We start from the raw sequence: 56,072 nt of genomic DNA on the forward strand, positions 1-56,072 counted from the left end.
TCGCAGCCTCGGCCTCCGGCTGTGCTCTAAGCCTTTTCGAGGGTGAACTGGCCGATGTTGGTGATCCCGCGGCGGAAGAAGTCGGCGCACCCGGTCAGGTACTTCATGTAGCGGTCGTAGACTTCCTGACCCTGCATGGCAATGGCCTCGTCCTTGGCCGCTTCCAGGTTTGCAGCCCACATGTCCAGCGTGCGCGCGTAGTGCGGCCGCAGCAGGTGCGTGCGGGTGAGATTGAAGCCAGAATCGGCGGCCAGCTTTTCGATGTCCTCGACGGCGGGAAGTCGTCCACCGGGGAAGATCTCGTCGACGATGAACTTCATGAACTTGAGATCGCTGAGGGTCAGCTTGATCCCGTTCTCCCGGAAGAACTTCTGAGTATGCGCCAGGATGGTGTGCAGCAGCATCACGCCATCCGACGGCAGGATGTTGTAGGCCCGCTCGAAGAACAGCGGGTAGCGCTCCACTTTGAAAGCCTCGAAGGCACCGATCGACACGATGCGGTCGACGGGCTCGTTGAATTCTTCCCAGCCCTGCAGTCGGATCTCGACGCGGCGCTCGGTCTCGATCTTGGCCAGCCGTTGGCGCGCCCACTCCGACTGCGCCTTGCTCAAGGTGATGCCGATGACGTTGACATCGAACTTGGTGACGGCGCGCTCCAGGGCACCGCCCCAGCCGCAACCGACGTCGAGGAGCGTCATACCCGGTTCCAGGCCCAGCTTGCCCAGCGCCAGGTCGAACTTCGCGTTCTGGGACTCTTCGAGATTCATGTCGTCGCGCTCGTAGTACCCACAGGTGTAACCCATGGTGGGTCCCAGGAAGAGTGCGAAGAATTCATTGGAGATGTCGTAAATCGACTGCGACTCTTCGTAGTAGGGCGACAGTTCAGGTTCGACCACAGCCATGATGAGACAATCCCTCGAGCTAGAAATCAGTTGTTCGAGGCCACCGGTTTCGCGCGGAATCAACTGTCCACCTGCGAGCCCGGTCTTCCCCGACCGACCCTACGGGCCTAACGGGTCACCCTAATCCAGACAGCCGTACAAAGGCTAATGAATGCATTCCCCGGCGCGTCCGCCAGCCCTTCAAAACACGGCTTCCGCGCAGTTCAGTCGGGGTATCAGTAGGTGTAGAAACCCCGTCCGGATTTCTTCCCGAGCTGGCCCGCTTCTACCATGCGCTGCAGTAGCGGCGGCGGACCGTACAACGGCTCTTTGAATTCGTCGAACATCTTGTCCGCGATCAACTTCAGGGTGTCCAGGCCGATCAGATCGGACAGCCGCAGCGGGCCCATCGGGTGAGACAGACCGGCAACCACGGCCTTGTCGATATCGTCGATCGTCGCGACGCCGGCCTCGGCCATGCGGATGGCCGAAAGCAAATACGGGACCAGCAGTGCATTGACCACAAATCCGGAGCGGTCCGCGCAGCGCACGACCTGCTTGCCCAGCACCTCCCCGGCGAACTGCTCGACGCGGGCTGCAGCCTCGTCGGTGGTGACCAGCGTGCTGACCAGTTCGACCAGCGGCAAAACCGGGACGGGGTTGAAAAAGTGCAGCCCCAGCACACGGCCGGGATTCTTGGTCGCCGCAGCGATTTTCATTATCGGGATGCTCGAGGTGTTGGACGCCAGCACAGCATCTGGGTCGGTGATGATCTCGTCGAGCTCAGCGAAGATCTTCGCTTTGACCGTGTCGTCTTCGATGACGGCCTCGATGACCAGCTGACGATCTGCCAGATCGGCCAGCGAGGTGGTGAATCGCAGGCGGCCCAGGGCGGCGTCACGGTCTCCGGCGCTGAGCTTGCCTTTGGACACGGCCCGGTCGAACGACGCGCTGATCCGTTCGCGCCCGGCCGTCGTGAACTGCTCGGTGGTGTCGTACACCAGCACGTCGGCTCCGGCTTTGGCCGACACCTCGGCGATGCCCGAGCCCATCTGTCCGGCGCCGACAACGCCTACGCGTTCGATACTCACCTGCATCCTCTCTGCGGACAGCAACAACCCCGCCCAGGATTCTGAGCGGGGCGCGCACTGTCGAGTTCGACCTCAAAACATGCGCGAGCGCGCGTGTTCGTACGTGTGTCACCGCGTGTCACTGTACAAACACGCGCGCTCGGCCTGGGTCTGGCTTAGTGGAACTGACCCTCTTCGGTCGAGCCCGCGAGCGCGGTGGTCGACGAGGTGGGATCCACGGTGGTGGCGATGCGGTCGAAGTAGCCGGCGCCCACCTCACGCTGGTGCTTGGTGGCGGTGTAACCACGCTCTTCGGCGGCGAACTCGCGCTCCTGCAGCTCGACATAGGCGGTCATCTGGTTGCGGGCGTAGCCGTAGGCCAGATCGAACATCGAGTAGTTGAGCGCGTGGAAGCCGGCGAGGGTGATGAACTGGAACTTGAAGCCCATGGCGCCGAGTTCCTTCTGGAACTTCGCGATGGTGGCGTCGTCCAGGTGCTTCTTCCAGTTGAACGACGGCGAGCAGTTGTAGGCCAGCAGCTGGTCCGGGAACTCGCTCTTGACACCCTCGGCGAACTTCTTGGCCAGCTCCAGGTCCGGGGTACCGGTCTCCATCCAGATGAGGTCGGAGTACGGCGCGTAGGCCTTGGCGCGGGCGATGCACGGCTCGAGTCCGTTGCGCACCCGGTAGAAGCCTTCCTTGGTGCGCTCGCCGGTGATGAACGGCTGATCGCGCTCGTCGACATCGGAGGTGATCAGCGTGGCGGCCTCGGCGTCGGTGCGGGCGATGACCACGGTGGGCACGTCGGCCACGTCAGCGGCCAGGCGAGCCGAGGTCAGCGTGCGGATGTGCTGCTGGGTGGGGATGAGCACCTTGCCACCGAGGTGACCGCACTTCTTCTCCGAAGCCAGCTGGTCCTCCCAGTGCGAGCCGGCGACACCGGCGGCGATGAGAGCCTTCTGCAGCTCGTAGACGTTGAGGGCACCGCCGAAGCCGGCCTCGCCGTCGGCGACGATCGGGGCCAGCCAGTTCTCCACCGAGCGGTCACCCTCGACCTTGGCGATCTCGTCGGCACGCAGCAGCGCGTTGTTGATCCGACGCACCACCTGCGGCACCGAGTTGGCCGGGTAGAGGCTCTGATCGGGGTAGGTGTGGCCCGAGAGGTTGGCGTCACCGGCGACCTGCCAACCCGACAGGTAGATGGCCTTGAGGCCGGCGCGGACCTGCTGGACGGCCATGTTGCCGGTCAGCGCACCGAGGGAGTTGACGAACTCCATGTCGTGCAGCTGCTCCCAGAGCACCTCGGCGCCGCGACGGGCGAGGGTGTGCTCCTCGACGACGGTGCCCTGCAGGGCCACCACGTCGGCGGGGGTGTAATCGCGGGTGATGCCCTTCCAGCGGGGATTGGTGTCCCAATCGTGCTGGATCTGTTCGGGCGATTTGGGCGTGCCAACGGTTGACATGTGGGTCGGCTCCTTGGGGTGTGACGAAGAGCAGCGAGGCGCTGCCGGAGAAATCGGTCAAGCGCCCTTGGCGTTGCCGGGATCGCCGGGTTGTTAACGCCTGAGCAGCTTCACTGGTGTGCTGACACCAAGATGCCACTGTCCATCGGTGCAGGTCCAGCCATTTCGTTGCCAATTTTCGCCACACCTTCACAAACTCTTGCAAATTTTGCGAAGCTGGCTGTCGCTGAACCGGTTCAGTAGCTACTCACCAGTAACGAGAATGACGCAGGTCAGACCGGTGAATAGCAGGACAACGGTACTGTTAAAGCGAGAAGAGCGAAGCGATGGCTTTCGTCTCTCCACCCACCGAATATGTGAGCGTCGTCACAGTCCGATCGACCAGATCCGGACCGAACTGTTCGGTCGAACCCGCTGGATGCACGTGCGAGAAGATCTCGAGCTTGTCGCCGAGCGCGACGGGCAGGTCGTGCTCGATGGTCACCCGCAGCGGTCCCTCGAGCAGTTCCGGATGGGAGAACAAGTAGTCCTCGATCACCGTCCAGTACACCGAGTTGTTCATGTGATCGAACAGGTCGATATCCGCGACGCGGACCGGATACTCCCGGATCTCGGCGGCGTCGTCGCGGTGCCCGGCCTTGAGATAGGCCTTCCAGCGCAGCCGGTTCACCGAGGTGGTCTTCTGCAGCCCGGCCAGGAAGTCATCGGAGATGCGCGACGGGCCCTGCGTCTCGCGGTTGATGTTGATCCAGAACGCCTCGGATTCCATCAGGCCGCCCTTACGGCCGTCGATACGCACGCGCATCTCGCACCACCGGTTGGAGGTGCCCGAGCACCAGCGGCGCATCCGCAGCATGTCGTTGAACTCGATGGGACGGATCAGGTCCAGCATCGTGCGGCGGACGATCCACAACGGATGAGTCTCCTCGAACCCCAGTTCCCGCAGGTGGTCCTGACCGATGTCCTGAATATGCCGGCAAGCCGCGTCGAAGCGCAGGCGCCCGGTGCGGTCGATGTCGCCCACCCGCAACGGCCATTCACGGTCGAACACATCGGGATGCGGGTCTGGGACAGGCATCATCGCTTTGGCCAGGCCCGTCAAAGCACCCGTGTTGCTCACCATCGAACCTTCTTCGTTGCGTACTGCGGTCCCGAGCCCCCGTTGCGGAACCCAGCGCGATCATGCCAAACCACCAGAGCCTGGGCCACCAGCGTGCCGTTGCCAATTCTGCGAAGAAGGCATTAACACCCGGGTAGGGTGGGCGGATGGCCAAGACCTACGTCGGTTCGCGGGTGCGGCAACTGCGCAGCGAACGCGGTTTCAGCCAGGCAGCCCTGGCACAGATGCTGGATATTTCGCCGAGTTACCTCAACCAGATAGAGCACGATGTGCGGCCATTGACCGTGGCGGTGTTGCTGCGCATCACGGAGGTGTTCGGAGTCGACGCCACCTTCTTCGCCTCCCAGGACGACACCCGCCTGATCGCCGAACTACGCGAGGTCACCTTGGATCGTGACCTGGGTATCGAAGTCGACCAGTCCGAGCTGGCCGACGTCGTCAGCTCCCATCCCGCAGTGGCCAAGGCCATGGTCAACCTGCACCGGCGGTACCGGCTCGCCAACGCCCAGCTGGCCGCCGTCACCGAAGACCGGCACGCCGACGGCAGCGGCACCGGCTCGATCACCATGCCCCACGAGGAAGTGCGCGACTACTTCTACCAGCGGCAGAACTATCTGCACGAACTCGACACCGCCGCCGAGGATCTCACCGACCGTATGCGCATGCACCGCGGCGACCTGGCCCGCGACATCGCGCAGCGTCTCGCCCACGTGCACGGTGTACGGATCATCCGCCGTATCGACCTCGGCAACACCGTGCTGCACCGCTATGACCCGGAGACCAAGACGCTGGAGATGAGTGCGCACCTCTCCGGTGGTCAGCAGGTCTTCAAACTGGCTGTGGAACTGGCCTACCTGGAATTCGGCGACCTCATCGACACTCTGGTCACCGAAGGCAATTTCACCAGCGACGAGTCGCGCATCCTGGCCCGGCTCGGGTTGGCCAACTACTTCGCCGCCGCGGCGGTGTTGCCGTATCGCCAGTTCCACGATGTCGCCGAGAACTTCCGCTACGACATCGAACGGCTCTCGGCGTTCTACGCGGTCAGTTACGAGACCATCGCACACCGGCTTTCGACGTTGCAGCGGCCGTCGATGCGCGGGGTGCCGTTGTCGTTCATCCGGGTGGACCGGGCGGGAAACATGTCAAAACGTCAGTCCGCCACCGGCTTTCACTTCTCCTCGTCGGGCGGCACCTGCCCTCTGTGGAACGTGTACGAGACCTTCGCCAACCCCGGCAAGATCGGGGTCCAGATCGCGCAGATGCCCGACGGGCGCCATTACATGTGGGTGGCACGCACGGTGGAACGCCGCGCGTCGCGCTACGGTCAGCCCGGTAAAACGTTCGCGATCGGGCTGGGCTGCGAGCTCCGCCACGCCCACCGACTCGTCTATTCGGAGGGGCTCGACCTGTCCGGCAATCTGGCGACTCCCATCGGCGCGGGCTGCCGCGTCTGCGAACGGGACAACTGCCCGCAGCGGGCATTTCCCGCACTGGGCCGCGCACTCGATCTCGACGAGCACCGCAGTACCGTCTCCCCCTATCTGGTGAAGCAGCCGTGAGCGCGCGTGTGCCCGCGACCAGCGGCCTGCGCGACGTCGGACCCATCAACTGGGTGATCTGTCGACTGGGCGCCCGCGGGATCAGGGCGCCGCAGTTTCATCTCTTCAACGCGCTGTCGCGGCACTCGGCGCTGTTCTGGGCGTGGCTGCCCTTCTCCGGGGTCCTGCTGTACTGGGGCCGGCTCTCGCGCTTCGAGGCCGAGCTGGTGATCTTGCGCGTCGGTCACCTGCGCGACTGTGAGTACGAGCTGCAGCAGCACCGGCGGCTGGCCCGCTCCCGCGGTGTGGATGCGGCGTTGCAGGCCAAGGTGTTCGAAGGTCCGGATGCCGACGGACTGACCGACCGCCAACAAGTACTGCTGCGCGCCACCGATGAGTTCGTGCTGTCACGCGAGGTGTCCGCGCAGACCTGGGCGGCGTTGTCCGGGTATCTGAACCAGAAGCAGCTCATCGAATTCTGTCTTTTGGCAGGGCAATACGACACCCTGGCCGCCACCATGAACACCCTCAAGCTGCCGTTGGACTTCCCGGACTGAGCGCCTGTGGATCAAGTCGGGACTGTGGACAACCGGCCTTGAATCTGGGTGCTTTGAACGTGGCGCTCCGAATTCGTCGGTGGTGGTGCGCAGCATCGGGGGTATGAGTTCGCCGCCGACAGCCACGCTCGAGGACCCCGTGTTGGGGGCCTTCAATGCCATCGATGCTGCGGTGACGACGTTGCTGGCCTCCGACCCGACGCAGCGGTCGGTGCCGGAGCACAAGGTGTTCCTGGCCCGCACTCAACAGATCCTCAACCGCCTGCCCACCCTGCACCACCGCGAGATCGCCGCATTGCGCCAACAGGCCAGCCCGGCCGAACTCGGCGATACGCTGCAGCGCGCGCTGGCCGAGATCCTGCGGGTCTCGCGCGCCGCGGCCAAGAAGTTGGTCGACGACGCCGAGAGGCTCGGTCCGCGCACCGCTTTGAGCGGAGAACCCCTGCAGCCCTGGCTGGCAGCCACCGCCACGGCACAAGCTGAAGGGGAGATCAGCGCTGAGCACGTGGCCGTCATACGGGAGTTCATGTCTGCCCTACCCGACCACGTCAGTGTCATGGCGCGTGACCAGGCAGAAGCCACCCTGGTCGCCAAGGCCCGGGTGAAGCGGCCAGATGAGCTGAAGAAGGACGCCCTGGATCTGCACCTTGAGTTGGATCAGGATGGAACATGCCCGAACGAGCCGAAACCTCGTTCCCGCCGCGGGGAGATCCGGGTGGGCCCGCAACAGAAAGACGGCTCCCGCACCGTCTCGGGCACCCTGTCACCAGAAGCTGCGGCCACCTGGGAAGCGGTGAACGCGAAGTGGGCAGCCCCCGGGGCGTGTAACCCCGCTGATGAGTCTCCGGGCATCGATGAGGTCACCGAGGACGCGGCGGCCCGTGACGGCAGGACCCAACCTCAACGCAATCACGATGCGTTCCTGGCAGTCGGACGCGCCATGCTCGCGTCCGGACAGTTGGGCAAACACCACGGGCTGCCGGCCACCATCATCGTCTCCACCACTCTGGCCGAGCTCGAAGCCAAAGTCGGGATCGGGGTGACGGCCGGCGGCACCCGCCTGCCCATGCTGGATGTGCTGCGTCTGGCTCGGCACGCCTACCACTACCTGGTGATCTACGGCGACAAAGGCGAAGTGCTGCACCTCGGGCGTACGCGACGTACGGCCAGTCCGGCCCAGCAGATCGTGCTCTTCGACCGCGACCGGGGCTGCACCCGGCCCGGGTGCACGGTGCCCGGGTATGGGTGCGAAGCCACCATGCGCAGCTGGACTGGGCCAACGGCGGCCTGACGAACATCGATGACCTGGCGTTCGCCTGCCCGAAGGACAACAAGCTCGTCACCGAAGGTGGCTGGACCACGCGCAAGAACATCTTCGGCGAAACCGAATGGATACCCCCGGCCCACCTCGACACCGTGCAGCCCCGAGTCAACGAGTTCCACCATCCCGAACGGCTCCGCCGACCCCGGCCCGTGCCTGCACCCGACCGCGTGATCAAGCCCGGGCTCGACGACCCCGGAGTCACCGTGCCGGTGCCCGCCGCCGGGTCAAGCCCAGCGGAGCCGGGCGTCATTCAGCCGGCTTCCAGGACCGGGCAACGGCCGCCCGCCGAGAACAGTGAAGACGCTGACGAACGGAACTAACCGGTCGGCATCGACGCGGGCGTCGACGTCGGTGTCGGCGCGGGAGCCGAGGTCGTGGGCTCGGTGGCGCCCGGAGCTGGATCAGCGTCAGGATCAGCGGGCAGAGGCGCCTGGCCGCCGAACGTGGTGGTGCCGTCGGGAGACACCTCGAAGCCCTGGGTCTGCCCCGCCAGCGTGCCGTAACAGGCGACGCCACCTTCGATGGCCATGCACGTCGTGCCCATCTCACTGACCCGGTAGCCGGTGGGCAGTTGACGGATGGTGCCGGGGTAGACCGGCTTGTCGTACTTCGGGTCGTCGGTCTTACGGATCCCGACCGGACCGGGTAGCTGAGCGAAGACCTCGTTCTCTCCCCCGCTGACGCCCGGCAGCTTGCCGTTGCAGCCCACTTCGCCACCGCTGAACATGGCGATGGTGCAGGTCAACCCGTTGCCGACGGTGAACACCGGGAAGATGTTCTTGGCTCCGGCACCGACGATGTAGTTGTCGTCGCCCACGACGAAATCGTTCGGATCGGGGAAGCCCTCGGGCAGGCCGGTGGTGGCCGGTCCGACGCCGGTCTTCTCGGCAGAGATCTCCAGCCACTGCAAATCGGGCCCAGAACCCTTGGTGCACATGGTCTTCGGCCCGTCACCCACCGCGCACTCGAAATCCTGGTAGGTGATCTTGGATCCCGTGGGCAACACCCGGGCTGCGCTACCCGACGGCTTCACGAACTGCGGATTGGCGGTGGCCCGCAAACCACGGTCGGCGGCGTCGGCCGCCAGCACGATCTCGTTGACACCCGCGCGGGTGTTCGGCAGGCGTCCGTCGCAGCCGGCGGACCCGTGCGCCGGACGGATGGCGCACAACAGACCGTCCGGCGTCTGGAAGTACACCTCGCCTTGGGCCACGAGACTGTCCACGAAGCCGTCGGCGGGCATCGCCCGATAGCCGCTCAGGTCGGGTGCACCCGAGCTCGCCGGCTCGGCCACCGCGGGTCCGGCGGCCAAAGCTCCGAGGGCGAGAAAGGCGGAGGTGAGAACAGGTACGAGGCGCAACACTTCAGAAGTTGATCATGTGGCCGGTCAACCCGTGGAAGCATTCCTGCAATGCCTCCGACAGGGTCGGGTGGGTGTGCACGTTGCGCGCCAGCTCGGTGGCCGTCAGATCCCACTTCTGCGCCAGCGTGAGCTCGGGCAGGAGCTCGGCGACATCGGGTCCGATGAGGTGCCCGCCGAGCAGCTCGCCGTACTTCTTGTCGGCGATCAGCTTCACGAAACCGGTCGGGTCGGCCAGGCCGTGTGCCTTGCCGTTGGCGGTGAAGGGGAACTTCGCGACCACGACGTCGTAGCCCTCGTCCTTGGCCTGCTGCTCGGTCAGACCGAAGCTGGCCACCTGCGGCTGGCAGAACGTGGCACGCGGCATCATCCGGTAGTCGCCCAGCGCCAGGGTCTCGGCGCCGGCGATGGTCTCGGCGGCCACCACACCCATGGCCTCGGCGACGTGAGCCAGCTGCAGCTTGCCCGTGACGTCACCGATGGCGTAGATGCCCTTGACGTTGGTGCGCATGTAGTCATCGATCGCGATACCGCCGCGGTCGGTCAGCTCGACGCCGGTCTTCTTCAGGTCGTAGCCGTCGACGTTGGGCACGAAGCCGATGGCCTGCATGACCTTGTCGGCCTTCAGCTCGTCGGACTTGCCGTCCTTGCTGATCTTGACCGTGACCGTCGACCCGTCGTCCTCGATGGACTCGACCTTGGTGCCGGTGAGGATCTTGACGCCGAGCTTCTTGTACTGCTTCTCGATCTCCTTGGAGACCTCGGCGTCCTCGTTGGGCAGCGCGCGGGGCAGGAACTCGACGATGGTGACGTCGACCCCGTAGTTCTTCAGGACGTAGGCGAACTCCATGCCTATGGCACCTGCGCCGGCGATCACGACGGAGCCGGGCAGCTCGCGCTCCATGATCTGCTCTTCGTAGGTGATGACGTTCTTGCTCAGCTTCGTCCCGGGCACCAGCTTGGTGTGGGCGCCGGTGGCGATGATGGCGTTGTCGAAGGTGACCTCTTCGGTGCCGCCGTCGTTGAGATCGACCGCGATGGTGTGGTCGTCGGTGAACTTGCCGTAACCGTGGATCTCGGTGATCTTGTTCTTCTTCATCAGGAAGTGCACACCGGCGACGCGACCGTCGGCAACCTTGCGGCTGCGGTCGAACGCAGCCCCGTAGTCGAAGGTGGCCTCACCGCTGATGCCGAACGTTTTGGCTTCCTTGGTGAAGATGTGCGCGATCTCCGCGTTGCGCAGCAGCGCCTTCGACGGGATGCACCCGACGTTCAGGCAGACGCCGCCCCAGTACTTGGGTTCGATGATGGCGGTGTTCAACCCCAGCTGTGCAGCGCGAATGGCTGCGACGTATCCACCGGGTCCGGCTCCGAGAACGACGACGTCATAGTGAGTCACGCGGACCAGCCTAGTGGTCGCCTATTTCGCTTGCTTAAGCCTGTGGCGAGATTGCACGACGCTAGGGCGACACCCACCCGTATACGTACGCCGCGTACAGCGCGCCCGCCGCCACCCCGGACGCGAACGGCGACGTCAGCACCGCGATCGACGTGGCGGACAGCCCCGGCCGCTGGTCCGGAAGCGACACCAGCAGCGCGCCCACCATGCTCACGATCACATACATCAGCACGCCGACTTCGACCCAGGTCTTGTCGGGTGCGTGAAACCACCAGTAGTAGAGGCCGAGTCCTATCGCGCCGGCCACCAGCCACACCCCGAAGAGCACGGTGATCAGCTTCCACGCCTTCAAGTACTGATACTGGCTGGGCACGGCCACCGGTTGCGCCGGGACGGACGCCTGCGGCTCCCGTTCGGCAACCAGGACGTCGGTGGGCGCAAAGATGTCCTCGACCGGTTCGACGTGCGAAAGCTGCGGGTCGAACCACGGGTTGCGCTGCTCGGAGCCGGCACTGCGCGTCATCGGCGTCGGATGTGGGCCGGTGTCGAAGATGGGCGCCTCGTGCGGCTGGGTCAGTGGCATCGAGCCGGTGTCCGCGCGATCAGGCACCGTTGACCACCTGGATCAGGACCAGTACACCGAACCACCCTGGCGCGACAGCCAACAGAAACGTCCCCCAAACCGTCACCCAACGACTGCCCGCCGTCAGGATCAGCACCAGACCCAACAACGTCGGCGCCGCCAGCACCAGCGCGATCGCCGCGTCGGGGCGCATGGACACGTGGACCAACAACGTCGTCAGGACCCCGATGACCACTCCCACGGCGCTGCCCACCAACATCGCGCCGGTCAGCAGCCACGCCCTCGGGAGCGGAATCACGGAAAAACCCTACGTCGGGTCGACCCGCTATCCGGGGATCTGCGCGGCGCGTCCGCTTGGGATCGGGCACACATCGGCGGCTTCGGCCACCACCTCACCGCGCGGGCCGGGCGGTTGGACACCTGCCTCGTATTGCGCTCCGGTGAGCGCCGGAACCGCCTCCAGCTGGGCGTTCTCGTCGTCGGTGAAGGCGCGGCCGCGGGACAGGAAACGGACACCCTCGGGCGATTCGAGGCTGAAACCGCCACCCCGGCCGGGCACCAGATCGATCACCAACTGCGTGTGTTTCCACGTCTCGAACTGTGGCCCGGAGATCCACACCGGCACTCCGGCCCCCACGTCGAGCACGCCGAGCAGAACGTCGCGATCGCCCACCACGAAATCGCCCACCGGGTAACACATCGGGGACGACCCGTCGCAGCATCCACCGGACTGATGGAACATCACCGGGCCGTGCTGCCGCTGGAGCGAATCAAGCAGATCGGCGGCGGCGCGGGTGACCAGGGCGCGCGACGGTGCTGTCATACGCGTCACACTACGCCGAGGGCCACGATGTCGGCCTGTGCGCGGAGGCCACAATGTATTTCGTGGCTGATGACCCGTACCTGTGGCTCGAAGACATCACCGGCGACGAAGCACTGGAGTGGGTGCGCGCACACAACGAACCGACTCTGGCCGAGTTGAGTGACGACCGGTTCGAGGAGATGCGCCGCGAAGCGCTGGAGGTGCTCGACACCGACAGCCGGATCCCGTATGTGCGTCGCCGCGGTGAGTACCTGTACAACTTCTGGCGCGACGCCACCAATCCGCGCGGCCTCTGGCGACGGACGACGCTGGAGAGCTACCGCACTGACGACCCCCAGTGGGATGTCGTGATCGACGTGGACGCGTTGGCCGAGACCGATGACACCAACTGGGTGTGGGCCGGCGCCGACGTCATCGAACCGTCCTACACCCGGGCGCTGGTGAGCCTGTCCCGCGGCGGTTCCGACGCCGCGATCGTCCGCGAGTTCGACATGGCCACAAGGGAGTTCGTGACCGACGGATTCGAAGTCGGCGAAGCCAAGACCCAGATCAGCTGGGAGAGCGAGGATTCGGTGCTGATAGGCACCGATTTCGGGCCGGGATCACTCACCGAGTCCGGGTACCCCCGGATCGTGAAGCGGTGGCATCGTGGGCAACCTCTGGCCGACGCCGAAACCGTGTACGAGGGTGCGGCGACCGACGTGATCATCGCGGCGTCGGTGGACCTGACGCCCGGCTACGAGCGCACCTTCATCAGTCGCGCCATCGACTTCTTCAACGACGAGGTGTATCACCTCCGCGACGGCGAGCTGGTGCGGATCGACGCCCCCACCGATGCGTCCGTGGGTGTCCATCATGACTGGCTGCTCATCGAGCTGCGCAGCGAGTGGACCGTTGGACAGACCACGTACCCCGCCGGGGCACTGCTGGCGGCGAACTATGACGAATTCCTGGCCGGCACAGCGTCCTTGGATGTGGTGTTCACCCCGGACGCTCACACCGCGCTGCATCAGCACGTGTGGACCAAGGACAAGCTGGTGCTGGTCACCTTGTCCGATGTGGCCAGCAGTGTCGCGGTGTTGACGCCGGGCACCTGGACCGCCGAACCGATGCCGGGGATTCCGCCGAACACCAACACCGTGGTGGTCGCGGCCGACGACACCGTGGACGAGGTGTTCCTGGACTCCAGCGGGTTCGATTCGCCGTCGCGGCTGCTGCACGGGCCGGTTGACGGACCGCTGGACGAGGTGAAGGCCGCCCCCGCGTTCTTCGATGCTGAAAATCTGACTGTGACACAGCATTTCGCGACGTCCCTGGACGGCACCCAGGTGCCCTACTTCGTGGTGGCCAGTGGTCCCGGACCCCGCCCGACGCTGCTCGGCGGCTACGGCGGTTTCGAGGTGGCCCGCACACCCGGGTACGACGGGGTGCTGGGCCGGCTGTGGCTGGCCCGCGGCGGCACCTACGTGCTGGCCAACATTCGTGGCGGCGGCGAGTACGGCCCGTCCTGGCACACGCAGGCCATGCGGGAGAACCGGCACAAGGTCGACGAGGATTTTGCCGCGGTGGCAAAGGATCTGGTGGCACGCGGTATCACCACAGTCGAGCAGTTGGGTGCCCAGGGCGGCAGCAACGGCGGGCTGCTGATGGGCATCATGCTGACGAAACACCCGGAGTTGTTCGGCGCGTTGGTATGTCAGGTGCCGCTACTGGACATGAAACGCTTCCACCTGCTGCTGGCCGGGGCATCCTGGGTGGCCGAGTACGGCGACCCCGACAATCCGGACGACTGGGAGTTCATCTCCGCGTACTCGCCGTATCAGAACATCTCATCTGATGCGCACTACCCCGAGTTGCTGATGACCACCTCCACCCGCGATGACCGGGTGCATCCCGGGCACGCGCGCAAGATGACCGCCGCGCTGGAGGAGGCGGGTCATCGGGTGCGCTATTACGAGAACATCGAAGGCGGTCACGCCGGCGCGGCCGACAATGCGCAGACGGCGTTCAAGTCGGCGTTGTCCTATTCGTTTTTGTGGAAGGTGTTGGGCTAGAGGTCAAGTCAGCCCCTGAGTGCGCGGGTGGACGCGTGCGCGGCAAGGTAACACACGGCGAACAGTCCTGCTGACACCACCGACAGGATCACGAACTGCAGAATCTGACCTCGGGCAACACGTTGCTGATGCATGGCATCGATGGCCCCGTACAGCAAAGCTGCCACAACCACGATGCCGAGCCCCAGAAGTCCCCATCGCAGATCTTCGCGGGTGGCGACGTACATCCACATGTTTCCGGTCCCGATGCTTCCGACCGCCACGGCCATCAGCCACCAGAGTTTGCGGGCCGAAACAGTGGGGCTGTAGGGCTCGGCGTCGACGCTTCCTGCGGCTCCGTTCCCACGACCAGTCGCCGCAGGAGGAGCGTCGAAAGCGATCACCCGTGTGCCGAGCTTGATGTACTGGGTTGCGAAGTACGCCCTGATTACCATCAGGAACACTGCGAGAAGTCCCAACAACGCTCCGGTTAGGAGGTTCGGCAGGGATGCGAGGACGGCGCACGCTACCGCTCCGAAGGTGCTCGACCAGTAGACCTTGCGTTGCCAGCTGAGGTCGCGTTTGGTTCCAACAATTGCGACAGGAACCAGCAAGCAGATCACCGCGGCAACTGCAAAAACAAGCGTATGCGGGCTGCTGATGGTCGGCTGAGAAGCCGCTTGTTCGAGGGCTGTCAACGAAATGCCTCTCATTTTCCCTTCATCCATTCGAGTGCGCCCTCCGCGAGTTTTTGTCCGCCGAAGGCGCCGGCAGTTCCGAAAACGAGCGCGCCGACGAAAGCCCCGGGGGGCCCTGCGACGGCCCCTCCTGCCATTCCGCCCACTGGCGCCATCGCCCAGGCCCCCGCCATGCCGCCGCCTGCCTTGGCCAGGACATCGACGGGCGAGGCATCGTTGACGAATATGTCATAGACCCCGGTTCCGAATTCGATGGCATTGCCCACTGCTCCAAGGCGACCACCGAACTTGGTCAGGGCTTCGATATCGGCAGGGGTGTAGGCCACGCCCGGCTCCCAATGTCGGCCGGTCGGCAGGCGTGAGGCGAACTCGTCCACAGCCCGCTGGCCCGCGCCGAACACATTGGATGCCGCTCCCGCCGCATCGAGGTACTCCTGGGGCATGACGCCGCGCGCGATGCCCTCGACGACACTGGCAGCGCCGGTGGGTGTCATGCCGCCCAGCTGTAACTGTTCCTGCAAACGCGTCAGAGTGGTGACGCGGTCCTGCATTTCCAACTGGTTCATCATCCGGGTTGCTTCGTCGGCAGACATCGGCTGCTTGCTCCACGGCAATTGCGCGTCCATGAGCTGGCGCTGCATCGTCAGTCGCGCATTGGCGCGATCCCGCATGTCGCCACCCAGGACGGGGTCCTTGGCCACGGGCCCAAGGGAATTGGCCATGTTCCAGTCGGCCAGGCGGCTGCCCGCAAGCCGGGCGGCCTCCTCCTGCTCATGCGGTCCGTCGTACCGGGCGGCCCCACTGGCGGGATCGGTGATGCTGGTGTAGTCGTCGAGCCGCCGGTCCGCGGCGACCTCGTCCAGACTCCAGCCGAGGTGGCCATGGTTCTTCTCACCACCGGGAGCACTGGCGACAATTGCGCGGTCACGTTCCAGCTGACCGGATTTCACGTAGTCGTCGACCGCTTCCTTTGGCGTATCGCCCGGCACCGCATCGGATTCGTCGATGGCAGCGGGAACGTACCCTGACTCCATCAACGCGGTCTCACCGCTGTGCAATTGACCGATATAGGCGCCGCGGATGGATTGGACGCTGTCCAACACCGTCTTGGTGATCTGTTGCGCTTCGCCGATGGACTCAGATACTTTGTAGGGCAGCGTGTTCACCTGCTCCGCGATCTCGTTGTCGATGTCCACCAGGTCGGCGTTGAGGTCAGCGATCTGCGCGGCGCTGTCCTTCTGCGCGGTGGCCAGCGCAGCGGCAGTCTGCTGCAACGTCACCGCGATCTTGGCCAACTCGTCCGGCTGCCCGCCGAGTGCGGCACTCACCCGCTGCACCTCGGCCGAATCATTGATGGGGTGCTCGACGGTGTCTTCGCCGTCCCACGACTCGGTGAACTGTTTCTTGGCGGCGTTGAATTGGTCGTCGGCATCTTTGAGATGGCTGCCCGCCGCGTGAAAGGCATCGGCGAGGTCGCTGATCTCGCCGGGGTCGCCTGCCTGGATATCGTCGTTGATCTGCCACGGGTCACCACCGGCGGTGGCAACAAGTGAGCCGACGTCCAGGTATCGCAAACTCGGTTTGCTCATGATCCCTCATGCCTCACCACGTCCTGACCGTACCGGCAGTTTCACCCGTCGCAAGCCACCATTTCGCCAGAAGATCGGTGACTTGCCGGTTCACGACAACAGTCCATAATGGAGCCTATCGAGCAAAGGACACAGCATGTTTGTTGACTTCGGCGGCCTCCGGGGCGGCGCCAACACGTCCTACACCGCTGCCGACCACGCCTATGCGGGCGCAGGCCGGCTGAGCAGGGCGAACATCGGCAGCACCATCTTCGGCGATTTCGACGAGGCAAAGTCTTTCCAACAGGCCCTCAGCAGCGCACGGAGCCGGCACGCCAAACTGGCCGAGGAGCAGTACACCTCGCTGGGCGCCGTCGGCGACAAAGCCCACGTCGCCACCAACGGATTTGTTGACATGGAAATGAAGAACGCCGCCACACTCGACGACGTGTACTGAGCGCGCGCAGTACACAGAGACGGTCTGGTGGCCGCGTACGCGCGCTAAGCCGGTTCCCGCACCGTCCGGCGGAACACCCCACCCAACATCGCGAACAGCACGCCGACGGCAACCAGTCCGCCGCCGACGGCGAGCGTCAGATTGAGCCAGTGGTGCATGCTGTCGATCGCCGTATTCACCAGCGCATCAACCAGTGCCCGGATGTCACCGGAGGTGTCGCCGAGTGCGGCGTCCAGCCGTTGCCGGCCGATCTCCAGCCCGGCCCACCCGACCGCACCCACGATCAAAGCCGAGACTCCCAGCGCAGCAAGCGCTTTGCCGCGCGAATGCGCAGCGGCCAACGTCAACAGCGCGAACACCGCCGCCAGGCCCACCGCGCCGATGGTGAACCACGGGCCCCAGGTGCCCACTGACTGTAACCGACCGGGACGCAACGCTTCCGGGGCGTTCTGGGTCAGCGGTACCGGTAGCGACTGCGGTACGTCGATGTTGTGGTTCTGCAATGTCTGTTTGAGCGACGTGTCGTTGAGCATGGGCCCGATGTCCACCACCCAGCGGCCTTGGGCGTCGGTCTGCGAATCCACGGAATCGGTGAACAACCAGCGGTGGGCGAAGCGGTTGGCCTCGGCGAACTGCTGCGGAAAGACCGAACTGGCGGTGTAGCTCGACGTCAACGCCGCCACCAGATCGGGCTGCAGCCCCGGTCCCAGATCCAGGATCTGCGTCGTCAACTCCCCCGCCATCGCCTGCTGCAGTGCGGGTTGCGACGCGGCGTCCTCGGCGAACCGCGCGTAGCCACCCTCGTTCACCAGGTTCGTCTGCACCCACACCGCGGGTACGGCAAGCGCCAATGTCACCGTGGCAAGCAGCCACAGCAGCGTCGCAAGCACCGCACGCACAGCAGCTGCCCCTCCGGAGCGCGTGCGATCAGTCCGACAGCGCGCGCCCCACGATCAGCGGATCGGCGCGGCCGACCACCTCATGGTCTTTGTTGTCGTAGTCGAACTTACCGAGCACATAACGCATGGCGTTGATGCGGGCACGCTTCTTGTCATTGCTCTTGACGACGATCCACGGCGCCACCTCGGTATCGGTGAGGGCGAACATGTCCTCTTTGGCGGCGGTGTAGTCGTCCCATTTGTCCAGTGAGGCCAGGTCGGTGGGCGAGAGCTTCCACTGCCGGACCGGGTCGACCTGCCGGATGGTGAAGCGGGTGCGCTGCTCGGATTGTGTCACGGAGAACCACAGCTTGATCAGGCTGATGCCGTCATTGACCAGCATCTGTTCGAACAGCGGGACCTGTCGGACGAATTCGGCGTGCTGCTTGGGTGTGCAGAAGCCCATCACCCGCTCCACGCCGGCGCGGTTGTACCACGAGCGGTCGAACAAGACGATCTCCCCCGCGGCCGGCAGGTGGTTCACATACCGCTGGAAATACCACTGGGTGCGCTCACGCTCGGTCGGCTTCTCCAACGCGACCACGCGTGCACCACGCGGGTTGAGGTGCTCCATGAACCGCTTGATGGTGCCGCCCTTGCCCGCGGCGTCGCGGCCCTCGAAGACGATGACATGCCGGTGCCCGTTGGACTGGCTCCACTTCTGCAGCTTGAGCAGTTCGATCTGCAGCAGCCGCTTCTCTTCTTCGTACTGGCTGCGCCTCATCCGCTCGTCGTACGGATAGTTCTCCCGCCACGTGTCGACAACCTGGTCTCCCGGCTGGATCAGCAGCACCGGGTCATCGTCATCGTCGTCCAGGACGGTGTATTCATGAGCATCTGCCAGCACCGGCGAAACGTAACCGCCGCCGTGTACGCGACGGTGACCAGCGAGTGAACGATGGGTGGCGGGTTACTTCGCACCCTTACGCGGCACGGACAGCGCGACCTTGGTCATCAGCTTGTTCATCCGGGCCAGCGCCTTGAGCGAGTTGTTGTAGTACGTGCCGCCCGCACCGACGCTGGTCCGCGGCACCACCACCGTTTCCTGCCGACAGAACTTGCGCACGCCGTCGATGCCGCCGAACCTGGCGCCGATGCCGGAAGTCTTCCACCCACCCATGGGCGCAGTGGTGCACATCAGGTTGGAGATCACGTCGTTGATGTTGACGGCACCGCAGTCCAGTTGCACCGCAATGTCTTTGGCGCGCTGGACATCCTTAGAGAACACCGAGGCACTGAGACCGTAGGGACTGTCATTGGCCAGCCGCACCGCCTCGGCCACCGACGAGACCTTCATGATCGGCAGGGTGGGCCCGAACGTCTCCTCGGTCATACAGGCCATGGAGTGGTCCACGTTCACCAGCACGGTGGGCGGGTAGAAGCTGCCCGGCCCGTCCGGACGTGTGCCACCGGTGAGCGCCTTGGCGCCCTTGGCCAGCGCGTCATCGACGTGGCGGGCCGTGACCGACACCTGGCTGTCATCGATGAGGGCTCCGAAGTGGTGGCCCTCGCCTGCGCCCATGTCCAGCTTGTTGACCGCGTGCACCACGGCATTGATGAACTGGTCGTACACCGCGTCGAGCACATAGACCCGCTCCACCGACACACAGGTCTGCCCGGCGTTGAACATCGCACCCCAGACCGCGGCGTTGGCGGCCAACGGGATATCGGCGTCCTCGCAGACGATCATCGGGTCCTTGCCGCCCAACTCCAGGCTGACCGGGGTGAGCCGGCGCGCAGCGCGCTCCATCACCTTGGCGCCGGTGGCCGACGACCCGGTGAACTGGATGTAGTCAGCGTTGTCGACCACGGCCTCGGACACCAGTCGCGCACCCTGAGCCAGCGCGAGCACGGGCGGCGCCCCGCTCTCGGTCCAGCCGCGCAGCAGCACCTCGGCGGTCAGCGGGGTGCGCTCCGACGGCTTGAGCAGCACCGAACACCCGGCGGCCAGGGCCCCGATGGCGTCCATCATGGCGTTGGCCACCGGGTAGTTCCACGGCGCGATGATGCCGACGACGGCGCGCGGCCGGTAGTGCACGGTGATCTTCTTGATGGCCATCAGCGGCGACGAGGCCGGCCGGGTCTCCGGCGCCAGGGCCTTCTCGATGTTCTTGATGTAATACGACAGGATCATCAGCAGCATCGGGACTTCCTGCGCCGCGTCGGTGGCCGACTTGCCTGTCTCGGCGATCAGCAGCCGTTCGATCTCGTCCCGATTGTCGGCGAGCCACACCGCGTAACGCGACAGCGTTCTGGCGCGGCCTTTCGGTCCGCGGCGTTCCCATTCGCGCTGCGCTTCACGCAGGTCCGCGGCAATGCGCGCGACGTCGGCGGGGTCGGTCCAGCTCACCTCGCCGGCGACGGCACCGGTTGCGGGATTGAGGATGGTCCCGGTGGTCTTGACTTCACTGGTGGCGGTCATGAGGGCCATGTTAACCACCATGTGTGACGGACATCGCACCGGGGTTGACACCTGTCAAATGAATTCGCGCCGACCGGTAGGTTGAGCGTCATGACCCATCCGTTCGACGTCGCGCTCGCCCTCGATTCCCGCGACGGCTCGGCGCGGGGACGCACCACGCCGGAGTTCGCGAACATGGTGGGCCCGTTCGGGGGGCTCACCGCCGCGGCCTTCATCCGGGCCATCGAAGAGCACCCCGATCGGCTGGGCGACCCGGTGTCGCTGACAGTGAACTACGCCGCGCCCATCGCCGACGGCGCCTTCGTCATCGACTTGCGCCCCGCCCGCACCAACCGCACCAATCAGCACTGGACGGCCGAACTCATCCAGGATGGCGAGGTCAAGACCACCGCCACCGCGGTGTTCGGAGTGCGCCGCGACACCTGGTCGGACACCGAATCGCAGCCACCGGCGGTGCCCGGTCCCGACGACGCCGCAGCGCAGGACATCTCGAGCTTCGTGACCTGGACCCGTAACTACGAGATGCGGTTCGTCGAAGGGTCCATGCCCGGCGAGGGCGCCGCCGAGAGCAGTGACTCGACCACCACCCTGTGGGTGCGCGCGCAGCCCGAACGTGCCGTGGACTTTCCCGGGCTCACCGCGCTGTGCGACGTGTTCTACCCGCGGGTGTTCCTGCGGCGGGGGCAGTTCATCCCGGCGGGCACCATCTCCTTGACCGTGTACTTCCACGCCGACGCCGCCGAGCTGGCCGCGCAGGGCTCCGACTGGCTGCTGGCAACCGCACGCGCCCAACGCTTTTCAGGTGGTTTCTTCGACCAGAACGCCCAGATCTGGGGCCGTGACGGCACCTTGCTCGCCGTCACGCACCAGATCGTCTACTTCAAGAGCTAGATCTGACTGTCTCGTTCCACACCGGCCTCGTCCCTCGGCCGGATCGGTCACTCGAAGATGCCCCGCACGTATGCCGCCTGTCCGAGGTGCTGGGCGCAGTCGTCGATGACACTGACCAGCCGGACACCGGCCGTCACCGGCGGATCCCAGTTCTCGTCGATGACCCGCTCCAGTTCGTCGGCATCGAGTTTGGCCACGTAGGCCAGTGTGAGCTCGTGCACCGCACGGTAATAGCCGACCAGGTTCTGCGAGCTGGCCTGGACTTTCGCGACGTCCTCCGATGAGTGCCCGTAGCCGGTGTCATCGCGCGGGAGGTCGAGACCGAATTTGTCGACCCACCCGCCGGCGGTCCAGGCCTGTTCGACGCCGGCGACGTCGGCCACCTGCGCATCCTGCACGCGGGCGCTGTGCCAGAGCAGCCAGGCCACGGTGTTGGCATCCGGTGTCGGCCGATAGGTCAGCACCCCGTCATCGAGCCCGTCGGTGATCTCGTCGACATGCTCGATGAGCCGGGTGAACGCGTCGCGCAGCAGGTCCTGGATAGCGTCTCGAGGTTCAGCCATGACTTCGACGCTACGCCGCTCAGGCGTAGGAATTCGGTCCGAGCGACCCGTGCGAATCGCCATGACCGGCAGGGCCGCCGCCGTGGAACACCGCCTCGACATTGTTGCCGTCGGGATCACGGACGAACGCGCCGTAGTACTTCTCGTGGTACTCCGGCCACAATCGTGGTTCGTGAAGCGGCTCGGCGCCCAACGCCAGCGCCATGCGGAAGAACGCCTGCACGTCCTCCGGGGACGGCGCGGAGAACGCGATGTGCGTCTCCCGGTTGGGTCCGGCCGCCTCCCCCGCGCTGGCGTCGGCGATCCAGAACGTGGGGTGCCCTTCGGTGCCGTAGCCGACGGCAACACCGAAATCCATCTGCCGGCTGTACCCGAGTACACCCAGCACCTTGTCGTAGAACTCCTGCGATGTCGCCCAGTCGCTGCAGTTGATTCCGAAGTGATCGATCACGTCGCCATCGTATGTTCGTGGGGTGACACATGATCTGGTTATTCGTAACGGCACCATCGTCGACGGGCTCGGCGGGGAACCGTTCGTCGGCGATGTCGCGATATCCGATGGGGTGATCACCGCCGTCGGCACGGTGGCCGACGGCGCCGAACGCGATATCGACGCCTCCGGGCTGCTGGTGACGCCGGGCTTTGTGGATCTGCACACCCATTACGACGGGCAGGCCATCTGGTCGGACCGGCTCACACCATCCTCGGCGCACGGTGTCACCACCGCGGTGATGGGCAACTGTGGTGTCGGCTTCGCACCGTGTCGCGCCAAGGATCACGACGTGCTGGTCGACGTGATGGCCGGGGTCGAGGACATCCCGGGGGTGGTGATGACCGACGGTCTGCCGTGGACGTGGCAGACGTTCCCGGAGTACCTCGATGCGTTGTCGTCGAGACAGCGCGATATCGACGTGGCGGTCTACCTGCCGCATTCGCCGCTGCGGGTGTACGTGATGGGTCAGCGCGGCGCCGATCGCGAACCGGCCACGCCTGCCGACCTCGAGCAGATGCGAGACCTGGCCGCCGAGGCGATGCGGGCCGGCGCGCTGGGGTTCGCATCGTCGCGGTTCGCGTTCCACAAAACCGAAAGCGGCTCGCCCATACCGAGTTACGACGCCGGCCGCGACGAACTCGAAGCCATCTTCGCCGGCGTGGCCGACGGCGGCGGCGGGCTGATCCAGTTCGTCCCCGACATCCCCGCCGGCGGTTTCGAAGGGGTGCTGGCCCAGGTGTTCGAGGTCGCCGCCGAAGCCGGTCTGCCGGTGACGTTCTCGCTGCTGACCGGGAACGTGGGGGATCCCCTGTGGCCCGAGGCCATGGCCTTGATCGAGAAGTCCAACGCGGCCGGCGGCCAAGTGTGCGCGCAGATGTTCCCCCGGCCCATCGGGCTGGTCGTCGGTCTGGAACTGACCGCGAATCCCTTTGTGCTGTACCCGAGTTACCGCGAGATCGCCGACCTGCCGCTGGCCGAACGGGTGGCGCAGATGCGTCGCCCCGACGTGCGGGCCCGCATCCTGGCCGACTCCCCCACCCCAGGTCACCCACTGCTGTATTTCGCCCAGGCGTGGGACTGGATGTTTCCGCTGGACGACGACCCGGACTACGAGCCGGACGCCTCGACGAGTGTCGGCGCGCAGGCCCGCGCCCGCGGAGTCAGCCCGATGGAAGAGGCTTACGACCGGCTGCTCGAGGACGGCGGACACGCCATGTTGATGGTGGCCATGGGCAATTTCGAGAACAACTCGCTCGACACGGTGGGCCGGCTGATGCGCCGCGACGATGTGGTGCTCGGCCTCGGTGACGGCGGCGCGCACTACGGCATGATCTGCGATGCCGGGTTCCCGACGTTTCTGCTGACACACTGGGCCCGGGACCGTGACCGGGGCCGGCTCAGTGTCGCCGAGGCCGTCCGCGAGCTGACTTCGGTGCCCGCACGGGTGGCGGGTCTGGCCGACCGCGGCCGAATCATGGTGGGCTACAAGGCCGATCTGAACGTCATCGACCACGGCGCGATGCGGGTCCACAAACCCGTGATCACCCGCGACCTGCCCGCAGGCGGTCGTCGCCTCGATCAAACCGCCGACGGCTACGTCGCCACCATCGTCTCCGGTGAGGTGATCGCCGAGAACGGTGTGCCCACCACGGCGCGGCCCGGGCGGCTGGTGCGCGGTCGGCGACCCGAGCCGGCACCGTGACCTGGCGGTCAGCGCGCTGAGTCGCGCTTGAGCGCCGGGTGTTGACCGGCAAGCACCTTGAGCAGCACCTTGCGCGGCAGCAGCGCCATGACGTGCTTGGCGATCTGGTTCGCCCGCCCGGCGATGACGCTGCCACGGTCACCGTCGAGAGCGTCGATGCCGATCCTGGCGACCTCGCGCGCCGGCAACCACATGAACTTCGGGAAGGCGTCGGCGAAGGTGCGTTCGTCCATGCCTGCCGCCTCGAGGAACCCGGTGCGCACCGGGCCTGGATGCAGAACCGCAACGGTGACGCCGGTGCCGTCGAGTTCGGCGCGGAGCCCTTCGCTGAACGTCGCGACGAAGGCCTTGGTGGCGGCATAACCCGCTTGCCCCGGAAACGGTTGGAAGGCCGCCGTGGAGCCGACGTTGAGGATGGCACCGCGCCCGCGCGGCACCATCTGCTGCACGGCACGGGTGGTGAGGTCGATGACGGCCTCGACGTTGACGCGGACCTGAGCGATCTCGTCGTCCACCGGGGCGGTGGCCACCGCACCGATGACGCCGATGCCGGCGTTGTTGACCAGGATGTCGACGGTCAGGCCACGCGCGTCGAGCTCGTCGAAGAGTGCGGCGCGCGCATGGGGGTCGGCAACATCGCAGGCGATCACCTCGACCCTGACAGACCCGGCGAGTTCGGCCGCCAGTTCACGCAGCCTGTCCTCGCGGCGGGCCACCAGGGTGACGCCGTGGCCGCGGGCGGCCAGCTCGCGGGCCAGGTCGGCCCCGATGCCGGATGAAGCGCCGGTGATGACGGCCGTGCTGGTGGGGCTGGGCGGTGGAAGTGCCATAAGCCCGACAACCCATGGGCCGGGCGGCGCTATTCCAATAGGCTCGCCGAATGAGTGTCAAGGTGGATCTCGATCAGCTGGCCGATGCACTCGCCGATTACACGTTCGCCTACCTGATCACCGTCAGCGACGACCATCATGCGCACACCGTCGCGGTGGATCCGGCGCTGTCCGACGGTGTGTTCGACGTCGGGTCGGTGGGCAACAGCACGCGGCGCAATCTCTCACCCCGTGACGGCGTCACCCTGCTGTGGCCGCCGCGCGAGCCCGACGGTTACACGCTGATCGTCGATGGTCGCGGCGAGTTCGTCGGCGATGCCCTGCGTGTCGTGCCCAGCCGTGCCGTACTGCACCGCAAGGCGGCGGCCGGGTCCGTGACAAACCCCGGATGCAAAGACGACTGCCAGCCGCTGGAGAGCTGAGGTCCCGCTGGACGTTCCTGAGCATCAGGACAACGAAAAGGCCCGGCCCCGCGAACGGGACCGGGCCTCTCTTCGAACGGGACTCAGAAGTCCATACCGCCCATGCCACCGGTCGGGTCGCCCGCAGGTGCGGCGGCCTTCTCCGGCTTGTCGGCGACGACGGCCTCGGTGGTGAGGAACAGCGCCGCGATGGACGCCGCGTTCTGCAGCGCCGAGCGGGTGACCTTCACCGGGTCGGCGACGCCGGCCTTGAGCAGGTCTTCGTACTCGCCGGACGCAGCGTTCAGGCCGTGGCCCGCGGGAAGGTTCGAGACCTTCTCGGCGACAACACCGGGCTCGAGGCCGGCGTTGAAGGCGATCTGCTTCAGCGGAGCCGACAGCGCGACACGCACGATGTTGGCGCCGGTGGCCTCGTCACCGGTGAGCTTCAGCTCATCCAGCGACGGAGCCGACTGCAGCAGGGCCACGCCGCCACCGGCGACGATGCCCTCTTCGACGGCAGCCTTGGCGTTACGCACGGCGTCCTCGATGCGGTGCTTGCGCTCCTTGAGCTCCACCTCGGTGGCAGCGCCGGCCTTGATCACCGCAACACCGCCGGCCAGCTTGGCCAGGCGCTCCTGCAGCTTCTCGCGGTCGTAGTCGGAGTCGCTGTTCTCGATCTCGGCACGGATCTGGGCCACACGACCGGCGATGGCGTCGGAGTCGCCCGAGCCCTCGACGATGGTGGTCTCGTCCTTGGTGACGACGATCTTGCGGGCCTGGCCCAGCAGCGAGATGTCGGCGGTCTCCAGGGACAGACCGACCTCTTCGCTGACGACCTGGCCACCGGTGAGGATGGCGATGTCCTGCAGCATGGCCTTGCGGCGGTCACCGAAGCCCGGAGCCTTGACGGCCACGGACTTGAAGGTGCCACGGATCTTGTTGACCACCAGGGTGGACAGGGCTTCGCCCTCGACGTCCTCGGCGATGATCAGCAGCGGCTTGCCGGCCTGGATGACCTTCTCCAGCAGGGGCAGCAGGTCCTTGACGGTCGACACCTTGGAGCTGACCAGGAGGATGTAAGGATCCTCGAGGACGGCTTCCTGACGCTCGGCGTCGGTGACGAAGTAGCCCGAGATGTAGCCCTTGTCGAAGCGCATACCCTCGGTGAGCTCCAGCTGCAGGCCGAAGGTATTGGACTCCTCGACGGTGATGACACCCTCGTTGCCCACCTTGTCCATGGCCTCGGCGATCAGGTCGCCGATGGTCTGGTCGCCCGCGGAGATGCCGGCGGTGGCGGCGATCTGGTCCTTGGTCTCGACCTCCTTGGCCGACTTCAGGAGACCCTCGGTGACCTTTTCCACGGCCTTCTCGATGCCGCGCTTCAGGCCGAGCGGGTTGGCGCCGGCGGCCACGTTGCGCAGGCCCTCACGAACCAGCGCCTGTGCCAGCACGGTGGCGGTGGTGGTGCCGTCACCCGCGACGTCGTCGGTCTTCTTGGCGACCTCTTTGACCAGCTCAGCGCCGATCTTCTCGTACGGGTCCTCGAGCTCGATCTCCTTGGCGATGGACACACCATCGTTGGTGATCGTGGGGGCGCCCCACTTCTTCTCCAGGACGACGTTGCGACCCTTGGGGCCCAGCGTCACCTTTACCGCGTCGGCGAGGCTGTTCAGGCCCCGCTCGAGGCCGCGACGGGCCTCTTCGTCATACGCAATTGTCTTAGCCATTGCGAAGTGATTCCTCCGGATTGGAATGGCACGTCTGTCGGCCGGAATCAGTGCCCGCGACGGACGGCTGTGGGCTGTGCGGCCCCTGCCTCACCGTCCCGACCTGGCACTCACATGGCGCGAGTGCCAACGTCATTCTTAGCACTCGCCCATGCCGAGTGCAAGGAAACGATCAGGTGCGCAATCCGTCGGCGATCACGTCGGCCACCCGCTCGGAGACGTCATTTCCGTACAGCTGCGCCGACTTGCAGACCAGCAGTAGCGCTTTGACTTCCATGACGCCCACATCGGTGCGGACCGAGCCCGCCCGCTGAGCGGTCGTCAACAATTTTTCGAGCGTGCCGAGGAATTGCGCTTCCGCCCCCGGGGCGGCCGTCTCGAGGTCTATTCCGTAGCCGGCCAGTGCATCCACCAGTCCGTAGTCGGTGGCACCGGTGCGCACCATCGCGCGCAGGAACACGAACAGGGCCTGGCCGGGACCTTCGGATTCGAGCAGCGCGAGGGCGTGTTCGCCGATGCGCCGGATCCGGTCTTCGAAGACGGCGCCGAACAGGGCCTCTTTTGTCGGGAAGTGCCGGTAGACCGTGCCCGCTCCGACGCCGGCGCGACGGGCGATCTCGTCGATCGGGACGGCAAGGCCCTCAGCGGCGAAGGTGTCATAGGCGACCTCGAGAACCTTCGCCCGGTTGCGGGCAGCGTCGGCGCGCAGCGGGCGGGCAGTTTCGCTCATAGCGCACCTCCTCTAAACGGGGCGATCGTTCCGTATAGTCGATCCAAGCGGGGCGCACGCCCCGGTTGATCCAGGATACTCACGCGAGGAGCACCCGAGATGACCGTATGGACCACCACCGACATCCCCGACCAGACCGGCCGCACGGCCGTGATCACCGGCGCAAACACCGGGCTGGGTTTCGAGACCGCGAAGGCCCTGGCCGCCAGGGGCGCGAACGTCGTACTCGCCGTCCGCAACACCGACAAGGGCAAGGAAGCCGCCGCGCGGATGGGTGGCAACGTGCAGGTCCAGGAACTCGACCTGACGTCATTGGCATCGATTCGCGAGGCCGCCGAGGGACTGCGCGCGCGCTTCGACAAAATCGACCTGCTGATCAACAACGCCGGCGTCATGACCACCCCGAAGGGCACCACCAAGGACGGGTTCGAGCTCCAGTTCGGCACCAACCACCTCGGCCACTTCGCGCTGACCGGCCTGCTGCTGGACTCGCTGCTCGACGTGCCGGGCGCGCGGGTGGTGACGGTCAGCAGCAACGGCCACAAGATGGGCGGCGCCATCCACTTCGATGACCTGCAGTGGGAGCGCAAGTACAACCGGATGGGCGCCTACACCCAATCGAAGCTGGCCAACCTGCTGTTCACCTACGAACTGCAGCGCCGACTGGCTCCCCGCGGGAAGACCATCGCCGTCGCCGCGCACCCGGGAACCTCGACCACGGAACTGGTACGCAACCTGCCTCGACCGGTCGAGCGGGTCTTCATGGGAGTCGCCCCGCTGATCGCGCAGAGCGCCGCGGGCGGCGCACTGCCGTCATTGCGGGCCGCCACCGACCCGGGTGTCCTGGGCGGCCAGTACTACGGACCCGACGGCATCGGACAGTCCAAGGGCAACCCCGTCGTCGTCGCCTCCAGCGCCCAGTCCTACGACGTCGCCCTGCAGCGCCGACTGTGGACCATCTCCGAGGAACTCACCGGGGTGACGTTCCCCGTCTGAACCGCGTCGCCCGGCCCTCCCTCCCCGGCTCCTCCGTCGCCGCCTCCTCGACCGGGCTGACCCCCCGAGCCCGGCCCTCCCTCCCCGGCTCCTCCGTCGCCGCCTCGTCGACCGGGCTGACCCCCCGAGCCCGGCCCTCCCTCCCCGGCTCCTCCGTCGCCGCCTCGTCGACCGGGCTATCGTGAGGCGGGTGTCTCTGGTTGTGCCGCCATACCCGCCCGCGCGTTTCCACGGCGACCCCGAAGTCAGCGCTTGGCTCAAGCGCGGTGACGAGCCGCCGGACTACGACGCCTTCGGGCTGGTCCAGTACCACTATCTGGCCAACCAACAGGACACCGGCGGCGACTACGGCCTGTACCGGGTGGAGATCGCGGCCGAAGGCGGCGGGCCGGGCCCGCATTTCCACCGGGCCATGTCGGAAGCCTTCTTCGTGCTGTCGGGGACCATCGAGCTCTACGACGGCACCGAGTGGAAGACGGGCGGGCCGAAGGACTTCCTGTACGTGCCGCCGGGAGGCATCCACGGCTTCCGCAATGTGGCCGACGAACCGGCGTCGATCCTGATGCTGTTCGCCCCCGGGGCGCCCCGCGAGCACTACTTCGAAGGGTTGGCGCAGCTCGGTGAGCTGAGCGACGACGAGCGCCGGGAGTGGTTCATCAAGAACGACAACTTCTTCGTGTGAGGTTTATCGACACGAGACACGCCGGGCGAAGTCGCGCGCACGGAACCTATTGCCCTAGGGTGGATTTCCGTCGAGAGGAGTCCCAGGGTGCGGGCTGAAGCAGCGCCCAGCACCCAGTCACTGCGGAGCTGGCAGCGAAAGGCGCTGGTCAAGTATCTGACCACCAAACCGCGCGATTTTCTGGCGGTCGCCACCCCCGGTGCGGGCAAAACCACGTTCGCACTGCGACTGGCCGCCGAGATGCTCAACGAGCGGGTGGTCGACAAGGTCACCATCGTCGTCCCCACCGAGCACCTGAAGATCCAGTGGGCACGCTCGGCCGCCAACCAGGGCATTGCGCTGGACCCGAAGTTCTCCAACTCGAACTCGCAGACGTCCTCGGAGTACCACGGCGTCGTCGTCACCTACGCGCAGGTGGCCAGCCACCCGACCCGGCACCGGGTGCGCACCGAGAACTACAAGACCCTGGTGATCTTCGACGAGATCCACCACGGCGGCGACGCCAAGAGCTGGGGCGACGCCATTCGCGAAGCATTTGACGACGCAACGCGACGCCTCGCGCTGACCGGTACGCCGTTCCGAAGCGACGACAGCCCCATCCCGTTCGTCAACTACGAACCCGACGGCAACGGCCTGATGCGCAGCGTGGCCGACCACACCTACGGCTATTCCGACGCGCTCGCCGACGGTGTGGTGCGTCCGGTGGTGTTCATGGCCTACTCCGGCGAAGCCCGCTGGCGCGACAGTGCGGGTGAAGAACATGCCGCGCGGCTGGGTGAACCGCTGAACGCCGAGCAGACCGCCCGCGCATGGCGCACGGCCCTGGACCCGGCCGGTCAGTGGATGCCCGCGGTGATCGCCGCGGCCGATATCCGGCTGCAGCAGAAGCGCCAGCACGTGCCGGACGCCGGCGGCATGATCATCGCCTCCGACCAGACCACCGCGCGCGCCTACGCCAAACTGCTCGAGACCATCACCGGTGAGGTACCCACGGTGGTGCTCTCCGACGACAAGGGCGCCTCGGACCGCATCACCGAGTTCTCCAAGGGCACCAGCCGCTGGATGGTGGCGGTGCGCATGGTGTCCGAAGGCGTGGACGTGCCCCGGCTCTCGGTCGGGGTGTACGCCACCAGTGCCTCGACGCCGCTGTTCTTCGCCCAGGCCATCGGCCGCTTCGTGCGGTCACGCCGAGCCGGTGAGACCGCGAGCGTCTTCCTGCCGTCGGTGCCCAATCTGCTGCTGTTGGCCAGTGAGCTCGAGGAACAGCGCAACCACATCCTGGGTAAGCCGCACCGCGAGTCGCAGGGGGATGAGGACCCGCTGGACGCAGAGCTGGCCAAGCAGAAGAAAGACGAGGCCGGCGAGGAGGAGAAGGCGTTCACCTCACTGGGCGCCGACGCCGAGCTGGACCAGGTGATCTTCGAGGGATCCTCGTTCGGCACCGCCACCCCCGCCGGCAGCGACGAGGAAGCCGACTACCTGGGCATCCCCGGCCTGCTCGACGTCAGCCAGATGCGTGACCTGCTGAGCAAGCGGCAGGTGGCCCAGCTCGAAAAGCGCACGGCCTCAGGCGAACCCGCGGTCCCCCGGGCCACCCACGGCCAGCTGCGGGATCTGCGCAAGGAGCTCAACGCCCTGGTGTCGGCGGCCCATCACCGCCTCGGCAAGCCGCACGGCTGGATCCACAACGAACTGCGCCGGATCTGTGGCGGCCCACCCGTCGCGGCGGCCACCACCGATCAGCTCAAAGAGCGCATCGAGGCCGTGCGTCAACTCGGCTTCGGCCAGTGATTCCCGGGGTGTCACCGCCACTCCAGCGCCGGTGAAACTCCCAGGTCCTCAAAGACCCAGCAGCGCAGGCAGGTCCGCCACCGAGTCGATGACGTGGTTGGGCTGCATGGCGAATTCGTCTGCGGCCCAACGGTCCAACGTGTCCTGACGGAACTTTCCGGTGCGCACCAGCACGCCCGTCATCCCGACCACCTGGGCGGCCAGCACGTCGTTGTTGAGGTCGTCACCCACCATGAACATCTCGTCCGGTTCCACACCGAGGCGCGCGGCCGACGCCAGGAAACCCTCGGGGGCGGGCTTGCCGACGGCGGTGGCCTTGCGCCCGGAGCACTCCTCCATCCCGGCCAGGTACATGCCGGTGTCGATGCGCAGCCCCTCGGTGGTGGTCCACGACATGCTGCGATGCATGGCGACGACGGGTACCCCCTGGGCCATCCAGTCGTAGACCCAGGACAGCGTCACGTGGTCGTACTCGGGGCCGGCCCCGCCGAGCAGCACCACATCCGGTTTGTCGGGCATCGGTCCGCCCCGGGTGTCGACCGAGGACACCAGATCGATGCCCGGCATGTCGTCGGCGATGGCACCGCTGTTGACCAGGAAGCAATGCGCGCCCGGGTAACGGTCACGGACGAAATCGGCGGTCAGCACCGCGGCGGTGATGACCTCGTCGGGTGTGACGTCCATGCCGGCGTCGGTGAGCAGTTCGGCGATCTGCACCCGGGTGCGGGTGGTGGTGTTGGTCAGGTAAGAGCGCGCAATCTGGTTGTCCGCCAACGTCCGCAGGGTATCTGCGGCGCCGTCGATCGGCTTCCACGACGTCACCAGGACACCGTCGATGTCGAAGAGCACTCCACCGGTAGCCATGGTGCGACAGTAAACGCAGGAGGTCGGTGCGCAACTTGTGGGCTCAAATCGACGGCTGCGCCCACCCGGACTGCGCCACCCAGGGCGACGCCTGCCCGGCGATGACCCACGCCTGATCGGCCGGCACGTCGATCACCACATACCGTTTGGTGCCCGCGGCCGTTGCCGCGATGAGCGTGGCCACACCAGAGCGGCGCTGAAACGGCGATTGCCGCACCGTCCACCCGATGATCCCCTCGGTGGCGATACAGTCGCGGCGGCGTTCGGCGCTGCCGCTGCGCGCGACCAGCCACCTGCTGTCGACCCGGTGCCCGAGTGCGCGTACCCGGTCGGCGGCCAGCAGCGCGCACACCACCGTCGCCACCGCCAGCACCACCCACGTCCAGGCCGGAACACCGCGCACCACGGCAAGGACCGTCAGGACCACCGCCGCCACCGCCGGCACCATCAGCCCACGGGTCCAGCGACGCCGGGCCGCCGCCGGCCCGTGGCTGCGCAACTCACCGGACACCGGAGCCGGGTCGCCGATGAGGGTGCTCAGTACACCGTGCGCGGTGGCCGACGGGCACGGCGGCAGCAGCAGTGAGGCCTCCCCCGCACCGTTGACCCCGGTCATGACGGCGTCCAGGCGCGCGCCACCGAAGATCCGCACCAGTAGCGGCTCCCTGATGGTGCCGCCGCGCAGTCTGCGCATGTCGAAGGTCTGCTCACGCACCCGCAGCAGACCGTGTTGCAGATGCAGCGTGGCCCCGGCGAAACGTTGCCGCAGCACCAGGTTCCCGTAGCTCAGCAGCGACCTGGCCACCGACAGCACCACCGATGCCGCGACCACGACGACGACCAGCGTCGCGACGGCCGCGGCGACGCCGAAACGCTGTGCGGCATTCAGGCCGGACTCCACCACGTCGGAGCGTTGCAACGCCGCACCCAGCCCGGCCTGGTACACCAGACCGACGGCCGCGCCGATCATCACCAGCCCCGACATGCTCAACGGGCTGTACCGCAGCCAGGACGGCTCCCAGCGCGCCAGCACCGTGTCGTCGGCACCCTGGTCGTCCGCACCCGCCAACAGCACGGCCCGTAGCCGGGCAACTTCACCAGCGGGCACCGCATCGAGCTCAAAAGCCTTGTCGCCGTGAGCTTCCTGACCGGTACTGATCCGAAGCACGGTCAAACCCAACAGCCGGTGCAACAGGCGGGCATCGGTCTGCACCGACCTGATCCGGTTGCGGGGAACGGTCAGCACATTGCGCTGCACGACGCCGACCCGCAACTGCACCTCATCGGCGTCGATGCGATAACTGGTGGTGAACCACCGCGCCACGCCGAAACAGATGATGCCGGCCAGCCCGAGCAACGACCACAGCGGATTGTTGGTGGCCGACCCCACCACGATCGATCCGATCAACAACGGCAACTGCCGCAGCACCTCGTGGACGGGATGCACCAGCAGCATCCGCGGGCTCAGCCGACTCCAGACCGGTTCAGGTTGCATCGCGCTCACCGATCGCGGCGATGTCGGTCAGCCGTGCCACTATCCCGTCGGCGACCGCCGAATCCAGCGCGACGATCTGCACCGCACCCGCCGACGACGCCGTCGTCACCGTCACGTTGGCCAACCCGAACAGGCGGTCCAGCGGTCCCCGGTGGGTGTCGACGGTCTGCACCCGCGAGATCGGCGCGATGCGTCGCTCCTGCACCAGCCACCCGGTGCGGGTGAACACCGCCTTGTCGCTGATCTCCCACCGGTGCACCCGATACCGCCAGACCGGCACCACGAAGACCGAGACCACCGCGCACACCACCACCGCAACAGCCACCGCCACCTGCAACAACGCCGCCCGCTGATCGAGGAAGAACCAGACCGCGAGCCCGATCAGCACCACCAGCCACGGGATCGCCGCACTGAGCGCCCACACCAGGGGCGCTTTGGTGCTCGGCGGGTACAGCGGATCACGCACACCGTCCATGGTGTCGAGCATGCCTGGTACGTAATGTCTCGTGGTGTGAGCGTGACATCGAGCAAGTGGACTGAAGACAACGTCCCCGACCAGAGCGGTCGCCTCGCGATCGTCACCGGCGCCAACACCGGGCTGGGTTTCGAGACCGCCAAGGTGCTGGCCGCCCGCGGCGCCCGGGTGGTGATCGCCGTCCGCGACACCGACAAGGGCAATGCCGCCGCCGCGCAGATCCTCGGCAGCGTGCCGCGGGCCGACCTGGCCGTGCAACCGCTGGATCTCGGTTCGCTGCAGTCGGTTCGGACCGCCGCCGCGGAGCTGAAAGCCACCTACCCGCGGATCGATCTGCTGATCAACAACGCCGGGGTGATGTACCCGCCGAAGCAGACCACCAAGGACGGCTTCGAGTTGCAGTTCGGCACCAACCACCTCGGGCACTTCGCGCTGACCGGCCTGCTGCTGGAGCATCTGCTGCCGGTGCCGGGCTCGCGGGTGGTGGTGGTCGGCAGCATCGCGCACAACATCCGCGCCGGCATCCACTTCGACGACCTGCAGTGGGAGCGCAGCTACAACCGGGTGGCCGCCTACGGGCAGTCGAAGCTGGCCAACGTGATGTTCGCCTACGAACTGCAGCGCCGGCTGGCCACCGCACAGGCCAACACCATCGCGGTGGCCGCGCACCCGGGGGTCTCCAACACCGAACTGATGCGCCACATCCCGGGTTCCACCCTGCCCGGTTTCAACAAGCTCGCCGGCCTGGTGACCAACAGCCCGTACATGGGCGCACTGGCCACCCTGCGCGCGGCCACCGACCCCGCGGTCACCGGTGGTCAGTACTACGGCCCCGACGGCTTCCGGGAACTGTGGGGACATCCCGTCCTCGTCGACTCCAACAAGCAGTCCCATGACGTCGCCGTGCAGGAGCGGCTGTGGTCGGTGTCGGAGGAGCTCACCGGCGTGCGGTTCCCGGTCTGAGATGCGCAGCGTCGAGGAACACCAGCGGGTGGTCGCCGCTCTGCTCACCCCGCGGGCCGGGATCCGGCTGCCGCTGACCGAGGCGGAGGGGTTGGTGCTCACCGCTGATGTGGTGGCGCCGCTGTCGCTGCCCCTGTTCGACAACTCCGCGATGGACGGCTACGCGGTGTACGCGCCCGATGTCGCGGAGGCGTCGGTGCAGGCTCCGGTCCGCCTGCCCGTGGCCGAGGACATCCCGGCCGGACGCACCGATCCGCTGACCCTGCAGCCGGGCACCGCACACCGGATCATGACGGGTGCGCCGTTACCCGAGGGGGCGACGGCGGTGGTCCCGGTGGAGCGCACCGACGGCGGCACCGAGCAGGTGGAAATCCGCGCGACGGCGCCGCAGGGCCAGCACGTCCGGACCGCGGGCGAGGACGTCACCGCGGGGACGACGGTGTTGCGCGCCGGGCAGGTGGTCACTCCGGCCGCGCTGGGGCTGGCGGCCGCGCTCGGTATCGCCGAACTCGAGGTGGCGCCGCGGCAGCGGGTGCTGGTGATGTCGACGGGCACCGAGCTGGTGGCGCCGGGAGTCACGCTTGCGCCCGGTCAGATCTACGAGTCCAACGCACCCATGCTGGCGGCGGCGGTCCGCGAGGCCGGCGCCGAAGCCACTAACGCACCGATGTCCAGCGATGACGTCGACGAGTTCCGGGCGGCGCTGGCCGGCCATCTCGCCGACGTGGACCTGATCATCACCACCGGCGGTGTCAGTGCCGGCGCGTATGAAGTGGTCAAGGACGCATTGGGCGACGGCCAGGACGACAGTGCGGTGGAGTTCGTGAAGGTGGCGATGCAGCCGGGCATGCCGCAGGGCGCAGGGCGCGTCGGTGGCGTCCCGATCGTGACGCTGCCCGGCAACCCGGTCAGCGCGCTGGTCTCGTTCGAGGTGTTCGTCCGCCCGGCATTGCGCGCAGCGATGGGCCTGCCCGACGCCGACCGCCCGCACCGCACCGCCGAGCTGGCCGAGACTTTGACCTCGCCGGCCGGCAAACGGCAGTTCCGGCGCGGGGTGTACGACGCGGCGGCGGGCACGGTCACCAGCTACGGCCCGCCCGCGTCACACCATCTTCGCTGGCTGGCCTCGGCCAACTGCCTGCTGGAAATCCCGGAGGAGGTCACCGAGCTCGCAGCGGGGTCACCCGTGCGAGTCTGGGACCTTACTTAGTCTCTGCAGGTAGGCCCCACCTCCCCGGCTCCTCCGTCGCCGCATCGGCGACCTACTTAGTATGGGCTTGTGGCCAGACGCCCTCGCTCGTCCGAAGCTTCCCATCTAGTCGACCTGGTGCGCTCCACCGTTCCGCCCATGCACCGGGCCGGCGTGCCGTTCGTCGGCGCCAGCCTTGCTGTCGCCGCCCTGGGCTACCGGTCGCGCTGGTTGCGCACCGCGGGCCTGGTTGCCGCTGCCGCACACGCCGGCTTCTTCCGGCATCCGAAGCGGGTGCCCCCCACCCGGCCCGGGGTGGTGGTGGCCCCGGCCGACGGCCAGGTGTGCCTGATCGAGCACGCCGTGCCACCGCCGGAACTCGGTCTGCCGGATGTGCCGCTGCCGCGTGTCAGCATCTTCCTGTCGGTGCTCGACGCCCATGTCCAGCGGGCGCCGATCGGCGGTGAAGTGATTGCCGTCGAGTACAAGCCCGGCCTGTTCGGCACTGCGGACCTGCCGTCGGCCAGCGCCGACAACGAGCGCAACTCGATCGTCATCCGCACCCCCGACGGCGTCGACATCATCACCACCCAGATCGCCGGTCTGGTGGCCCGGCGCATCGTGTGCGATGTCAAGGCCGGTGACAAGCTGTCCATCGGCGACACCTACGGCCTGATCCGTTTCGGTTCCCGCCTGGACACCTACCTGCCCGAGGGGTCGCACCTGTTGGTCAGCCTCGGGCAACGGGCGATCGCCGGAGAAACCGTCCTGGCCGAGCTGCCGTAATGCCGAACCGGAACAAGCAGCGCCCCAGGGCGATGCGAATACTGCCCAGCGCCACCACGGTGCTGGCCATCTGCGCGGGGCTGACGTCCATCAAGTTCGCCCTGGACGGGCGCCCGCACATCGCGCTGGCTCTCATCGGCGCGGCGGCGGTGCTCGACGGAATCGACGGCGGGATCGCCCGCGCACTGGACGCCCAGTCGCGGATGGGCGCCGAGATCGACTCGCTGGCCGACGCGGTGAACTTCGGGGTGGCGCCCGCGCTGGTGGTGTACGTGACCTTGCTGCCGACGTCGCCGGTCGGCTGGATCTTCGCGCTGCTGTACTGCGTGTGCATCGTGCTGCGATTGGCGAGGTTCAACGCGCTGCTCGACGACGACACCAAACCCGCCTACACCCGGCAGTACTTCACCGGTATGCCCGCGCCGTGCGGGGCCGTCGGCGTCATCGGTCCGCTGGCCGCGCTGCTGCAGTTCGGCGAAGGTTGGTGGACGTCGCAATGGTTCGTCTGCCTGTGGTTCGCCGCCAACGCCACGCTGCTGATCAGCCGGGTACCTACGCTGGCACTGAAGTCGGTGTCCATGCCGCCCAATGCCGCGCCCATCCTGCTGATCGCCATCGCTGCGGCCGCGGCCGCCCTACTGCTGTTCCCGTACGTGCTGGTGCTGCTGATCATCGTCGGTTACCTGTGTGTCATCCCGTTCACCGTCCGCAGCCAGCGTTGGGTGGCGGCCCGGCCCGAGGCCTGGGACGCCAAACCCAAGGAACGCCGCGCGCAACGTCGTGAGATCCGCCGCGGTAAACAACCCAACCGCCGCTCGATGACGCGACTCGGGCTGCGCAGGCCTGGCGGCTGAGGTGGCGCCCCACGTCACCCTCACCGCCCGGCTGAACACCTCGGCGCTGGATTCGCGCCGCGGCGTCATCCGGCTGCATCCGGAGGCGATCGCCGCGCTGGGCATCCGCGAATGGGACGCGGTGTCGCTGACCGGCGCTCGCACCACCGCCGCCGTGGTCGGGGTGGCCGGCCCCGGCACGCCCGTCGGGACCGCGCTGCTCGATGACGTCACCCTGTCCAACGCCGGGCTGCGCGAAGACGCCTCGGTGGTGATCTCCCCCGTCACCGTGTACGGCGCGCGGTCGGTGACCGTCACCGGCTCCAAACTGGCCAGCGGCTCGGTGTCGCCCGCCACCCTGCGCCAAGCGCTGCTGGGCAAGGTGATGACGGTCGGAGACACGGTGTCGCTGCTGCCCCGCGACCTCGGGCCCGGCACCTCCACCTCGGAAGCCAGCGCCGCCCTGGCCCGGACCGTGGGCATCACGTGGACCTCGGAGCTGCTGACGGTCAGTGCGGTGGACCCCGCCGGACCGGTGAGTGTGCAACCCAATTCCATGGTCAGCTGGGGCGATGAGTCGCGGTCTGCCGCTGTTGTGCCGCGGGTCGACGCGGAGCCTGCGCATCCGACGGTGAGCTTCGACGACCTCAAAGGGGCCCACGCGCAGGCCGGCAAGCTGACCGAATGGTTGAAGCTGGCCCTCGACGAGCCCGAGTTGCTCGAAACCCTGGGCGCCACCGCCAATCTCGGGGTGCTGGTGTCCGGCCCCGCCGGGGTGGGCAAAGCCACTCTGGTCCGTACGGTGTGCGCGGAACGCACACTCGTCGAGCTCGACGGGCCCGAGATCGGCGCGCTGGCCGCCGAATCCCGGTTGGCTGCGGTGGCAGCCGCGACGTCCCGGGTCCGCGACGGCGGCGGTGTGCTGCTGATCAGCGATGTCGATGCGCTGCTGCCGGCATCGGCCGACCGGCCACCCGAGCCGGTGGCCAGCCTGATCCTCGCCGAGCTGCGCACTGCCATCGCCACGCCCGGGGTGGCGTTCGTGGCCACGTCCGCGATGCCCGACGGCCTGGATCCGCGGGTGCGCGCCCCCGACGTGTGCGACCGCGAGCTGGGCCTGTCGCTGCCGGATGCCGATATCCGCCGCCAACTGCTGGAAGTGCTGCTGCGGGCGGTACCGACGCGAGACCTGGACCTGACCGAGATCGCCGGGCGCACTCCGGGATTCGTGGTGGCCGATCTGGCCGCCCTGGTGCGCGAAGCGGCGCTGCGCGCCGCCGGACGGGCCAGCACCGACGGAGCGCCCCCAGTGCTCACCCAGGACGATCTGGCCGGCGCGTTGACCGTCATCCGCCCGCTGTCCCGCTCGGCCACCGAAGAAGTGTCGGTCGGCTCGGTCACCCTCGCCGACGTCGGCGACATGGTGGCCACCAAACAGGCGCTCACCGAGGCCGTGCTGTGGCCGTTGCAGCATCCGGACACCTTCACCCGGCTCGGGGTGGAACCGCCGCGGGGGGTGCTGCTCTACGGGCCGCCCGGTTGCGGCAAGACGTTCGTGGTGCGGGCCCTTGCCAGCACGGGCCGGCTTTCCGTCCATGCCGTCAAGGGCGCCGAGCTGATGGACAAGTGGGTGGGCTCGTCCGAGAAGGCGGTACGCGAATTGTTCCGCCGCGCAAGGGATTCCGCACCCTCGCTGGTGTTCCTCGACGAGATCGACGCGCTGGCGCCGCGGCGCGGGCAGAGTTTCGACTCCGGTGTCACCGACCGCGTGGTGGCCGCCCTGCTGACCGAGCTCGACGGCATTGACCCGCTGCGCGACGTGGTGGTGCTCGGCGCCACCAACCGGCCCGACCTGATCGATCCCGCGCTGCTGCGACCCGGGCGGCTGGAGAAGCTGGTGTTCGTCGAACCCCCGGACGCCGAGGCGCGCCGTGACATCCTGCGCACCGCGAGCAAGTCGGTGCCGCTGAGTGCCGATGTGGACCTCGATGCGCTGGCCGGCGAGCTCGACGGGTACAGCGCCGCCGATTGTGTGGCGTTGTTGCGGGAGGCCGCGCTGACGGCGATGCGGCGATCGATCGACGCCGCCGATGTCACGTTGGCCGATGTGTTGCAGGCGAGGGCGACGGTGCGGCCGTCGCTGGACCCGGTTCAGGTGGAGTCGCTGCGGGAGTTCGCGGCCGGCCGCTGACCGCCGGACAGCGCGCCGGTGGTCGCCGAACCGTGGGCCGAGTTCCCCCGCGCGTCTCCGGCCGGATGCATCGGGGGCTGGTCATCGGTGGCCGCGCCCACCGGATCGTCGTCCGTCTGTTGCTCAAAAACGTTGCGGCCAACCGACATTCGCACACGCGTGCGATGGCGTGAATTCAACCGCGGGTCAACCCCGTAGAATGGCCGTAAAGAACCCGTAAAGATCAAAGCCCACCAGTGGGCTGACACCCCGACGTAAGTCGACGCGAAAGTGCGCGCACCCGCGTGCCGAGCGCCAGAGAAAACGGAGTGCCATGCTCGCCGTCCTGTTAGCCCATGCCGTGGCCGCCCTGGTGGCACCGCTGTTGGTGAACAGATGGGGACGACGGGCGTTCTATCCCCTGGCCGTGGTACCTGCCGCGTCGCTGATCTGGGTGGCCACCAACTGGCCCTCCAACCAAGCTGATGACCACAGGGTCACCATCAACTGGGTGCCGGAGCTGTCGATGGACATCGACCTGCGCTTCGACACCCTGGCCGCCATCATGAGCGTGCTGGTGCTGGGCATCGGGGCCTTGGTGCTGTTCTACTGCGCCGACTACTTCCACCACCACGACGAGCACACCGAAAACCGGCTGCCCAGCTTCGCCGCCGAACTGGTGGCCTTCTCCGGCGCCATGTTCGGGTTGGTGACCAGCGACAACCTGCTGCTGCTCTACGTGTTCTGGGAGCTGACGTCGGTGCTGTCCTTCCTGCTGGTCGGGCACTACGCCGAACGCGCCACCAGCCGTCGCGCCGCCACCCAGGCACTCATGGTGACCACCGCGGGTGGCCTGGCGATGCTGGTCGGCATCATCATCCTGGGTGAGCTCGGCGGTAGCTACCTGCTCTCCGACCTGGTGGCCAACCCACCCGTCGGGCTGGCCGTCAACGTCGGCATCGTGCTGATCCTCATCGGCGCCCTGTCGAAATCAGCACTCGTCCCGTTCCACTTCTGGCTTCCCGGCGCCATGGCCGCGCCCACCCCGGTGAGCGCCTACCTCCACGCCGCCGCAATGGTGAAGGCCGGCGTCTACCTGGTCGCTCGGATGAGCCCCGGCTTCGCCGACGCCGCGCCCTGGCGGCCGATGGTGATCGGCCTCGGCCTGCTGACCATGGTCCTGGCGGGCTGGCGTGCCATCCGTGAGTACGACCTCAAGCTCATCCTCGCGTTCGGCACGGTCAGCCAGCTCGGCATGATCAGCGTGCTGGTCGGCACCGGTGACGGTGATGTCATGCTGGCCGGCCTGGCCATGCTGTGTGCGCACGCCATGTTCAAGGCCTCGCTGTTCATGGTCACCGGCGTGATCGACCATGCCACCGGCACCCGCGACATACGCCGGCTGGCCTGGCTGGGCGGCCGGCTGCCGGTCCTGATGACCATCGCCGCGGGCGCGGCCGCCAGCATGGCGGCTCTGCCGCCGTTCCTGGGCTTCGTGGCCAAAGAGGCCGACTTCGAGACCCTGATGCACAGCCCGTCGCTGGGCACCTGGGCGCCGTGGGTCACCGCGGGCATCGTCACCGGCTCGGTGTTCACCACCATCTACAGCCTGCGCTTCCTGTGGGGCGCGTTCGCCAAGAAAGGGCTGCGCGAACCCAGCACCCGCGTGGCCAACCTGCACCGCCCACCAGTGACGTTCCTGGTGGCTCCCGCCGTGCTCGCGGCGGCGGGGCTGCTCTTCGGGCTGATGCCGAACATCCTCGAGAAGGCGCTGGATCCCTACGCCGAGTCGCTGCCGGGCGGCGCCAGCTACCACCTGGCGCTGTGGCACGGCTTCAACCTGCCGCTGCTGCTGTCGGCCATCGTCCTGGCGGCGGGCACGGCCTCCTTCATCCTGCGCGGACGGCTGCGCCGGGCGCGGATGGATTTCCTGCCGCTGGGCAACGCCGACCGCGTGTACGACGCCACCATCCGCGGTCTGGACTGGGTGGCGTTCCGCCTCACCGGAGCCACGCAGCGCGGCTCCATTCCGGCCACCCAGTCGGTGATCCTGACGACGCTGGTGTTGGTGCCCATCGTGGTGCTCATCGCCGGCGGGCGCGATCGGCCGGACTTCCAGTTGTGGGAGTCGGTCCTGACCCCGGTGGTGGGCGTGCTGATGCTGGCGGGCGCGCTCGGGGCCGTGGTGATGCGCAACCGCCTGGCCGCGGTGCTGCTGGTGGGCCTGACCGGATACGGCTGCGGCGTCATCTTCGCCTTCCACGGCGCCCCTGATCTGGCCCTGACCCAGTTCCTGGTGGAGACGCTGACGCTGGTGATCTTCGTGCTGGTGCTGCGCACCCTGCCCGCCGAGGCCGAAGCGACGCACATGAAGCGCTTCCGGCTCCCACGCGCCGCCCTGGCGGTCGCCGTCGGGGCCACCGTGACCACGCTGGCCGTCTTCGCCATGGCCGCCCGCAGCGGCCGGCCCATCGCCGACCTGCTGCCCGATGCCGCCTACTACCGGGGCCACGGCTCCAACACCGTCAACGTGCTGCTCGTCGACATCCGCGCCTGGGACACCCTCGGCGAGATCTCGGTGTTGCTGGTCGCCGCCACCGGCGTCGCCTCGTTGGTGTTCCGCCACCGCCGCTTCGGCGCCGCACCGCGGATCCCGCAGACCAGCCAGCCCGCCGGCCAACCCGACATCGGGGTGGTGATGGCCTACAGCCCCGCCGCCAGCGACACCACCTGGCTGCGCGGCAGCGAGTACCGCGATCCCCGCTACCGCTCACTGGTGCTCGAAGTCGCGACCCGCTTCATCTTCCCGCTGATCATGGTGCTGTCGGTCTACTTCTTCTTCACCGGACACAACACCCCGGGCGGCGGCTTCGCCGGCGGTCTGACCGCCGGACTGGCGCTGGTGCTGCGCTACCTGGCCGGCGGCCGGTACGAGCTGGGCGAGACCCTGCCCCTGGACGCGGGCAAGATCCTGGGTGTCGGACTGGGCTTCTCAGCGGGCACCGCGGTGGCGTCGATCCTGCTCGGTGCGCCGGCGCTGTCGTCGGCGATCATCGAACTCGATGTGCCCGTGCTCGGCCACATCAAGTTCGTCACCGCCTTGTTCTTCGACCTCGGGGTGTATCTGATCGTGGTCGGCCTGGTGCTCGACGTCCTGCGCAGCCTCGGCGCGCGGATCGATGTCGAGATGGTCGACAGTCCGCGCCGACCGGTAGGAGCACGTCGATGACCGGTATGACTGTCTACGTCGTGCCCCTGATCATGATCGGCGGCCTCACCACGTGCGGGGTCTACCTGCTGCTGGAACGCAACCTGACCCGCATGCTGCTCGGGCTCCTGCTGCTCGGCAATGCCATCAACCTGCTGATCCTCACCGTCGGCGGCCCCTCCGGCAATCCCCCGGTCCGGGGTCGCACCAGCGGCGACAACACCACGACGGCCGACCCGCTGGCCCAGGGCATGATCTTGACCGCCATCGTCATCACGATGGGTATCGCGGCGTTCGTGCTGGCGTTGGCCTACCGCTCGTACCGGCTGACCACGGCCGAAGAAGTGGCCAACGACCCCGAGGACACCCGGGTGTCGCAGGAAGCCGAGGCGGCCCAGGCTGACGAAGACGCCGTCGAAGGCATCACGCCGCGCCATCCCGACACCGACGAACCCGACGAACTCGACGCCCTGCCCGGGCATGAGGGGTCGCGCTGATGCTTGCTCAGATCCTGATCCCGCTGCCCGTGCTCATCCCGTTGCTCGGCGCCGCCCTGAACCTGATCGCGGGCCGGAAACCGCGCGGACAGCGCGTCATCACCGTCGCGGCGCTGTCGGCGGTGGTCGCGGTGTGCGCCACGCTGGTGTACCTGGTGGACCGCGACGGAACCCAGGCGCTGCAGGTCGGCGGCTGGGGCGAGAGCGAACCGGGTATGGGCCCGCTGGGCATCACGCTGGTGGCCGACCGGTTGTCGGCGCTGATGCTGCTGGTGTCATCGATCGTGCTGCTGGCCGTCATGTTCTACGCCGTCGGTCAGGGCATCCGCGACGGTGACGAGCGCCAGCCGGTGTCGATCTTCCTGCCCACCTACCTGGCGCTGTCGGCGGGCGTGTGCAGCGCCTTCCTGGCCGGCGACCTGTTCAACCTCTACGTCGGATTCGAGGTGCTGCTGTCCGCCAGCTTCGTGCTGCTGACCATCGGCGGCACCCGGGACCGGGTTCGCGCGGGCATCGCCTACGTGATGGTGTCGATGGTCTCGTCGATGATCTTCCTGTTCGGCCTGGCTCTGATCTACGCCGCCACCGGCACCCTGAACATGGCCGAGCTGGCGGTGCGCCTCGACGATGTCAGCGACGGCACCCGCAGCGCCCTGTTCGCGGTGCTGCTGGTCGCCTTCGGCATCAAAGCCGCCGTGTTCCCGCTGTCCACCTGGCTGCCCGACTCGTACCCCACCGCCCCGGCACCGGTCACCGCGGTGTTCGCCGGTCTGCTCACCAAGGTCGGCGTCTACGCCATCATCCGGGCGCACACCCTGCTGTTCCCCGACGGCGGACTGGACCCGCTGCTGCTGGTGGCCGCACTGTTGACCATGGTCGTCGGCATCCTGGGCGCAATCGCGCAGAGCGATATCAAACGTCTGCTGTCCTTCACGCTGGTCAGCCACATCGGCTACATGGTGTTCGGCATCGCCCTGTCGAGCCAGCTCGGGATGTCGGGTGCCATCTACTACGTCGCGCACCACATCCTGGTGCAGACCACACTGTTCCTGGTGGTCGGTCTGATCGAACGCCAGGCCGGTGCGTCGACCTTGAAGCGGCTCGGCGGGCTCGCGGCGGCAAGCCCGCTGCTGGCCTTCGTGTTCATCGTTCCGGCCCTCAATCTGGGTGGCATCCCGCCGTTCTCGGGTTTCATCGGCAAGGTGGCGCTGCTGGAGGCCGGAACCGCCGACGGGTCCGTGCTGGCGTGGATGCTGGTCGGTGGCGGTGTGGTGACCAGCCTGCTGACGCTCTACGTGGTGGCCAGAGTGTGGACCAAGGCGTTCTGGCGGGCCCGGGCCGATGCGCCGGAAGGCGGGCGGTCGACGGCCTCCCCGGCTGCGCTGCTCGACGACGACGAGGACATCGCGTTCGACGACCGCGATGACGTGGGCCGGATGCCGGTGGGCATGGTGGTCCCGACCATGGCGCTGATCGCCGTCGGGTTGGTGCTCACCGTGGCGGCGGGTCCCATCTTCGCCTACAGCGAGCGTGCCGCCGAGGAAGTGATCAACCGCGACCAGTACATCACCGCGGTGGTGGGGGGTGACCGCCCGTGAGAAAACGACCACTGCGCTGGGTCATGCTGCGGCTGTCCGTGCTGGCCGGCCTGACCGCCGTGTGGATCCTGTTGTGGGGCAACATCTCTGCGGCCAACGTGCTGTCCGGCCTGGCCGTTGCGCTGCTGATCACCGTCGCCCTCCCGCTGCCACCGGTGCCGGTACAGGGCAAGGTGCACCCGCTGTCGCTGCTCAATCTGATCATCCGGGTGGCCATCTACCTGGTGATGTCCAGTTTCCAGATCGCCTGGCTGGCCATCCGCCCGGGACCACCGCCGCTGAGCGCGGTCCTGCGGGCCAAACTGACCGTGAAATCGGACCTGGTGCTGGCCCTGGCGGTCAACATCTACAACCTGATTCCCGGTTCGATCGTCTTGGAGATCGACCAGGTGCGCCGGTTGATCTACTGCCACGTCATCAACGTGGGCTCCGACAAGGCGGTCAAACAGTTCTACCACCAGGTCGAGGTGGTGGAACGCCTGCTCATCGCCGCCTTCGAGCGCGACGAGGAGTGGAAACCGGCCTCCAGGGAAGAACTCGAGGCCGATCCGGAAAGCACTGAGGAGGCGCCGCGATGAACACCATCTGGCTGATCGCCGCGGTGATGCTCGTCGCCGCTGCCGCCATCACGATGTTCCGGCTGCTGGCCGGACCGAGCACCCTCGACCGGCTGGTCGCGCTGGACACACTGGTGGCGGTGACCATGTGCTCCATCGGCACCTGGGCCGCGTTCAGCCTCGACACCACGGTCACCTACAGCTTGGCGGCGCTGGCGTTGATCAGCTTCGTCGGTTCGGTGAGCGTGGCCCGTTTCCGCGTGCCCGACACCGAGAATCGGGGCGCCAAACGATGAACACATTCGATGTCATCTCGGCGGTGCTGGTGCTGGCCGGCTCGGCGCTGGCCCTGACGGCCGCCGCCGGGGTGGTCCGGTTTCCCGACACACTGTCGCGTATGCACGCCGCCAGCAAGCCCCAGACCCTGGGGCTGCTCCTGGTGCTCTTCGGCGCGGCACTGCGCCTGCGGGGCCACCCCGATGTGGGCATGATCATCCTCACCGGCTTGTTCACCATCATCACCGCCCCGGTGGTGGCGCAACGGGTGGGGCAGCTGGCCTACCGCGAGCAGCGTGACCGCGAGGAACTGCTGACCAAAGACGAGATGCGCGAACACCGCAACTAGCGCGCGTCACTCACCGGAGAGCTGGAACTCGACCATCGCGGTCACGGTGTCCACGGCGTCGCTCAACGCGGTCAGCCGATCGGCAGGCGACGGTGCCGCCAGCACCGAGTACTTGTCGGCGATCCCCATCGGCATCCGCGCGGCCAGCTCGTAGAGCCGCTGTCCGGCGGTCACGTCCACGCCGTCACCCAGGACGGCTTCCCGCTCGGGCAGATGCGCGTCGCGGGCCAGAGCGATCCGCTCGAACAACCCCCAGATCCGGTCTTCCAGCGCCACGACGTCGCTGCCGCGGACGGCGCCCGGCTCGTCGGGCCACGACTCGACGACGGCACGCGGGTAGGGATCGTCGGACAACCACTGGAGAACCCGGATACGTTCGGTGAGAGGACATCTGAGTCGGTACTTGCCGTCGCCGTAATCTTCGAACGCGGCGATGCGCGCCCGCACTCCGACGTCGTGGCGGTCGTCCCCGCCGCCGACCTCGCGCCCACGGGCGATCAGCACCACCCCGAACGATTTGTCGTCCCGGTCGAGGGTGTCCTGCACCAGCGCGGAGTAGCGCGGCTCGAAGATCCGTAGCGGCAGCTCTTCGCCGGGCAGCAGCGCGGTTTCCAGCGGGAACATCGGCGTCGCGGCGGTGGTCACCGTATTCCCTGGCCTTCCAACACTTCCCGGACCGGAGTCGAGGGTTCGGCGAAGGTGCACAACGCACTGGTGACAGTGATCCACAGCTCGGGGTTGAGCGCCACCAGCTCATTCTCCTCCCCGATCGCGCTGATCACCTCACGCTGGGCGTCCTCGTCGAGGTCGATGTACTCCTCACACGTGGTGTCCGCCACCGCCGGTGTTCCCGGTGCGCCGGGGGCGCTGGTGCGGGTGGGCACCGTGGACGACGAGGGCGCACCCGGCCGGGGCGCCGACGTGGTGGTCGACGGTGCGCGTGTGGTCGTGGTCAGCGCAGGAGCATTCGGATCAGCCAGCGGGGTGCCGTCGACGGTGCTGGTGCAGGCCACCACCCCCGCCGAGGCGATCACGACCCCGGCGAGCACCTGCGCGGCGTTGCGGATCGTGAAATGCATTTCTGCTCACACCCAATTCGCTAGATGACCAGCTCGTCGATCAGTGCATCGACCACCATACGCAGGTCACCGTCGTTCTCTTCGGCGACTCGGCGCTGGCGTTGATACGACGCGCCCCGACGCGGGATGTCGGCGACGCGCGCCAGTTCGTCGGAGCAGTGCAGTGAGCGTGCCACCGGCTCCAGCCGGGTCAGCAGGTCGTCGAGGTCCTCGGTGACCAACCGCTCGTTGCTCTCGGCGTCCTGGATGATGATCGCGTCCAAGCCGTACCGGGCGGCGCGCCACTTGTTCTCCTGAACGTGCCACGGCGGCATCACCGGCAAGGCCTCGCCGGCGTCGAGACGCCGGTCCAGATCCACCACCAGGCAGTGGGTCAGTGCCACCAGCGCGCTGAGCTCGTCGAGGTTGGACACCCCGTCGAAGATCCGGATCTCCACGGTGCCCAGATGCGGGGACGGACGGATGTCCCACCGGACTTCGTTGATGTGGTCGATGATGCCGGTCTTCTTCTGGTCGTGCACAAAGCCTTCGAACTCGCGCCACGACTGGAACTGGAACGGCAGCCCCGCAGTGGGCAACTGCTGGAACATCATTGCGCGGTTACTGGCGTAGCCGGTGTCCTCACCCTCCCACCACGGGGACGACGCCGACAGGGCCAGCAGATGCGGGTAGTGGTTGAGCAGTGAGCTGATGATCGGCATGACCTTGTGCGCCGAGGACACCCCGACGTGGACGTGCACACCCCAGATCAACATCTGCCGTCCCCACCACTGGGTGCGGTTGATCAGCTCGGCATAACGCGGTGCGTCGGTGAGCTTCTGCGCCGCCGCCTCCGCGAACGGGTGGGTGCCTGCGCAGAACAGCTCCATGCCGCGGTCGCGGACCACCTGCCGAACGGTGCGCAAGGTGGTGGCCAGATCCTCCATCGCCTGCCCGGAGTTGAAGCAGATGCCGGTGACGATCTCGACGGTGTTGCGCAGCAGTTCCTTGTGCACGTGCGGGTTCTCGCCCAACTCGGCGATCACGCCCGCGGCCTCGTTGCTCAGGTCCCGCGTCACCGCGTCGACGAGCGCGAACTCCCATTCGACGCCGACGGTCGGCCGGTAGGAACCGGCGAAATCGATACGGTTGGCGTTATTCGCCGCCGATAACACCGCAAGCCACCCGGCTGCCGGCGTCACCGGTGGCCATCGTCGTGGCATCCGGGCCCGGGGTGCCGTTGACCTGGTTGTAGCGCTCGGGCGGGATGTTGGCGAAGTTGTCCGCCTTCTCGTGGATGATGATCGCGGTCTTCTCACCTGCCAGCAGATCGTCCTCGGTGAAGGCGTCGGTGGTGGTGACCAGGCGGGCCGAGCCGTCCTCGCGCACCTGCAGCGAGCTCAGGTCGCCGCTGGCCGGGTGCCCGCTGTGGCCGGGCACCTGGAAGTGTCCACCGGCCGAGTTGAAGTCGCCGGGCGCGCCTCCGGTGGGGGCCACCGAGTTGGCCTCGCACTTGCCGACCTGGTGGATGTGCATGCCGTGGAAGCCCGGAGTCAGCGTCCCGGTGCCGGTGGTCTCGACGGTGACGGTGGCGTAGCCCGCGCTGAACTCGAATGTGGCCGTTGCCACCTCGGTTCCGTCGGGTGCGTTGATGGGCACCTCGAGTGTGGAACCACCGCTGCTCTCGCCACTGCCGCCGTGGGATTCCGAACCTTCCTCCGCAGAGGGGGCCGGTGAACCCGTCCAGACAGGAGGATTGGTCCCCGGAGTGGTCGCCACCGGCTCGTTGGGGGCGCACGCAGTCAAACCGACCACGGGAGCGACGAGCGCGACTGCAACGGCTGTTTTCTTGGAGGCAGATTTCTTCAAGAGACTGGCGGGCATGGGCTGAGCCTAACTGTTTGCAGTCCGGCCCTGCCTCCCCGGCTCCTTCGTCGCCGCATCGGCGACCGGCCTAACCTGTTTGCAGTCCGGCCCTGCCTCCCCGGCTCTCCCCCTCGCTCCGCTGGGGGTGCCCCCCGGCCTAACCTGCGACCACCACGATCAGGCCGGGTGGTTGCTCGGCGACCTCCGGAATGCGGGGTTCCACGGGCGCTTCCAGCAGCCGGCCCAATTCCTCGGCGGCCTCCTGCTCACCCTCGCCGAAGTACACGGTGGTGACGGGGACGTTCGGCAGCACCAGATTGCCGACCTCGGTGACATTCCAGTTGTCGTCACGCAGCCGGGTCGCGGTGCCCTCGGCCGCGCCCGGGGTCTCGGAGATGTTGAACACCCGCACCTCGGGACGAGGAGCGGGTTCCTCGGTCTCGGAGGTGGGGGCGGGAGCCGACGTCGTTGTGGTCACAGCCGGACCGGCAGAGGTGTCGTCGTCACCACCGGAACTCAAGGCCTGGAAACCGACCAGCAGGAAGACGATGCCCAAGAACAACAGCACCATCACTATGGCGCGCAGTGGCAGCCCGGAGGAGTCAGGAACGCGCTCGTTCATCGCGCCAACCCTAGCTCAGGTGATGTCGAAGCCCAGCTTGCGTGCCGCGCGCGCCTTCTGCCTGCTGGCCCGCAGCCGACGCAGTCGCTTGACTAACATGGGATCCGCCGCCAACGCCTCGGGGCGCTCCACGAGCGCATTCAGCACCTGGTAGTAGCGCGTGGCCGACATCGAGAACAGCTCTTTGATCGCTTCCTCTTTCGAACCCGCGTACTTCCACCATTGCCGTTCGAATGCGAGGATGTCGTGCTCACGACGGGTCAGCCCATCGCTGAGCTCAGCGTCGCCCCCCGAACGCTCAGCCCTTGCCATGGCGCCTTCCATGTCGCTCCCTTATAACCATTCGCCAACGAAATGACATCGGTGTGGTTCTGCGCGAGTATTCAACCACGCTCGCGACAATTGGGACGGCACCCAAGCCCGCGCGTCGGCTGACTTAAGCTTGCCGACCATGGCCGTTGTTCCAATCCGCATCGTGGGAGACCCCGTCCTGCACACTCCGACCCAGCCGGTGGAAGTCGGCCCGGACGGATCCTTGCCCGCGGACATCAAAGAATTGATCACCGATCTGTACGAAACGATGGACGCCGCGTACGGAGTCGGGTTGGCCGCCAACCAGATCGGCGTGCCACTGCGGGTGTTCGTCTACGACTGCGCCGACGATCGCAAGAAGACCACGCGACGCCGCGGTGTGGTGATCAACCCGGTGCTCGAGACCTCCGACGTGCCGGAGACCATGCCCGACCCCGAGGACGACGAGGAAGGTTGCCTGTCGGTCCCCGGCGAGAACTTCCCGACCGGACGGGCGGACTGGGCGCGCGTCACCGGCCTCGACGCCGACGGCGCCCCCATCACCATCGAGGGCACCGGGTTGTTCGCTCGCATGCTGCAGCACGAAACCGGCCATCTGGACGGGTTCCTCTACCTGGACCGGCTGATCGGCCGGCATGCCCGCGCCGCCAAGCGCGCGGTCAAATCGCATGGCTGGGGCGTGCCCGGGTTCTCCTGGACCCCCGGTGAGGGACCGGATCCGTTCGGGCACTGATGAGTGACCTTCCGGCCGTGGGAAACCGGGTCAGCATCCGGTACCGGCTGGATGACGGCTTGACCGACGTCATCGGTCATCTGGAGGCGGTGTCCCCGATGGTGCGGGTGCGCACCGTTTCCGACGGCACGGTCGAGGTGGCGCCGTCGGCGATCGTCAGCGTGCGTGAGCTGTCCCACCGCCCGGTGCGCAACTCCGAGATCCGCGCCCTCGAGCACGCGGCGGCCCTGGCCTGGCCCGGTACCGAGCGGCAGTGGGTGGGCGGTTGGTTGGCGCGCGCGGCCGGCGGTCACACCAGCCGGGCGAATTCCGCCGTGCCGCTGGACATGTCGGCCACGCTGGCAGAGCTGCCCGCGGTCGCGGACTGGTACCGGTCGCGTGGACTGCCGCCCTGGCTGGCACTGCCCGAGCGGTTGGTGCGGGTCAGTTCCGAAGGCATCAAGGCGAATCGGGTGATGGTGTGTGACATCAACCCGGCGACCGCGCCCGGGGTGACCTTCACCGAACTTCCCGACGCGGCGTGGCTGTCACTGTATGAACGCCCGGTTCCCACCGAGGTGCTCACCGCCGTCGTCGACGGTGTGGTGACCTTCGCCGCACTCGGCGGCGCCGCGGTGGGACGAGGCGCAGTGACATCAGCGCCCGATGGCGCACGCTGGCTGGGTATTTCAGCGGTACGGGTGGCGCAGGACCAGCGTCGCCGCGGCCATGCCCGGTTGATCTGCCAGGCGCTGCTGAACTGGGGCGCCGAACAGGGCGCACAGAAGTGCTATGTGCAGGTGCTGGCCGACAACACCGCGGCGATCCGGCTCTACGAGTCGATGGGTTTCACCCTGCATCACCGCGTGCGGTACGTGTCGGTGGATTCCGTTCTGCCCCCTAAGGTGTGAGCATGCGCTTGGCCACCTGGAACGTGAACTCCATTCGCACCCGGGTGGATCGGGTGGTGGACTGGTTGGAGCGCGCCGACGTCGACGTGCTCGCGATGCAGGAGACCAAGTGCACCGACGCACAGTTCCCGACGATGCCGTTCGCCGCCTTGGGATACGAGATCGCCCACGTGGGGTTCAACCAGTGGAACGGCGTGGCCATCGCTTCCCGGGTCGGACTGGAGAACATCGAGGTGGGGTTCGAAGGTCAGCCCACCTGGAGTTCGAAACCCGAAGTCGAAGCGGCGGCCGAGGCGCGGGCCCTGGCGGCGACGTGCGGTGGGGTGCGGGTGTGGAGCCTGTACGTTCCCAACGGTCGCACCCTGGCCGATCCACACTATGTCTACAAGCTCGGTTGGCTTGCCGCACTGCGAGATACCGCAGCAGGATGGCTCAAGGACGACCCCGGCGCGCGGATCTCGCTGGTGGGCGACTGGAACATCGCGCCCACCGACGATGACGTCTGGAGCGTGGCGGCCTACGAAGGCCACACCCACGTGTCCGAACCCGAACGCGCCGCATTCACCGCCATCAACGATGCCCAATTCACCGACGTCGTGCGGCCTTTCACCCCCGGGCCCGGCGTGTACACCTACTGGGATTACACCCGACTGGCCTTCCAGAAGCGTCGCGGTATGCGCATCGACTTCATCCTGGGCTCACCGGCACTCGCCGCGCATGTACGCCACGCCGAGATCGACAAGGACGAACGGCGCGGCAAGGGCGCCAGCGACCACGCCCCGGTGCTGGTGGACCTCGAGGATCTGCCGCCGGGAGTTAGCTGAGGCCGCCGGCGGCGCGGTGCCGGGACCACGCTTGCCGGGCCACGAGGAGGAGTGACGCCGTCCGTCAGGCAAGATGTCCCCGTGTCCAGTTCCGTGCTCGATCGGCTGTTGCGGGCACTGGCACGGATTCTGTCGCTCCGCACCATCGTCGTCATCTCGGGCCTCGGTGTGATCGCCACCGTGCTCACCATCGGCGCCTGGGTCTGGATCGGCATCACCAATGACCAGTACAGCCAGCTGGATCGCCGGCTGGACTCGGTGAGCAGCCTCGGCGATTTCTCCAATCTGCTCAGCGCACCCAGCGCGGGTGACGTCGAACAGGTGACACCCGACGGCAACCTGGTGCGCACGGCGCGTATCGGCGGTGTCACGGTGTCGGCACCGCCGTCGGTGGTGCTGCCCGAACTCGGTACCGGCTACACCAACACCACCATCGACGGCGTCGAGTACCGAGTCCGTACGTTCGCCGCCGGCCCGGCGTCCATCGCACTGGGCGCCCCGGTGGCCGAGACCGAACGCCGCATCGACGCGTTGCACCTTCGGGTGTTGATCATCTGCGGCAGCCTGATCGCGGGCACCATCGTGGTCGGCTGGTTCATCTCGCTGATCATGGTCAACCCGTTCCGGCTGCTCGCCCAACAGGCCCGGGCCATCAACGCCCAGTCGAACCCCGATGACGTCCAGGTGCGCGGTGTCCGCGAGGCCGAAGAGATCGCCGAGGCCGTCGAGGGCATGCTCGCCCGCATCGGCACCGAGCAGCAGCGCACCAAAGACGCCCTGGAATCCGCGCGCGACTTCGCCGCCGTCGCCTCCCACGAGCTGCGCACACCCCTCACCGCGATGCGCACCAACCTCGAGGTGCTCTCCACGCTGGATCTGGACCGACCGCAGCGCGAGGAACTGGTCAGCGACATCATGCGTACCCAGACCCGCATCGAGGCCACCCTGACCGCGCTGGAGCGGCTCGCGCAGGGACAGTTGACCACCGCCGACGACCTGGTGCCGCTCGACATCACCGAGCTGCTGGACCGCGCGGCCCACGACGCCATCCACAGCTACCCGGATCTGAAGGTGTCACTGATACCGTCGCCGACGGTGCTGATGCTGGGCCTGCCGGCCGGGCTACGGCTGGTCATCGACAACGCGATCGCCAACGCCGTCAAACACGGCGGGGCCACCGAGGTGCAGCTGAGCGCGGTCAGTTCGGCGGCCGGTGTCGAGATCGCCGTCGACGACAACGGCTCCGGGGTCCCGGAAGCCGAACGCACGGAGGTGTTCGAACGCTTCGCCCGGGGCTCCACCGCGTCCCGCTCCGGATCCGGCCTGGGCTTGGCACTGGTCGCCCAGCAGGCCGAATTACACGGCGGCACAGCCGCTTTGGAGAAGAGCCCCCTGGGTGGCGCGCGGCTGGTGCTGCGGCTGCCGGTGCTCTACTAGCTCTTGACGCCGACGGTGATCAGATCCGACAGCAGCATCGTCCACAGCGGGCGCTGCACCCGGTGCTGATCGACAACGGTCAGTCCGGCGCCCTCGAAGAGCCGCCGCATCTCCTTGGGGGACGGGTTGTGGGCCGGGTTGCGCAGATCGGCGGACAGTTTGTGCAGAGGGAGTTGTTGTCGGGGGCTGATGGTCGTCACCGCCACCAGACCGCCGGGTGCCAGCACTCGATGGAACTCCCGTAAAGCTGCGGGCTGGTCGAAGAAGTGGAACGCCGATGTCGTGACCACCGCATCCAGGAAACCGTCCTCGAAGGGCAGTTGCTCCGCGGGTGCCTTCATCCAGCGCACGCGGTCGGAGCGCTGGCGGGCCTGGGCCAGCATGCCGTCGGACATGTCCAGCCCGTAAACCTCGTCGGGGCGCAGTTCCCATTCGATGCGGTCGGTCAGGATTCCGGTGCCGCAGGCGATGTCGGCGACGCGCTCGACTCCGCGCGCACGCAAGACACTCACCACCTCGTCCTGCGCGGGCCGGTAGACCCAGCGCTGCAGACAGGGTTGGTTGTAAGCCGGAGCAGCGAAGCTCCAGAACTTGGCGATCGAGTCGTTCAAGCCGCGGCGCTGCGTCGTGATCGTCACTTCACCGAGTGTAGGACCGGCTTGTCGGTGGGTCGATCTACTGTGCCGAACATGAGTTCGAACAATGACATCCTCGCCGCGTTGAACACCATCGACGAGGCCACCCGTGTGGTCGCGAAGCATTTTCACGACCTTCGGCCCACCGATCAGCGGGCCGTGCTGCTGCGCCTGGAGACCGTCAACAAGCAGATGGCCGGCGTGCAGCGGAGCATCCTCGCCGGCATGGTCTCCGGTCCCACGCCCGTCGAGTTCGTCGGCGCCTCGTGGGATCAGGTGCTGGCGCGGCGCCTGCGCATTCCGGTCGCGGAGGCGCAACGTCGTATCGCCGAGGCCACGCAGAACCAGCCGCGGAGCGCCTAGACCGGCTGCTAGGTGACCAGTGCCACCGAGTTCGCGCGGCGCAACTTGCCCGAAGGCGTCTTCGGGATGGTCCCCGGTCCGAGCACGACGACGTTACGCGGGCGCACGTCCACCTCGGTCACCACCTCGTGGGCCACCTGGCGTTCGATGCGGTGCACCTCGTCGGGGTCCTGGTAGGCGTTGGACTCGACGGCGACGGCGAACGTCTCGCGTGAGTGGCCGGCATCCAGCCGGACGGCCACGGCGCAGCCGGGGCGCACGCCCTCGACGCGTCCAGCGGCCCGCTCGATATCGGTCGGGTAGATGTTGCGGCCCGCCATGATGATGACGTCCTTCACGCGGCCGCACACCACCACGTGTCCGTTGTCGGTGAGATAGCCCAGGTCGCCGGTGTCGTACCAGCCGTGCTCGTCCTGTGCCGGGATGAAACCGCCCATGGTGATGTAACCGGGCGTCAGCGACTCACCGCGCAGCTCGATGACACCGACGCCCCGGGGCGGCATCACATTGCCGTGTTCGTCGACGATGCGGGCCTCGAGATCGGTCAGCAGCGGGCCGAGGGTGGCCAGGCGGCGGGTGTTGCCCTTGGTGGCGGGCACGGCCTGGCGCAGCGCGGCCAGCAGGTCGGCGTCCACCTCGTCGACCACCAGACCGGCGTTGCACTCGGAGAACGAGACCGCCAGCGTGGTCTCGGCCATGCCGTAGGCCGGCAGGATCGCCGATTCCTTGAGGCCGAAGGGCTTGCCGGCGTCCAGCAGGTCCTCGACGTCGGCGGGTTCCACGGGCTCGGCGCCGGACAGCGCGAAGCGCAGGGTCGACAGGTCGAACTGGCCGGGCTGGGCCTGGCGGCGCAGCCGCTTGGCCAGCAGCGCATAGGCGAAGTTGGGGGCCGCGGTCATCGTGCCCTTGTACTTGTCGATCAGCTTGGCCCACAGCAGGGTGTCCCGCAGGAAGTCCATCGGCGTGACCTTGACCAGTTCGGCGCCGAAGTACATCGGGATGGTGAGGAAGCCGACCATGCCCATG

At 67.2% G+C, this 56,072-nt stretch carries 58 protein-coding genes (1 of these 58 running past the window's edge); 28 read left to right on the forward strand and 30 right to left on the reverse strand.

Annotated elements, in window-relative coordinates; all coding sequences use genetic code 11:
• Positions 1–26 precede the first annotated feature (26 nt).
• From AC3A6P_RS12000 to AC3A6P_RS12015, 4 genes are all read right to left on the reverse strand, one after another.
• Positions 27–902 carry a cyclopropane mycolic acid synthase family methyltransferase gene (locus AC3A6P_RS12000; RefSeq protein WP_487691711.1) on the reverse strand — a complete coding sequence of 292 codons (876 nt, stop codon included), beginning with the start codon at positions 900–902 and terminating at the stop codon, positions 27–29.
• 215 nt (positions 903–1,117) lie between these two features.
• Complete coding sequence (locus AC3A6P_RS12005) at positions 1,118–1,978, reverse strand: 3-hydroxybutyryl-CoA dehydrogenase (protein ID WP_487691713.1); 861 nt, start codon at positions 1,976–1,978, stop codon at positions 1,118–1,120.
• 149 nt (positions 1,979–2,127) lie between these two features.
• Complete coding sequence (gene aceA, locus AC3A6P_RS12010) at positions 2,128–3,414, reverse strand: isocitrate lyase (RefSeq protein ID WP_487691714.1); 1,287 nt, start codon at positions 3,412–3,414, stop codon at positions 2,128–2,130.
• Between the two features lie 304 nt (positions 3,415–3,718).
• Entirely contained in the window at positions 3,719–4,537 is an 819-nt protein-coding gene (locus AC3A6P_RS12015; protein WP_487691715.1) for an acyl-ACP thioesterase domain-containing protein, read from the reverse strand.
• Between the two features lie 143 nt (positions 4,538–4,680).
• On the opposite strand from AC3A6P_RS12015, the gene ramB reads away from it, so the two are divergent.
• The 4 genes from ramB (at position 4,681) to AC3A6P_RS12035 (ending at position 8,276) form a co-directional block, all read left to right on the forward strand.
• Entirely contained in the window at positions 4,681–6,096 is a 1,416-nt protein-coding gene (gene ramB / locus AC3A6P_RS12020; RefSeq protein WP_487691716.1) for an acetate metabolism transcriptional regulator RamB, read from the forward strand.
• The gene (locus AC3A6P_RS12025) at positions 6,093–6,632 is read left to right on the forward strand and encodes a carboxymuconolactone decarboxylase family protein (protein ID WP_487691717.1); all 540 of its coding nucleotides are present in this window, start codon (positions 6,093–6,095) and stop codon (positions 6,630–6,632) included. Before ramB ends, AC3A6P_RS12025 begins: the two co-directional genes overlap by 4 nt.
• 103 nt (positions 6,633–6,735) lie before the next feature.
• Positions 6,736–7,923, forward strand: a complete 1,188-nt coding sequence (locus AC3A6P_RS12030; RefSeq protein ID WP_487691718.1) for a 13E12 repeat family protein — start codon at positions 6,736–6,738, stop codon at positions 7,921–7,923.
• Entirely contained in the window at positions 7,878–8,276 is a 399-nt protein-coding gene (locus tag AC3A6P_RS12035) for a hypothetical protein (RefSeq protein ID WP_487691720.1), read from the forward strand. Before AC3A6P_RS12030 ends, AC3A6P_RS12035 begins: the two co-directional genes overlap by 46 nt.
• Here AC3A6P_RS12035 and AC3A6P_RS12040 read toward each other — a convergent pair.
• The 5 genes from AC3A6P_RS12040 to AC3A6P_RS12060 all read right to left on the reverse strand — a co-directional run bounded on the left by AC3A6P_RS12040 (position 8,273) and on the right by AC3A6P_RS12060 (position 12,121).
• Positions 8,273–9,319: a hypothetical protein gene (locus tag AC3A6P_RS12040; RefSeq protein ID WP_487691721.1), complete on the reverse strand. Its 1,047-nt coding sequence runs from the start codon at positions 9,317–9,319 to the stop codon at positions 8,273–8,275. The genes AC3A6P_RS12035 and AC3A6P_RS12040 overlap by 4 nt on opposite strands.
• Before the next feature lies 1 nt (position 9,320).
• Entirely contained in the window at positions 9,321–10,715 is a 1,395-nt protein-coding gene (gene lpdA / locus AC3A6P_RS12045) for a dihydrolipoyl dehydrogenase (protein ID WP_487691722.1), read from the reverse strand.
• 61 nt (positions 10,716–10,776) lie between these two features.
• The gene (locus AC3A6P_RS12050; protein WP_487691724.1) at positions 10,777–11,325 is read right to left on the reverse strand and encodes a hypothetical protein; all 549 of its coding nucleotides are present in this window, start codon (positions 11,323–11,325) and stop codon (positions 10,777–10,779) included.
• Positions 11,318–11,596 carry a putative holin gene (locus AC3A6P_RS12055; protein ID WP_487691725.1) on the reverse strand — a complete coding sequence of 93 codons (279 nt, stop codon included), beginning with the start codon at positions 11,594–11,596 and terminating at the stop codon, positions 11,318–11,320. Before AC3A6P_RS12055 ends, AC3A6P_RS12050 begins: the two co-directional genes overlap by 8 nt.
• Before the next feature lie 27 nt (positions 11,597–11,623).
• Positions 11,624–12,121, reverse strand: a complete 498-nt coding sequence (locus AC3A6P_RS12060) for a DUF779 domain-containing protein (protein ID WP_487691726.1) — start codon at positions 12,119–12,121, stop codon at positions 11,624–11,626.
• 62 nt (positions 12,122–12,183) lie between these two features.
• Between AC3A6P_RS12060 and AC3A6P_RS12065 the strand changes: the two genes are divergently transcribed.
• Positions 12,184–14,175: a prolyl oligopeptidase family serine peptidase gene (locus AC3A6P_RS12065; protein ID WP_487691727.1), complete on the forward strand. Its 1,992-nt coding sequence runs from the start codon at positions 12,184–12,186 to the stop codon at positions 14,173–14,175.
• 8 nt (positions 14,176–14,183) lie between these two features.
• Here the strand turns inward: AC3A6P_RS12065 and AC3A6P_RS12070 are convergent, their stop codons facing one another.
• Together AC3A6P_RS12070 and AC3A6P_RS12075 are read right to left on the reverse strand one after the other, a co-directional pair.
• A complete protein-coding gene (locus AC3A6P_RS12070) occupies positions 14,184–14,882 on the reverse strand; it encodes a hypothetical protein (RefSeq protein ID WP_487691728.1) in 699 nt (232 codons plus the stop codon).
• Positions 14,864–16,441, reverse strand: a complete 1,578-nt coding sequence (locus AC3A6P_RS12075; RefSeq protein WP_487691729.1) for a putative alpha/beta hydrolase — start codon at positions 16,439–16,441, stop codon at positions 14,864–14,866. The genes AC3A6P_RS12070 and AC3A6P_RS12075 overlap by 19 nt, the downstream gene beginning before the upstream one ends.
• Before the next feature lie 136 nt (positions 16,442–16,577).
• On the opposite strand from AC3A6P_RS12075, the gene AC3A6P_RS12080 reads away from it, so the two are divergent.
• Positions 16,578–16,877, forward strand: a complete 300-nt coding sequence (locus AC3A6P_RS12080; protein ID WP_487691730.1) for a DUF2563 family protein — start codon at positions 16,578–16,580, stop codon at positions 16,875–16,877.
• A gap of 44 nt (positions 16,878–16,921) precedes the next feature.
• Here AC3A6P_RS12080 and AC3A6P_RS12085 read toward each other — a convergent pair whose 3' ends face one another.
• The 3 genes from AC3A6P_RS12085 to AC3A6P_RS12095 all read right to left on the reverse strand — a co-directional run bounded on the left by AC3A6P_RS12085 (position 16,922) and on the right by AC3A6P_RS12095 (position 20,237).
• Positions 16,922–17,776, reverse strand: coding sequence for a hypothetical protein (locus tag AC3A6P_RS12085; RefSeq protein WP_487691731.1), 855 nt, complete (start codon positions 17,774–17,776; stop codon positions 16,922–16,924).
• Between the two features lie 28 nt (positions 17,777–17,804).
• Positions 17,805–18,662: a polyphosphate kinase 2 gene (gene ppk2, locus AC3A6P_RS12090; protein WP_487691732.1), complete on the reverse strand. Its 858-nt coding sequence runs from the start codon at positions 18,660–18,662 to the stop codon at positions 17,805–17,807.
• A 63-nt stretch (positions 18,663–18,725) separates the two neighbouring features.
• Positions 18,726–20,237, reverse strand: coding sequence for an aldehyde dehydrogenase family protein (locus AC3A6P_RS12095; protein ID WP_487691733.1), 1,512 nt, complete (start codon positions 20,235–20,237; stop codon positions 18,726–18,728).
• A gap of 90 nt (positions 20,238–20,327) precedes the next feature.
• On the opposite strand from AC3A6P_RS12095, the gene AC3A6P_RS12100 reads away from it, so the two are divergent.
• A complete protein-coding gene (locus AC3A6P_RS12100; protein ID WP_487691734.1) occupies positions 20,328–21,128 on the forward strand; it encodes an acyl-CoA thioesterase in 801 nt (266 codons plus the stop codon).
• Between the two features lie 47 nt (positions 21,129–21,175).
• Here AC3A6P_RS12100 and AC3A6P_RS12105 read toward each other — a convergent pair whose 3' ends face one another.
• Together AC3A6P_RS12105 and AC3A6P_RS12110 are read right to left on the reverse strand one after the other, a co-directional pair.
• Positions 21,176–21,691 (reverse strand): mycothiol transferase, encoded by a 516-nt coding sequence (locus AC3A6P_RS12105; RefSeq protein WP_487691735.1) that lies wholly within the window; start codon positions 21,689–21,691, stop codon positions 21,176–21,178.
• 19 nt (positions 21,692–21,710) lie between these two features.
• Positions 21,711–22,142, reverse strand: a complete 432-nt coding sequence (locus AC3A6P_RS12110; RefSeq protein WP_487691736.1) for a VOC family protein — start codon at positions 22,140–22,142, stop codon at positions 21,711–21,713.
• A gap of 22 nt (positions 22,143–22,164) precedes the next feature.
• Here AC3A6P_RS12110 and AC3A6P_RS12115 point away from each other — a divergent pair, with 22 nt between their 5' ends.
• Positions 22,165–23,886, forward strand: coding sequence for an N-acyl-D-amino-acid deacylase family protein (locus AC3A6P_RS12115; protein WP_487691737.1), 1,722 nt, complete (start codon positions 22,165–22,167; stop codon positions 23,884–23,886).
• 8 nt (positions 23,887–23,894) lie between these two features.
• On the opposite strand, the gene AC3A6P_RS12120 is transcribed toward AC3A6P_RS12115, so the two are convergent.
• Positions 23,895–24,716 (reverse strand): SDR family NAD(P)-dependent oxidoreductase, encoded by an 822-nt coding sequence (locus AC3A6P_RS12120; protein ID WP_487691738.1) that lies wholly within the window; start codon positions 24,714–24,716, stop codon positions 23,895–23,897.
• A 50-nt stretch (positions 24,717–24,766) separates the two neighbouring features.
• On the opposite strand from AC3A6P_RS12120, the gene AC3A6P_RS12125 reads away from it, so the two are divergent.
• Positions 24,767–25,138: a pyridoxamine 5'-phosphate oxidase family protein gene (locus tag AC3A6P_RS12125; RefSeq protein ID WP_487691739.1), complete on the forward strand. Its 372-nt coding sequence runs from the start codon at positions 24,767–24,769 to the stop codon at positions 25,136–25,138.
• A gap of 83 nt (positions 25,139–25,221) precedes the next feature.
• On the opposite strand, the gene groL is transcribed toward AC3A6P_RS12125, so the two are convergent.
• The gene (gene groL / locus AC3A6P_RS12130; RefSeq protein ID WP_487691741.1) at positions 25,222–26,847 is read right to left on the reverse strand and encodes a chaperonin GroEL; all 1,626 of its coding nucleotides are present in this window, start codon (positions 26,845–26,847) and stop codon (positions 25,222–25,224) included.
• Between the two features lie 172 nt (positions 26,848–27,019).
• The gene (locus tag AC3A6P_RS12135) at positions 27,020–27,577 is read right to left on the reverse strand and encodes a TetR/AcrR family transcriptional regulator (RefSeq protein ID WP_487691742.1); all 558 of its coding nucleotides are present in this window, start codon (positions 27,575–27,577) and stop codon (positions 27,020–27,022) included.
• A 99-nt stretch (positions 27,578–27,676) separates the two neighbouring features.
• Between AC3A6P_RS12135 and AC3A6P_RS12140 the strand changes: the two genes are divergently transcribed.
• The 3 genes from AC3A6P_RS12140 (at position 27,677) to AC3A6P_RS12150 (ending at position 31,046) form a co-directional block, all read left to right on the forward strand.
• Entirely contained in the window at positions 27,677–28,573 is an 897-nt protein-coding gene (locus AC3A6P_RS12140; RefSeq protein WP_487691743.1) for an SDR family NAD(P)-dependent oxidoreductase, read from the forward strand.
• 190 nt (positions 28,574–28,763) lie between these two features.
• Positions 28,764–29,255: a cupin domain-containing protein gene (locus tag AC3A6P_RS12145; RefSeq protein WP_487691744.1), complete on the forward strand. Its 492-nt coding sequence runs from the start codon at positions 28,764–28,766 to the stop codon at positions 29,253–29,255.
• An 87-nt stretch (positions 29,256–29,342) separates the two neighbouring features.
• Complete coding sequence (locus AC3A6P_RS12150; protein WP_487691745.1) at positions 29,343–31,046, forward strand: DEAD/DEAH box helicase; 1,704 nt, start codon at positions 29,343–29,345, stop codon at positions 31,044–31,046.
• A gap of 48 nt (positions 31,047–31,094) precedes the next feature.
• On the opposite strand, the gene AC3A6P_RS12155 is transcribed toward AC3A6P_RS12150, so the two are convergent.
• The 3 genes from AC3A6P_RS12155 to AC3A6P_RS12165 are packed head-to-tail and all read right to left on the reverse strand — an operon-like array spanning position 31,095 to position 33,892.
• A complete protein-coding gene (locus AC3A6P_RS12155; RefSeq protein WP_487691746.1) occupies positions 31,095–31,910 on the reverse strand; it encodes an HAD-IIA family hydrolase in 816 nt (271 codons plus the stop codon).
• A gap of 43 nt (positions 31,911–31,953) precedes the next feature.
• Entirely contained in the window at positions 31,954–33,405 is a 1,452-nt protein-coding gene (locus AC3A6P_RS12160) for a PH domain-containing protein (protein ID WP_487691747.1), read from the reverse strand.
• The gene (locus AC3A6P_RS12165; protein WP_487691748.1) at positions 33,395–33,892 is read right to left on the reverse strand and encodes a PH domain-containing protein; all 498 of its coding nucleotides are present in this window, start codon (positions 33,890–33,892) and stop codon (positions 33,395–33,397) included. The genes AC3A6P_RS12160 and AC3A6P_RS12165 overlap by 11 nt, the downstream gene beginning before the upstream one ends.
• A gap of 24 nt (positions 33,893–33,916) precedes the next feature.
• On the opposite strand from AC3A6P_RS12165, the gene AC3A6P_RS12170 reads away from it, so the two are divergent.
• The 11 genes from AC3A6P_RS12170 to mnhG all read left to right on the forward strand — a co-directional run bounded on the left by AC3A6P_RS12170 (position 33,917) and on the right by mnhG (position 46,306).
• Complete coding sequence (locus tag AC3A6P_RS12170) at positions 33,917–34,843, forward strand: SDR family NAD(P)-dependent oxidoreductase (protein ID WP_487691749.1); 927 nt, start codon at positions 33,917–33,919, stop codon at positions 34,841–34,843.
• A 1-nt stretch (position 34,844) separates the two neighbouring features.
• Complete coding sequence (gene moeA, locus AC3A6P_RS12175) at positions 34,845–36,053, forward strand: molybdopterin molybdotransferase MoeA (protein WP_487691750.1); 1,209 nt, start codon at positions 34,845–34,847, stop codon at positions 36,051–36,053.
• A gap of 69 nt (positions 36,054–36,122) precedes the next feature.
• Complete coding sequence (locus tag AC3A6P_RS12180; RefSeq protein WP_487691751.1) at positions 36,123–36,818, forward strand: phosphatidylserine decarboxylase; 696 nt, start codon at positions 36,123–36,125, stop codon at positions 36,816–36,818.
• Entirely contained in the window at positions 36,818–37,672 is an 855-nt protein-coding gene (locus AC3A6P_RS12185) for a CDP-alcohol phosphatidyltransferase family protein (RefSeq protein WP_487691752.1), read from the forward strand. Before AC3A6P_RS12180 ends, AC3A6P_RS12185 begins: the two co-directional genes overlap by 1 nt.
• Position 37,673: 1 nt before the next feature.
• Positions 37,674–39,842: an AAA family ATPase gene (locus AC3A6P_RS12190; protein WP_487691753.1), complete on the forward strand. Its 2,169-nt coding sequence runs from the start codon at positions 37,674–37,676 to the stop codon at positions 39,840–39,842.
• 313 nt (positions 39,843–40,155) lie between these two features.
• Positions 40,156–43,050, forward strand: coding sequence for a Na+/H+ antiporter subunit A (locus AC3A6P_RS12195; protein WP_487691755.1), 2,895 nt, complete (start codon positions 40,156–40,158; stop codon positions 43,048–43,050).
• A 5-nt stretch (positions 43,051–43,055) separates the two neighbouring features.
• Positions 43,056–43,526, forward strand: a complete 471-nt coding sequence (locus AC3A6P_RS12200; RefSeq protein WP_487691960.1) for a Na(+)/H(+) antiporter subunit C — start codon at positions 43,056–43,058, stop codon at positions 43,524–43,526.
• On the forward strand, positions 43,526–45,124 hold the full coding sequence (locus AC3A6P_RS12205) for a Na+/H+ antiporter subunit D (RefSeq protein ID WP_487691756.1): 1,599 nt from the start codon (positions 43,526–43,528) through the stop codon (positions 45,122–45,124). The genes AC3A6P_RS12200 and AC3A6P_RS12205 overlap by 1 nt, the downstream gene beginning before the upstream one ends.
• Before the next feature lie 23 nt (positions 45,125–45,147).
• Positions 45,148–45,702 (forward strand): Na+/H+ antiporter subunit E, encoded by a 555-nt coding sequence (locus AC3A6P_RS12210; RefSeq protein ID WP_487691961.1) that lies wholly within the window; start codon positions 45,148–45,150, stop codon positions 45,700–45,702.
• Entirely contained in the window at positions 45,699–45,977 is a 279-nt protein-coding gene (locus AC3A6P_RS12215) for a monovalent cation/H+ antiporter complex subunit F (RefSeq protein ID WP_487691757.1), read from the forward strand. The genes AC3A6P_RS12210 and AC3A6P_RS12215 overlap by 4 nt, the downstream gene beginning before the upstream one ends.
• Positions 45,974–46,306 carry a monovalent cation/H(+) antiporter subunit G gene (mnhG, locus tag AC3A6P_RS12220; RefSeq protein WP_487691758.1) on the forward strand — a complete coding sequence of 111 codons (333 nt, stop codon included), beginning with the start codon at positions 45,974–45,976 and terminating at the stop codon, positions 46,304–46,306. The genes AC3A6P_RS12215 and mnhG overlap by 4 nt, the downstream gene beginning before the upstream one ends.
• Before the next feature lie 6 nt (positions 46,307–46,312).
• On the opposite strand, the gene AC3A6P_RS12225 is transcribed toward mnhG, so the two are convergent.
• From AC3A6P_RS12225 to napA, 6 genes are all read right to left on the reverse strand, one after another.
• The gene (locus AC3A6P_RS12225; protein ID WP_487691962.1) at positions 46,313–46,930 is read right to left on the reverse strand and encodes an LON peptidase substrate-binding domain-containing protein; all 618 of its coding nucleotides are present in this window, start codon (positions 46,928–46,930) and stop codon (positions 46,313–46,315) included.
• Positions 46,931–46,947: 17 nt separating this feature from the next.
• Positions 46,948–47,385 carry a hypothetical protein gene (locus AC3A6P_RS12230; protein ID WP_487691759.1) on the reverse strand — a complete coding sequence of 146 codons (438 nt, stop codon included), beginning with the start codon at positions 47,383–47,385 and terminating at the stop codon, positions 46,948–46,950.
• Between the two features lie 20 nt (positions 47,386–47,405).
• Positions 47,406–48,539, reverse strand: a complete 1,134-nt coding sequence (locus AC3A6P_RS12235; protein WP_487691963.1) for a glutamate--cysteine ligase — start codon at positions 48,537–48,539, stop codon at positions 47,406–47,408.
• Complete coding sequence (sodC, locus tag AC3A6P_RS12240; protein WP_487691760.1) at positions 48,520–49,248, reverse strand: superoxide dismutase[Cu-Zn]; 729 nt, start codon at positions 49,246–49,248, stop codon at positions 48,520–48,522. The genes AC3A6P_RS12235 and sodC overlap by 20 nt, the downstream gene beginning before the upstream one ends.
• A 139-nt stretch (positions 49,249–49,387) precedes the next feature.
• Positions 49,388–49,852, reverse strand: a complete 465-nt coding sequence (locus tag AC3A6P_RS12245) for a LytR C-terminal domain-containing protein (protein WP_487691761.1) — start codon at positions 49,850–49,852, stop codon at positions 49,388–49,390.
• 15 nt (positions 49,853–49,867) lie between these two features.
• The gene (gene napA / locus AC3A6P_RS12250; RefSeq protein WP_487691762.1) at positions 49,868–50,176 is read right to left on the reverse strand and encodes a nucleoid-associated protein NapA; all 309 of its coding nucleotides are present in this window, start codon (positions 50,174–50,176) and stop codon (positions 49,868–49,870) included.
• Positions 50,177–50,303: 127 nt separating this feature from the next.
• On the opposite strand from napA, the gene AC3A6P_RS12255 reads away from it, so the two are divergent.
• The 4 genes from AC3A6P_RS12255 to AC3A6P_RS12270 all read left to right on the forward strand — a co-directional run bounded on the left by AC3A6P_RS12255 (position 50,304) and on the right by AC3A6P_RS12270 (position 54,048).
• On the forward strand, positions 50,304–50,897 hold the full coding sequence (locus AC3A6P_RS12255; protein WP_487691763.1) for a peptide deformylase: 594 nt from the start codon (positions 50,304–50,306) through the stop codon (positions 50,895–50,897).
• Positions 50,897–51,787: an N-acetylglutamate synthase, CG3035 family gene (locus AC3A6P_RS12260; protein ID WP_487691764.1), complete on the forward strand. Its 891-nt coding sequence runs from the start codon at positions 50,897–50,899 to the stop codon at positions 51,785–51,787. The genes AC3A6P_RS12255 and AC3A6P_RS12260 overlap by 1 nt, the downstream gene beginning before the upstream one ends.
• A gap of 2 nt (positions 51,788–51,789) precedes the next feature.
• The gene (locus tag AC3A6P_RS12265; RefSeq protein ID WP_487691765.1) at positions 51,790–52,611 is read left to right on the forward strand and encodes an exodeoxyribonuclease III; all 822 of its coding nucleotides are present in this window, start codon (positions 51,790–51,792) and stop codon (positions 52,609–52,611) included.
• A gap of 81 nt (positions 52,612–52,692) precedes the next feature.
• Positions 52,693–54,048, forward strand: coding sequence for a sensor histidine kinase (locus AC3A6P_RS12270; RefSeq protein ID WP_487691766.1), 1,356 nt, complete (start codon positions 52,693–52,695; stop codon positions 54,046–54,048).
• On the opposite strand, the gene AC3A6P_RS12275 is transcribed toward AC3A6P_RS12270, so the two are convergent.
• Positions 54,045–54,680, reverse strand: a complete 636-nt coding sequence (locus AC3A6P_RS12275) for a class I SAM-dependent methyltransferase (protein WP_487691964.1) — start codon at positions 54,678–54,680, stop codon at positions 54,045–54,047. The genes AC3A6P_RS12270 and AC3A6P_RS12275 overlap by 4 nt on opposite strands.
• A gap of 57 nt (positions 54,681–54,737) precedes the next feature.
• Here AC3A6P_RS12275 and AC3A6P_RS12280 point away from each other — a divergent pair, with 57 nt between their 5' ends.
• A complete protein-coding gene (locus AC3A6P_RS12280) occupies positions 54,738–55,046 on the forward strand; it encodes a hypothetical protein (RefSeq protein ID WP_487691767.1) in 309 nt (102 codons plus the stop codon).
• Between the two features lie 8 nt (positions 55,047–55,054).
• On the opposite strand, the gene AC3A6P_RS12285 is transcribed toward AC3A6P_RS12280, so the two are convergent.
• Positions 55,055–56,072, reverse strand: the 3' portion of a protein-coding gene (locus AC3A6P_RS12285; RefSeq protein WP_487691768.1) for a fatty acyl-AMP ligase. The gene runs 617 nt beyond the window's last position; only the last 1,018 of its 1,635 coding nucleotides appear in the window; its start codon lies beyond the right edge, outside the window — the gene reads right to left on this strand; it ends in the stop codon at positions 55,055–55,057.

The sequence above is a fragment of the Mycobacterium sp. Soil_C_30 genome (assembly GCF_057656995.1).

Excerpts from the sequence above, each read along its gene's own strand:
- AC3A6P_RS12000 (WP_487691711.1), bottom strand. The coding sequence starts at position 902 with ATGGCTGTGGTCGAACCTGAACTGTCGCCCTACTACGAAGAGTCGCAG.
- AC3A6P_RS12005 (WP_487691713.1), bottom strand. The coding sequence starts at position 1,978 with ATGCAGGTGAGTATCGAACGCGTAGGCGTTGTCGGCGCCGGACAGATG.
- aceA (WP_487691714.1), bottom strand. The coding sequence starts at position 3,414 with ATGTCAACCGTTGGCACGCCCAAATCGCCCGAACAGATCCAGCACGAT.
- AC3A6P_RS12015 (WP_487691715.1), bottom strand. The coding sequence starts at position 4,537 with ATGGTGAGCAACACGGGTGCTTTGACGGGCCTGGCCAAAGCGATGATG.
- ramB (WP_487691716.1), top strand. The coding sequence starts at position 4,681 with ATGGCCAAGACCTACGTCGGTTCGCGGGTGCGGCAACTGCGCAGCGAA.
- AC3A6P_RS12030 (WP_487691718.1), top strand. The coding sequence starts at position 6,736 with ATGAGTTCGCCGCCGACAGCCACGCTCGAGGACCCCGTGTTGGGGGCC.
- AC3A6P_RS12060 (WP_487691726.1), bottom strand. The coding sequence starts at position 12,121 with ATGACAGCACCGTCGCGCGCCCTGGTCACCCGCGCCGCCGCCGATCTG.
- AC3A6P_RS12070 (WP_487691728.1), bottom strand. The coding sequence starts at position 14,882 with ATGGATGAAGGGAAAATGAGAGGCATTTCGTTGACAGCCCTCGAACAA.
- AC3A6P_RS12075 (WP_487691729.1), bottom strand. The coding sequence starts at position 16,441 with ATGAGCAAACCGAGTTTGCGATACCTGGACGTCGGCTCACTTGTTGCC.
- AC3A6P_RS12080 (WP_487691730.1), top strand. The coding sequence starts at position 16,578 with ATGTTTGTTGACTTCGGCGGCCTCCGGGGCGGCGCCAACACGTCCTAC.
- AC3A6P_RS12095 (WP_487691733.1), bottom strand. The coding sequence starts at position 20,237 with ATGACCGCCACCAGTGAAGTCAAGACCACCGGGACCATCCTCAATCCC.
- AC3A6P_RS12100 (WP_487691734.1), top strand. The coding sequence starts at position 20,328 with ATGACCCATCCGTTCGACGTCGCGCTCGCCCTCGATTCCCGCGACGGC.
- AC3A6P_RS12105 (WP_487691735.1), bottom strand. The coding sequence starts at position 21,691 with ATGGCTGAACCTCGAGACGCTATCCAGGACCTGCTGCGCGACGCGTTC.
- AC3A6P_RS12120 (WP_487691738.1), bottom strand. The coding sequence starts at position 24,716 with ATGGCACTTCCACCGCCCAGCCCCACCAGCACGGCCGTCATCACCGGC.
- AC3A6P_RS12125 (WP_487691739.1), top strand. The coding sequence starts at position 24,767 with ATGAGTGTCAAGGTGGATCTCGATCAGCTGGCCGATGCACTCGCCGAT.
- groL (WP_487691741.1), bottom strand. The coding sequence starts at position 26,847 with ATGGCTAAGACAATTGCGTATGACGAAGAGGCCCGTCGCGGCCTCGAG.
- AC3A6P_RS12135 (WP_487691742.1), bottom strand. The coding sequence starts at position 27,577 with ATGAGCGAAACTGCCCGCCCGCTGCGCGCCGACGCTGCCCGCAACCGG.
- AC3A6P_RS12140 (WP_487691743.1), top strand. The coding sequence starts at position 27,677 with ATGACCGTATGGACCACCACCGACATCCCCGACCAGACCGGCCGCACG.
- AC3A6P_RS12155 (WP_487691746.1), bottom strand. The coding sequence starts at position 31,910 with ATGGCTACCGGTGGAGTGCTCTTCGACATCGACGGTGTCCTGGTGACG.
- AC3A6P_RS12160 (WP_487691747.1), bottom strand. The coding sequence starts at position 33,405 with ATGCAACCTGAACCGGTCTGGAGTCGGCTGAGCCCGCGGATGCTGCTG.
- AC3A6P_RS12165 (WP_487691748.1), bottom strand. The coding sequence starts at position 33,892 with ATGCTCGACACCATGGACGGTGTGCGTGATCCGCTGTACCCGCCGAGC.
- moeA (WP_487691750.1), top strand. The coding sequence starts at position 34,845 with ATGCGCAGCGTCGAGGAACACCAGCGGGTGGTCGCCGCTCTGCTCACC.
- AC3A6P_RS12185 (WP_487691752.1), top strand. The coding sequence starts at position 36,818 with ATGCCGAACCGGAACAAGCAGCGCCCCAGGGCGATGCGAATACTGCCC.
- AC3A6P_RS12195 (WP_487691755.1), top strand. The coding sequence starts at position 40,156 with ATGCTCGCCGTCCTGTTAGCCCATGCCGTGGCCGCCCTGGTGGCACCG.
- AC3A6P_RS12200 (WP_487691960.1), top strand. The coding sequence starts at position 43,056 with ATGACTGTCTACGTCGTGCCCCTGATCATGATCGGCGGCCTCACCACG.
- AC3A6P_RS12205 (WP_487691756.1), top strand. The coding sequence starts at position 43,526 with ATGCTTGCTCAGATCCTGATCCCGCTGCCCGTGCTCATCCCGTTGCTC.
- AC3A6P_RS12210 (WP_487691961.1), top strand. The coding sequence starts at position 45,148 with ATGCTGCGGCTGTCCGTGCTGGCCGGCCTGACCGCCGTGTGGATCCTG.
- AC3A6P_RS12215 (WP_487691757.1), top strand. The coding sequence starts at position 45,699 with ATGAACACCATCTGGCTGATCGCCGCGGTGATGCTCGTCGCCGCTGCC.
- mnhG (WP_487691758.1), top strand. The coding sequence starts at position 45,974 with ATGAACACATTCGATGTCATCTCGGCGGTGCTGGTGCTGGCCGGCTCG.
- AC3A6P_RS12225 (WP_487691962.1), bottom strand. The coding sequence starts at position 46,930 with ATGTTCCCGCTGGAAACCGCGCTGCTGCCCGGCGAAGAGCTGCCGCTA.
- AC3A6P_RS12230 (WP_487691759.1), bottom strand. The coding sequence starts at position 47,385 with ATGCATTTCACGATCCGCAACGCCGCGCAGGTGCTCGCCGGGGTCGTG.
- sodC (WP_487691760.1), bottom strand. The coding sequence starts at position 49,248 with ATGCCCGCCAGTCTCTTGAAGAAATCTGCCTCCAAGAAAACAGCCGTT.
- AC3A6P_RS12245 (WP_487691761.1), bottom strand. The coding sequence starts at position 49,852 with ATGAACGAGCGCGTTCCTGACTCCTCCGGGCTGCCACTGCGCGCCATA.
- napA (WP_487691762.1), bottom strand. The coding sequence starts at position 50,176 with ATGGAAGGCGCCATGGCAAGGGCTGAGCGTTCGGGGGGCGACGCTGAG.
- AC3A6P_RS12255 (WP_487691763.1), top strand. The coding sequence starts at position 50,304 with ATGGCCGTTGTTCCAATCCGCATCGTGGGAGACCCCGTCCTGCACACT.
- AC3A6P_RS12260 (WP_487691764.1), top strand. The coding sequence starts at position 50,897 with ATGAGTGACCTTCCGGCCGTGGGAAACCGGGTCAGCATCCGGTACCGG.
- AC3A6P_RS12265 (WP_487691765.1), top strand. The coding sequence starts at position 51,790 with ATGCGCTTGGCCACCTGGAACGTGAACTCCATTCGCACCCGGGTGGAT.
- AC3A6P_RS12280 (WP_487691767.1), top strand. The coding sequence starts at position 54,738 with ATGAGTTCGAACAATGACATCCTCGCCGCGTTGAACACCATCGACGAG.